Raw genomic sequence first — 57,406 nt, forward strand, 5'->3', positions numbered from 1 at the left:
CCGGTCTTGCTGTCATTCCTGCCGCCGGTCTTGCTGTCATTCCTGCCGCCGGTCTTGCTGTCATTCCAGCCGCCGGTCTTGCTGTCATTCCTGCCGCCGGTCTTGCTGTCATTCCTGCCGCCGGTCTTGCTGTCATTCCTTCTGCCGGTCCAGCTATCATTCCCGCTGCTAGTCTTGCTGTCATTCCTTCTGCCGGTCTTGTTTTCATTCCAGCCGCCGGTCTTTGTGTCATTTAGGCCGCCGGCCTTGCTGTCATTCCTGCCGCCGGCCTTGCTGTCATTCCTGCCGCTGGTCTTGCTGTCATTCCTGCTGCCGATCTTGCTATCATTCCATCTGCCGGCCTTGCTGTCATTCCTACCGCCGGTCTTGCTATCATTCCATCTGCCGGCCTTGCTGTCATTCCGGCCGCCAGCCTTGCTGTCATTCCTACCGCCAGTCTTGCTGTCATTCCGGCCGCCGGTCTTGCTGTCATTCCAGCCGCCGGTCTTGCTGTCATTCCTGCTGTCAGTCCTACTACCAATGTTACTGCCGTTTCTGCCGCCAGCCCTACTTCCAATGTCGCTGTCATTTCTGCTGCTATTCCAACTGCCAACGCTGCTGTCATTCCTGCCACCGTTCTTGCTGCCATTCCTATTATCGGTTTTACTGTTGTTCCTGCTGCCGCCAGCCTTTCCCTTTTTTCCTTCTATTTTCCCGTTATCACTGCCTTTTACCGTTCTATCATTTCTGAATCTCTCTTTTTTCAACCGGTTATCTATCATATATGCAATCTACCTTTCCTACCTTTAATCTCTTCCTATTATTAATCTCTTTCAAATTTTTAAACTCTTCCTGTTTTAATCCCTTCCTATAATAAAATCCCGGCCCTTTCATAAAGCCACTTCCATTCCTACCTTTCCGCCGGGCTTTTTACTTCTTCTTTACTTCACAGCTATTATAATACATCTCTACCTCCAAAACCACTAAAATCCTTCCACATCTTCAAAAATACTTGTAATTTTTCTCGTCTCAGATATAATAAATCATAAAAAGACAAAAGGAAGTGTAGCAAATGGTTCATACAAACGACACCTTTTTCCTGGATAAAACCCTTTATAACGGGCGACCCAATGATATAACAGGGCGTCTTCCCAAGGAAATCCGCACCTATGATTTACTGGATAAATTTAACATATCCTATCAGCGGGTCGATCACTCCCCGCTTCCCACCATAGATGCCTGCCAGGAAGTCGATGCGCTGTTAAATATAGAAATCTGCAAAAATCTGTTTCTCCGCAATGCCCAGAAAACCGATTTCTATCTTTTGCTGCTGCCAGGTGGAAAAAAATTCCGAACTGCCGCTCTTTCCAAGCAAATCGGCTCATCCAGACTCTCTTTTGCAGAACCGGATTTCATGGTCAAATTCCTGGACATCACCCCTGGATCTGTTTCGGTTCTTGGGCTTATGAACGATAAAAACCACCATGTCCGGCTGCTGATCGATAAGGATGTACTGACCCACGAATTCTTCGGCTGCCACCCTTGTATCAATACCTCCAGCTTAAAATTTAAAACCACGGACCTACTGGACAAGTTTCTCCCGGCCATCCAATGTGAATACACCCTGGTAGATTTACCCTCCGAACAGGAATGATCCTTGTTTATCCACCTGCATCTTCCAGAAAGTGAAAACAAAAGATCATAAAAACAAAAAGATATTAAAGATAAAAAGTCTTAAAAATAGAATATCAAAAGATCAAAATGGGACAGGATACACTCATCCTGTCCCATTATATATTTCCATTCTTTATAATCCACCGCCATAATTCATATCCCATCAACCATCACCAAAGAAAGCAATCCGGTTTTTTCCGGCCTGTTTTGCTTGATACATGGCCCGGTCTGCTTTGGAAAATAGTTTTTGATAATCCTCTCCCCGCTCTCCGGTGCTGGGAGCAATTCCAACGCTGACAGAAATACGCCACTTCTCTTCCGGTATCATCCTTTCTACCCTATCCAATAAATTATCCGCCCTTTCCCGGACATTCTCTTCCGTTGTAAATACAACAAACTCATCTCCGCCTGCCCTTCCCACCAGATCAGGTTCCGGGTAAATATCACAGAGCATTCCACCTACCTGCATCAAAATACGGTCTCCGGCCAGGTGGCCGTAGCAGTCATTAATTTCCTTAAAATTATCAATATCGATCATGCAGAGCCAACCCGATCCACCGACCTTTAATTTCTCCTCTACCCGGTATTTAAAAGCCATTTTGTTGTATAAACCGGTGAGCCCATCCTTTAGGGACTGGAGCAAAAGCTGCTCTTCCCTTGCCTTCAGTCCAGTAATATCCTGAAGTTTTCCAATAAGCTTAACAGGATCTTCTGTCCGATCATCCCATTGAGCGGTGAGCTTGCAGCTGCACCAGTGATATGGTTCTCCCATTTTACCCAGGCAAAATTCAAACGAACGGATTTCCCCGTCTTGGGGGGCATTGTTTCTATGCTTATTTAGAATCCGTCCAAAAGTCAGCAAATCTATCTGTCCTTTGGCATTTGGTGACAGATATAGTCTCCTATCCATATAAGAATACTCAAATAAAACCGTATCTTTAAAAAGATTCATGTTTTTGTACATTTGCTCCGTCTCACTAAACCGGAAGAACTCATGCTCGTTTACCGAATTCCACCTCTCGAACCGCCTTCCTGAATTTCCTGTCATGATCCTTCCCCCTGTACCTGCTGGAATCATTCATTCCGCTTCTTTTCCATTCGTATATGGTATATGATAACGCTTTTCAACCGTATATGCAACCAGTTTTTCAGCCATTATTACGCATATAATACGTAGCATTTGCATACAATATCCTTTATGATTAACCTAGAGGTGATAATGTTGGATGAACAGTTTGTCAGGAATAGAATCACGGAACTTCGACTGAAAAAAGATATCTCCGAATATCAAATGAGCCTGGATTTAGGAAAAAATAAGAGCTATATCCAGGGAATTTCTTCAGGACGTTCCATGCCATCTATGAAACAATTTTTTGAAATCTGCGATTATCTTGAAATTACTCCCATAGAATTTTTTAAAACAGAAAAAAAAGAACAGCCTCTTCTAAGGGAGGCCGCTGCGTTGATGAAAGACTTGAGTAAAGAAGATCTGGAAGCTGTTTTTCCCATATTATTACGGCTCAAAACAAATGCGGACAATCAAAAACAGGCAGAACCGTGAACTACGGTTCTGCCTTGTTTTATTGCTAAATGGCTCTTGTATTCTCTTTCAGCCATAATGCTTCCTCTCCTGCAAAATACGGGTAAAGGGCTTCATAAACGGCTTTGTGATAATCATTTAACAGCTTTACATCGTTTTCCGTCATGATGGATTTATCAATGGCTTCCAGATCAATGGGAACCATAGTCAGGAATTCAAATTCCATAAATTGCCCATATTCATTCTTTTCAGCCTTCCTGCAAACAATCAGGTTCTCCGTGCGGACGCCGTGGCTGCCCTCTATATATACTCCAGGCTCATCAGAAGTAATCATGCCTTCCTCCAGGATACCGTTGTCCTGGCGCTCTGGTACCATGCGCCACCGTATCCCATTTGGACGCTCGTGGACATTTAGCAGATAACCTACTCCATGACCGGTTCCATGGTCATAATTAATGCCGCGGCTCCAGAACGGCTCCCTTGCCACATAATCCAGCGTCAGCCCCCGGCAGCCGTAAAGGAATTTCACTGCTCCCAGGCGCAGCATGCTGATAACGGTAAGAGTAAAATGCTCCCTCTCTTTCTCTGTCAGCGGCCCTACCGCAACGGTTCTGGTCACATCAGTCGTTCCTTCATAATACTGTCCGCCTGAATCCACCAGATAAAGCCCCTTAGGTTCTATCTTCACATCACTTTCCGCTGTGGCCTTATAATGGCACATGGCCGCATTGGCACCATAGGCGGAAATCGTGTCAAAGCTCAGTCCCAGATTTCCTTCCTGCTGGGAACGAAGATTATCCAGATACTCCTGGGCGCTGACCTCTGTGATCGTTTCCTTTCCCACGTTCTGCTTCAACCAGTAGATGAATTTTACCATAGCCACTCCATCCTTGATATGGCCTTTTCTCATATTTTCCACTTCCACAGGGTTTTTCATGGCCTTTGAAAGGGCGGTGGGATTCATTTTATCAATGATGCTGTTGGAGCTGTCAAGATTTTTTACAATGGCATAATTGATCTTGCCCGTTTCTAAAAGAACCTTCTGGTTTCTTAACTGAAGGACTGCTGTATAAATGTCATTGTAAGGGCATACCGTTACGGAAAGATTCTTTAAGTATGCTTTCACTTCATCCTTTAGTACATTTTCATTGACAAAGAGGTAGAAGCGGTCCAGAGTTATCATTGCATAGGAAAGGACTACAGGATTGCACTCCACATCATTTCCCCGGATATTTAAAAGCCATGCAATGTCATCCAGAGAAGTAAGGACATGAATGGTTGCTTTTTCCTTCTTCATCTGGCTTCTCAATTCTTCTATTTTCTGAGCGGAAGACTTTCCGCTATATTTCTCCTCAAGGATCCAGACCGGTTCCGCAGACAGCTGCGGGCGTTCCTTCCACAGAACATCTACCAGGTCCTCCTGATAAGCCAGTGTCACATTTTTATCTGCCAGAAGCTTTTCCAGTTCCTGTCCCAGCTGGCAGTTTACCACCCGGCCGTCAAATCCCAGACAACCGCCTTCCGGAAGGATCTGATCTAAATATTCCGCTATTTCAGGAACATCAGGCTGTCCCATTCTCTGAAGAGTGATCCCGCTTCCCTCAAGCTGTTTGCCCGCCTGTACAAAATAACGGCCGTCGGTCCACAAACCGGCTCCATCTTTTGTAATCACAGACGTACCTGCTGATCCGCTGAAACCGGTCATAAATTCTCTGCATTTAAAATATTCTCCCACATACTCGGATTCATGAAAATCCGAGGTTGGAATCATATAAGCATCCATATGGTGCTCTGTCATCAGTTTTCTTAATTGTTCCAATTTTTCCTGAATCATCGCTTTATCTCTCCTTTGGTTTCAAAATAATTCTCTATGGCTGCCCCAATCCCTTCGCTGTAGGTAGGATGGGCGCGCATGGCAAGCATAAGCTGTTCTGCCGTTAAGCCGTTTGCAATAGCTGTTGCCATCTCGCTGATCATATCTGTTGCCCTGGGACATACGATCTGGGCTCCCACAAGAGTGCCTGAATATTCCTCAAACACCAAATGGATGAACCCATTCTGCTCTCTGGTTATAATGGATTTTCCGTTTCCGCTCATGGAGTAGCGGCCGCAGCTCACCTTCATGCTGCAGGCGCTGGCAACTTCCCTGGTTAGCCCTACGGAAGCGATTTCCGGTTCCGTGTAAATGCAGCTGGGCACTACTGGCAGCTTGACAAACATACCGTTGGGTACAACAGAAAGCCGGATGGTATGTCCCACTCCTGCAATCTTTTCTACTACATAGGTTCCCTGTGCGGCCGCCACATGGGCGAGTTTGATATCAGCCGCCACGTCGCCGATGGCATAAATCCCCGGTTCACTGGTTCTAAATTCTGAATCCACTTTTAGATGGCCATTCTCCATCTCAAGATTCACATCCTGTCCCATCAACCCTGCCAGACAAGGAGCCCGTCCTGCAGCCATGAGGACCTGTCCGGACCGGACGGCTTGTTCCTCTCCATTCACATCAAAGATACATGTAAGACCCTGATTGGGTTCCTCCCGGATTTCCTTAACTCTTGCCCTGCAATGGATCGCGATCCCTTTTCTTTTAAGCTCTTCTTCCAGGGCCTGGGAGACCTCAGAATCCATAGGCCCTAATAAGTGGGCCTTACTCTCCAGTATGGTCACATGGGAACAGAGGGCGCTGAAAATGGTAGCAAATTCCACCCCGATCACCCCTCCTCCAATAATCGTAAGGCGGTCGTAATTCCACGTGTCAGAAGCTAGCAGGCGGTCACTGGTCAGCACCCCAGGAAGATCCGCTCCCGGAATCTTTAGGTTCACCGGTTTTGCCCCGGTGGCAATGATGATGTGATCTGCCTCATAATAATCCTTGCCTTCCGGGCTGTTCACCTCTATGGTACGCCCCCGGCGTATGATGGCTGTCCCGCAAATGACAGTTATTCCGGCAGCTTCAATAAGCTCCTCCACCTCCTTGCGGTATGCCTTTACGGAACGTTTCTTATAATTTTGCATCTTTTTAAAATCAAAAGAAATAAAATCTGTGGATACCCCGAATTCATCGCTGTTTTGGAGAGCCTCAAAGATACTGGAAGCATGAAGCAAAGCCTTTGTGGGAATGCAGCCTTTATTAATACAGGTTCCTCCCAGCTTATTCTTCTCCACAATGGCGGTTTTAAGCCCAAGACCGGCTGCTTTTAAAGCCGCCGTATATCCGCCCGGCCCTCCACCGATCACAAGTATATCATAATGTTCTGCCATTTCTGCCCTCCTACCGGATCAATCCAAAATGCAGGCAGGCATTTTTAATTCCCTCTTGATCAATAGGATCCGTAACGTAATCAGCCGCCTTCTTCAGTTCTGCCATGGCGTTGCCCATGGCAATACCCTTGCCTGCAATCTTTATGATATCATAGTCATTCATGCTGTCGCCAAAGGCAATTGTTTCCGCTAGAGGTATTTTATAATATTCACAGAGTCTTATCAACCCCATGGCTTTAGAAGCCTTCCGCTCCACCACGTCTGCTCCCCGTTTATCAGCAAACATATGCACATGAATCTCTGGAAATTCCTCTTCCATGGCTTTTGCTCCACCTTCATCTCCAATATAAGCCATGGTCCTCACTTCCAGCTCCATAAGCTTTCTGGGATCTTGAAATCTTCTTCCGCATTCTCCCCAGAGAGTTGCATCATGACTTTCTACCACTTCCGGATGAACATAATAATCCCATTCACCTACAGTAGTTCCGACGCTGTAAGGGGTTTTCTCCGCGTAGGCCAGAATCTTCCTCAGCAGGTCCTTATCAAAAGTATGTTCATAAATGACCTTATCTCCCACGGTTACCTTGGTCCCATTGAGATGGATGATTGCCTCCGGCCTTATCTCATCCCGAATGGCAGTGCTGAAAATGGAATCCATGTCTCTGCCTGTTGCCAGAACAATGGTATAATTTTCTCTCAGCCTTTCTATGGTCTCCAAAGCACTGGCCGGAATTGTCCAGTCTTTATGGTCCAGCAGTGTCATATCTACATCAAAGCTTACAATTGGCTTCATCTATATTCACCTATTTATCTTCCTAAATAATCGTCTCCTTATCATAATATATTAAATTTGAAAATTTTTCAAGAAATATACTTTACCAATTGGAAATTTTCTGCTATAATGTCATAGTGTCTAGGGAACGGAGTATGGCGTAGCTTGGTAGCGCGCTCGGCTGGGGGCCGAGAGGTCGCAGGTTCAAATCCTGTTACTCCGATTGACAATATACTTAAGAATACCGGTTTTCCTTATTAATATAAGGTCTCCGGTATTTTTTTGTATCATCATTGCGCATATTACCTGTGCCTTTCCCTAAGGATTTATGCCGCAATAGGTTTATGAAATCAGGAGGTGTGTCTTATGAGTTATCATTATCTTGACATGGAACATTATCTGCGAAAGGATCAATTTGACCTTTTCCGTAATCTCGCTTATCCATATGTAGGTATGACCGCAAATTTGGACATAACAAATTTCATGAGTTACATAAAAGAAAAGGAGCTGCCCTTTTATTTGACTTTCCTTTACGCGACAGCTCAGACAGCCAACTCTATCCCGGAATTTCGCCGCCGTATCCAAGGAAAAGGGATCATCGAATATGACCACTGCATTCCTTCCTATACCCTGGCGTTAGAAAATGAAAATTATTGTTATTGCACCGCAGACGACAGGCTGCCCTTCGACGCCTTTCTAAAGGATGGTAAGCAGCGGCAGGAAAATGCCAGACAAATCCAGGTCCTATCAGACGGAGAAAACGAGAACCAGCTCTTTTTCTTTTCCAGCATTCCCTGGGTAAGCTATACTTCTATTATACAACCGGTTCCCATTCCTGCGGACAGCAATCCCCGTATTACCTGGGGGAAGTATTTTAAATCAGAAGGAAGCTTAAAAATACCGGTATCAGTTCTGGCGAATCATGCTCTTATGGATGGATTCCATATTTCTAAGTTCTTTTTGGAGCTTCAAAACAGGTGTGACAACTTGGATTGGCTGCTATAAACTCTACTAGTTTATGGAAGAATTTTGCTTGCCTTTTTTCGGTTTTTCAGTTACAATGCTTTTATGGAGACATAGCTCAGCTGGGAGAGCATCTGCTTGACGTGTAGAGGGTCGCAGGTTCGAGTCCTGTTGTCTCCATTAGCTGATATAGGGTCGAAATTTAGAACAGTTTGATTGGACTGCTTAGAATTTCGGCCCTATACTATATCAAAAATCTTAATATTATCAGGGTTTTCTACATTTCTAATCGCGAACTTCCGATCCAACTCTCATGAAATATCCAGTACTTAAAACAGTTACACTTCAAAAGAAGTTACGTTTTCGCTAAGTCTGCTTGAGAAGGACTTTTCTCAATAGACTGTTTATGGCACATGTGATATAATTTTAGCAAATGGTAAGATTTCTATTGATACGCAATAGCAACAGATAGGGGGGCGCTTAAAGTGAATGCATTTCTATTAATAATACCACTCTTTCTCATAAGGTTCGGTTTGCTGAAAATGATAAATAAGGATGCTTTAAGCCGTGCCGCTCTCTTTGCCCCATTAGAGGGAGGAGAAAAGGTTGCCTACCTTTTTTACCAGCTTTCAAACGCTTTTATTATCTTATATTTGGTTTTTCTGAAAATCCAGACCAAACCGCCATTGTTTTTTATCGCCTTATTAATCTACATCTTAGGCATCAGTGTTCTTATCATTTCCACTGTTAACTTTGCAAAACCTGAGCAAAGCGGAATAAATACAAACGGAATATTTAAGATTTCCAGAAACCCTATGTATATAGGGTATTTCATATATTTCTCAAGCTGTGTATTGTTAACACATTCTATATTGCTGCTTATATCTCTGCTTGTTTTTCAAATATCTGCACACTGGATTATTCTTTCCGAAGAAAGATGGTGTGTCAACAAATTTGGGACAGAGTATATAAACTACATGAATAAGGTTAAGCGGTATATTTAATATACCTTATTCCTAAGATGGGGAGTACATCCGCGTGAAAAAGTTGATGATAATAAAGCGAAATAAAAATATCCATTATCACAACTATTGCCATTAATAAACCCTGGCAGCTGCAAGAAATCCTTATAAAATGCAGGTATAATCTTCTTAAGATATATATATCAATAAATCTATTTTCTTTATGGCCTTTGTTTTATAATTCCTTTTATATATTCTGTTTCATTATGGGTTTTATAAACAATACCCTTTTCTTCTTCTGTACAGCCCATTAATAATTTTATTTCAGAATCACGCTTTAACAAGTCAACAATACATATGATGGCATCGACCTTCTGTTTCGGCGCTGTACCTTTCCAGATATCAATACCTCCTCCATCCATAGATGATGTATTTTTCAAATATCCATAATCAACTTTGTAAAGAAAGTTAGAATAACGTGGATGCACACTTCCTTTCGGTCTGTCGATAACAATTTCCGATTCTCTTACCAGCCTGTCTATTGCACTCCAAAATTCTTTATTCACTACTCTCCCCTTAAATCTTTAGTAAGTCTATTTTACTCTAAGAACCATGTTCTGCGATACGCTAAATCCTAAATCTCCAACTCATCTGTTCCGCCGACTCAAAATTCATACATAACATTTCCACTCTTCACAGATTATTCTGTGCCTTAGCAACCATTTCCGCCAGTGCTTACGGAAACTGATACAATATCTCTCTTTCAGCCAATAGACCTCATAATGTATACGGCCTTTAAGCCCCATTGCGAAAAAAAGATAAAGAAACTACTCGAATTAACTTCTCAGCCGCATTTTAATGGATTATTTGATAAATCTTCGGCAGCTCTTTTTTTCATGCCTTTAAGGGACCGGAATAAATTATGGAGGAAAGGTCCCTAAAATAGTAAAAATTTATAGGGCGGATGTGAAAATATCCTACAAAAAATCACATTTTCTTATAGAAAGCAACTTATTTTACAGAAAAAACAGCTATAAGAAAAGGCAAAAAAACAAAGTTTCTATCTAAAATACATAAAAAAATCGTGGCGGCGCCGGATTGGCTCCTGCTATGATATAGGTAAGAGGAGGCGACATATGGAAAAAATCAAAATAGCGCTCATAGGGGTCGGTTCTATAGGAAAAACCTATGCAAAGATGATTGACGGGGATAGGAACAGTTCTCTGACACTGGCAGCGGTATGCTGCCGAAGCTTGCAGTCAAAGCAGTGGGCAAAAGAAAATCTCAGCAATGAAGCCGTCATATTCGACAATGCAAAAGCCATGTATGAGGAAGCTTGGAGATTTGATGCGGTGCTCATCGCTACCCCCCACAGGACGCATCCCCAGCTTGCGGTTCAGGCATTTGAACACGGGAAGCATGTATTCTGTGATAAGCCGTCCGGGGTATCACTACTGCAGTGCCGCGCCATGAACGAGGCTGCGGCGGCGGCGGAAAAGAAATTCGCCATGATGTTTCATCAGCGCCTGTACCGGAAATACAACAGGATCAAAACCATGATAGGCAGCGGGGAGCTGGGGAAAATCAGCAGAGTCCTATTAGAGAACTCCAGATTTTTCAGAACTGTTCGGTATCATCAGTCGGCGGACTGGCGAAGTTGTTGGAGCGGGGAAGGCGGAGGCGGTCTGATCAACCAGGGGCAGCATATTCTGGATATCTGGCAGTGGCTGTTCGGTATGCCCGTGGCCGTTTACGCCGAGATCCCGTTTGGAAAGTACAATAATTTTCTGGTAGACGACGAGGCCACGGTCCTGATGGAATATCCGGACAAGATGACCGCCGCATTCATCCTGACCACGGGGGAAGGAACCTGGACGGAGAAGCTGGAGATCGTGGGTACCAGAGGAAAGCTGCTTCTGGAGGATGATACGCTCCACTTCTGGAAATACAATGAGGATACAAGGGAGTATGGGAAACGGGCTTCCTGTAACGCCAGGGAAGAACTGGGCGAGGAATACGGAATAGAGGAATTTGGCGGGCAGGAGGAACCTTATCCCCAGATGTTTGAAAACTTCGCGGCTGCAGTGTTTACCGATGAGCCCTTAACCGCCTGCGGCGAGGAGGGAATACGTGCTCTGGAGATCGCCAATGCCGCCTATCTTTCCGCATGGCTGGGTAAAAAGGTGACGCTGCCCGTCGACGCCGAAGCCTACGAACTGGAGTTGGAAAAACGGGTGCGTGAGGAGGAGAAGCTTCGTAAAGAGCCTCACGGGGAAGGCGGAGGAAATGAATAAGCTGCGGTATTTAATCGTCGGTTCCGGGTGGCGGTCCTTATTCTATGTAAGGATTGCAAAGGCCCTTCCGGAGCGTTTTGAAGTGTGCGCCATGCTTTGCCGGTCTAAGGAGAAGGCGGAGAATATCCGCCGGGAACACGGCGTTTTAACCAGTATATCCGCCGGGGACTGCATGGCGATGAAGCCTGATTTCGTTGTAGTGGCGGTAAGTAAACCGTCCATATTCTCCATAAGCCAGTTCTGGATGGAGGCCGGATTTCCGGTTCTCAGTGAGACTCCGCCCTCTCTGGAGCTTTCCGGACTCAACGAGCTGTGGCGGCTCCGAACAGAGAACGGATACAAAATACAGGTGGCGGAGCAATATTTAAATTATCCGGCCATCGCCTGCCGCTTAGGCGTGGCAGAAAGCGGCGTGTTGGGAGAACCAGCCTTTTTAAGACTGTCCCTGGCTCACGGCTATCATGGAGCCAGCCTGATCCGGAGATTTTTGAAGGTGTGGGATGAACCGGTACGCATATGTGGAAAATCCTACCAGGTTTCCATCGTGGAAACGGATTCCCGCTGGGGCGCGGTCACAGACGGGGAACTGGTGCAGAAGGTTCTGGAACGCTTTACCTTTGAGTTTGAAAGCGGGAAAACGGCGTTTTCTGATTTCTGCAGCGTCCAGTACCATTCCTTTCTGCGAAGCAGGCATATGAACCTCCAGGGACCTTTGGGGGAGCTTGACGACTTTACGGTTCGCTTTCTGGATGAAAACCGCAGGCCGGTGACACAGGAACTGAGGATAGAGACAGGGAAACAGGCGGGCTCCATTGAAGCGGTTTATTTAGGGGAAAAGGCTGTCTACCAGAATCCCTTTCCGGGAAGCGGCCTGGCGGAGGACGAGACGGCGCTGGCGGTGCTGTTAGACGGAATGGAGGAATATATCCGGAACGGAACGGAACGCTACCCCCTGGCGGATGCCCTTCAGGATGCCTACCTGGCGATTCTTATGGAAGAGGCACTGAAACTCCCCGGAACTGTGGTACAGTCGCAGCCGCAGCTTTGGAACAAAGGGCAGGTATAATACTGCCGGCTAAAATTAACAGCATAAAGCCACTGCCGCAGGGCCGGAACAAAGGGCAGGGCAAAAGGAGACACAGACATGAAGGAATATGAGGAACTGATAAAAGATCTGGAGCGGCAGGAACAGAATCTGGTCTTTGAGGAGTTTGATGCGGACTTAGCACTGAAAATCGGCCTGGAGCTGATTGAGGAGGCCAAAAGGCGAAAAAACAAAATTGCGGTGGATATCAGCGCATTCGGCAGAACGCTGTTTCATTTTTCCAGCAATGGAAACGCACCCAGCAATGATGAGATGCTCCGAAGAAAACGTAACACGGCGCTCTACACGGGACACAGCTCCTTATGGGCACATTATATGCTGGCGGATATAGGGATGACCATAGATGAAAAATGGCACTTGGACCCCGGCTCTTACGCGGATGTAGGCGGCGCGTTCCCGGTCCGGGTGAGAAGCTGCGGCGGAGTAGTTGGGAGTATAACGGCCTCCGGTTTTTCCCATCAGGAAGACCACGGGATCGTGATAGATGTATTAAAAAAACTGTCAACAGACAAGTAAAAAAGGAGAAGGGCTTATGAAACGATTGATTGCAGTGTTTACAGCGGTTAGTATGGCGGTATCTTTGATTGCCTGCACAGGTCCGGGGACGAAGCAGACGAAAGCTCCGGGGACAGAGGAGGCTTTGGCTTCCGGTAAGGAGATCGGCGCAGCACCGGATTCTGCAGGAGCGCAGGAGGAAAAGGCGGAGCCGGGAAGCACGCCGTGTACGATCCGTTTCAGTTGGTGGGGCGGGGACACCAGGCATGAAGCCACGAAAGCTGCCGTCGACGCATTTATGGCAAAATACCCTAACATCAAGGTGGAATGCGAGTACGGAACCTGGGACGGATGGACCGAAAAGGTAGCGACCCAGCTCAGCGCCGGTACAGCGCCGGATCTGCTTCAGGGCAACTGGAACTGGCTGTATCAGTATTCTGGAGACGGCTCCAAATTTGTAGATCTTAAGCAGTACGCCCATATCCTTTCCCTGGATAACTATCCCCAGGAGATCCTAGACAACTGCGTGGTGGGCGGAAAGCTGCAGGGACTGCCTCTTGGAACCAATACCAAATGCTTCTACTGGAATAAAACCACGTTTGAGAAAGCCGGTATTCCGATTCCCGGAACCTGGGACGAGCTTTATGCCGCAGGTGACGTATTCCAGACAAAGCTTGGCGGTGACTACTATCCCATGGCGATGTTCCAATATGAGAGAATGCTGCTGATGCTGTACTACATTCAGGAAAAATACCAGAAGCCCTGGGCGGAGAACAATGTGGTAGCCTATACGCCGGAGGAGGTTTTAGATGGCCTGGAATTTATAAACAGTCTGGAGAAAAAGCATGTGATGCCGTCCGTAAAGACTCTCCAGGGAGACGGGGCCACAACGATCGAAAGGAACCAGAACTGGATGAGCGGAAAGTATGCGGGCATCTATGAATGGGATGCTGCTCAGGCCAAATTCGACGATTCTCTGGACGAGGGCCAGGAGTTTGTCCTTGGACCCCATATCACCGGAGAGGGGATGAAGGATGCGGGCTTTACAAAGATCACACAGACCTTTTCCATTCCGGAAACATCGGAGCATCCGGCCGAGGCGGCCTTACTGCTGGAATTCATCACCTCGGTGGACGAGGGCGTTAAGCTGATGTCCACAGAGAGAGGCATGTTGTTAAACCGGCACGCAAATGAAGTACTGGAGAACGAAGGAATTTTGAAGGGACTGTCTTTTGAAGGAAATCAGCAGGCTATGAAGGTAGCCAGATTTGCGGTGGACCCGAACTTTGAAAATTCTGCGCTAAAGGATGATACCGGAATCTACTACGAGGTATTTGAAAACCTCAGCGCAGGGGGGGATCCCGCCGAGCTGGCACAGTATCTGATTGATTCCTGCAACGAAGTCTACGCGGCGAATCCATATTAATAATACACTCCCCGGCATATCCCAGGCCAAGGTCCTGACATGCCGGGGAGTATTTGAGAGGAGGATGCTAAGTTGAAGGGAGCAGGTTTTATAACTGGCTTCAGCGAAAGGAATGTGAGTTTTTATGAAAGTACCGGAAAGGGGAGTGGCGATACATATGAAGGGGAGTTCTCAAAAGAGGGCCAGAAGACAGAATATGGGCTATCTTTACATATCCATTTGGTTTATTGGATTCCTGATTTTTAAACTTTACCCGTTTATATCATCTCTGTTTTACAGCTTTACCAATTACAACATGTTTAACAGCAACACAAAATGGATCGGACTGGACAACTATGTCACGATCATGCACACGGCCAAATATGTGAAAGCGTTTGCAGTAACGTTTCAGTACGCATTTCTGACGGTTCCGCTTAAGCTGGTATTTGCCCTGTTTATCGCCTATATCTTAAACTTCAAAATTAAGGGAATCGGTCTGTACCGGACGGTCTACTATATTCCCTCCATATTGGGAGGCTCCGTGGCAATTGCTGTGTTATGGCAGTTTCTGTTTCAAACGAACGGCTTGGTAAATCAGGTCATCGGACTGTTTGGAGGGGAGGGGCTAAACTGGCTGGGGACGCCCAAATACGCCCTCTTTGTGGTCTGCCTGCTGCGTGTGTGGCAGTTTGGGTCCTCCATGGTAATCTTTCTGGCGGCCTTAAAGGGCGTACCGGTCGATTTATATGAGGCAGCTTCCATGGATGGGGCCACAAAGGTCAGGCAGTTTTTCAGTGTGACGCTTCCGATGATCACACCGGTAATCTTTTACAACTTAGTGACGCAGCTTTGCCAGGCATTTCAGGAGTTCAACGGACCGTTTATCATCACAAAGGGCGGCCCTATGGGTTCTACCACGCTGATCTCCCTGCTGGTCTATCAGAACGCGTTTAAGACAAATGCCATGGGCATGGCCAGCGCGATGGCATGGCTGCTTTTTACGATCATCGCAGCATTTACGGCAATGGCTTTTATCAGCCAGAAGTACTGGGTCTATTACGACGATGAGGAAAGGTAGGGACGGATGAAGATGAATATAATATGGAAAAAAAGAGTTTCCTTAGGTATCCGCTATCTGCTGCTGACCGCCGTGGGACTGATCATGATCTATCCCATGATCTGGATGGTAGGCGCATCCTTTAAAGCCAGCAACAACGAGATATTCAGCTCCATCGGTTTTATTCCCGCCCACCCTACGTTTGAGGCGTACCGGAAGGGGTGGAAATCAACGGAGACGGTGTTTGCAACCTATATGCTGAATACGTACAAATTCGTGATTCCCAAAGTAATCGGGACCGTGCTTTCCGCCACCATAACGGCATACGGCTTTTCCAGATTCCAATACCGGGGAAAGGGCCTCCTGTTCGGTATCCTTCTCTCCACCCTGCTTTTGCCGCAGGTGGTGTTAAATGTGCCGCAGTTTTTGATGTTCAACAAATTCGGCTGGCTGGACACCTACCTATCTCTTGTGGTCCCCAGCTTTTTTGCGGGAGATACGTATTTTGTGTATATGCTGATCCAGTTTATGAGATCGATTCCCAGGGAACTGGAGGAGGCGGCGGAGATCGACGGCTGCAACACATGGCAGCGCCTGTGGCTGATCATGACGCCCATGGTGAAGCCCTCCATGGTATCCTGCGCCCTGTTACAGTTTATGTGGGCCTCCAATGACTTCATGGGGCCCTTAATCTATATCAATACAGTCAGAAAATATCCGGCCGCTCTGGGCCTTCGTCTCATCATGGACTCGGAATCCGGTTTTGAGTGGAACAAGGTGCTGGCGCTTTCTGTCATTGTGATTCTGCCGTCTGTCGCCGTATTTCTGTCCGCGCAGAATCAGTTTATTGACGGGGTTGCAGCCGGGGGGCTGAAGGGGTAAAATAAATAAAGCGGCTGCGCTTATGAAATTTTTAACAATGCGGCTGCAGGGGTCTGAACGGGCAGAATAGATAGGAAAGGGGGGATTCTGTGTTTGAGATGCGTGCGATGGAGGATACGCAGGATTTCCGGATCGAGAGGAAAAAAATTACGGCGAATTACCGGATGAAGGAGGCACATTTTCATCCCTATTACGAGCTGTATTACCTCTATGCGGGAAGCTGCAGCACCTTTATCGGTCATACCCTTTATCATGTTAAGGCGGGGGATTTAATCCTGATTAAGAACATGGATATCCACCGGACGCTGGACTATTCCAGCCGGTTTAACGAGCGGATCGTTATGAATTTTACTCCGTATTTTTTAAACTTGATGGAATCAGAATTAGGGAACGAAGCGGTGGACCAGATCGTCTCCGTCTCCCATATCCGCGTTCCCCCGGCCAAGCGGCAGTACATCGGGAATCTGCTGAATCTGCTGGCCTATGAGGATAAGATCAAGGACAGCTTCCATCAGCTTCTTAAAAAAAACCACCTTTATGAGATTCTGCTGTTCATGTATCACAGCCAGTCCGGACAGAAGAAGAGCGTTGATGAGCTGGACTGTAAGGAAGAGCGTTTTTACGAGGCCGCCAAGTATATCTGTGACCACTATGCACAGGATGTAACTCTTGAGGAGGTGGCGTCCAGCATCAATATGGCGCCCACCTATTTTTCCCGGCAGTTTAAAAAAGTAACCAGCTTCGGTTTTAAGGAGTATTTAATCCAGATCCGTGTCCGTGAAGCCACGGTCCTGCTTCTGGAAACGGATACCCCGGTGATGAAGATTGCAAATAAGTGCGGCTTCAATGACAGCAATTACTTTTGCGAGGTTTTTAAAAAGGTCAAGGGGGTCAGCCCCAGTCAGTACCGGAAGACGCCGGAAGCGATTTAATCCGGATATCCTGGGGATTTTTAAACCGGTTTTCATTCCGATGAAAGTTTCCTTTGTCTTGCCATAAAAATATCCTCCTGGATTAATATATATTTTAACATTTATCCAAGAGGATTTCTTTCAGTTCACACAATTTTTTTTACAGTCTCCAACCTTATTCTTTAGGATTCGGCTCAGGCATCCATGAAGCAGATAAATCAGTTCCTTTAAAAATTCTTCTTATTCCATTAGATTTCTGCATGTACATATCTTCATCTGGATAATAGCAGGTATCTTCACTTTCATTAGTTCCAACGTCTAAAATTGCCAGAATCTCGTCACCGGAATTATAAAATGTGTGAGCGATATTCTTCCCTGCCGGCTTTGCTATGAAGTCCCCCTGACTAACGACTTTCTCCTCGTCATTTATGCGTAATGTTCCGGTTCCGGAAAGGATCATAAAAAATTCTTCCTGCTGTGAATGACTGTGATATTTTGTGCTGTAAGCTTTTGGCGGTACATAATCAATATTAACATAAATTTTTTGACTTCCCGCGGCTTCTCCCAATGACTTTGTAGTCAAACCAACATCATCACGCCAAAGAAATTGTTCAGGTAAATTACCTGTATTGTTGATATCCATATAATCTCTCCTCTCACACCTATAATCATATGTGATCAGAATACTATATATTTTACCAACGATCAATAGTACTATGGTTAATTTTAAATTACCATTGCATAATATCCCCGTTTTTTCAAACAATAGCACAAAGGAGGCGATATCATGGCCATAGCACATAAAAGTGCAATAAGCGTAGGTTTACTTCATATACCGGTGGGATTATATAAGACAACAAAAGATATATCAGTAAGTTTCAATCAGCTCTGTAAGGATACCCACGAACGTGTAAGACAAAAGAAAATATGTCCTTCATGCAATAAAGAAGTAACCAGTGATGAAATTATAAAAGGGTATGAATATGAAAAGGGTAAGTATGTGACTTTCACGGAAGATGAACTTGAAAAAATAAAAACCAAGAAAGATAAGACAATGCACATAGAACATTTTGCAATGTTGTCTGATGTAGATCAAATATATTATGAAAAGAATTATTATGTTGTCCCGGAACCAGGAGCAGAAAAGGCATTCGAGCTATTAAGAGAGGCAATGCTGGCCCAGGAAAAAGTAGGAATTGCAAAAACTGTCCTGGGCACAACAGAAAATCTTATCGTACTATATCCAACGAAAGAAGGAATTATTGCAAAGACTCTTTATTATCAGGCAGAAATACAAGCGGTGCCCGTGGCATCTGCAAAAGCAGAGGTCAGCAACGCAGAAATAGATATGGCAAAGACAATGATTGACTCTATGACGTCTACTTTTGACCCTGGTTTATATCATGATGAATATCAGGAAAAACTTCGACAGGCAATTGAATCTAAAATTGCCGGAAAAGAGATCGTAAATGTTGACAAAGAGAGTCCAAACAACATCATCGATCTAATGGAAGCAATGAAGAAAACAGTTGAAATGACAAAGGGTAACAAAGGGTTAGCATAATGGATATTTTTGAAAGCAAGAATATAAGCCCGATGCTGATTTCGGAAATGGTTGATCCTTTTGATTCTCCAAATTTTATCTACGAGATAAAATGGGACGGTATCAGGACTTTGTCTTTTTTGGACACGAAAACAGATATGAGAAACAAAAGAAATAAACTCATGGTTCCCATATTCCCAGAGCTGGAAAGTTTATATAAACAGGTTAAAACGAAATGTATTATTGACCACGAATTGCTTGTACTCAAAAATGGTATACCTGATTTCTATGAGGTGCAAAAACGGGCGTTGATGAGTAATTCATTTAAAATAAAGTTAGCCGCTGATAAATATCCAGCCAGTGTCATAGCTTATGACATCTTATACTATAAAGATAAGGATATTACTATGCTTCCCTTAATGGAGAGAAAAAAATATCTTACTGATGTTGTAATTGAGAATAATTTAATTTCTGTTTCAAGGTTTATAGAAAATGACGGAATAAAATTATTTGAGCTTGTTAAAGAAAAAGGTCTCGAAGGTACCGTTGCAAAAAGAAAAGATAGTCTATATTGGCAAGGAAAACGTACCAAAGACTGGGTAAAATGTAAGATAATGTCTACAGACGATTGTGTGATATGTGGATATATTTTAAAAGAAAATAATTTTACCAGTTTAGTTCTTGGCCAATACGATAATGAAGTGCTTGTATATAAGGGTCATGTCACACTCGGCGTAAGCTTAAGGGTATTAAACGAGTATAAATATAAAGTAATTGATTACTCCCCTTTCGGATATGTGCCGCCTGGAAACGAGGATTGTGTTTGGCTGGCTCCGGAACTCGTTTGTATAGTGGAATCAATGCCTACTGAAAAAGAAAGCTTTAGGCAGCCTGTATTTAAAGGTATACGAGATGATAAATTAGCCGTAGAATGTAAGGTATAAAAGGTGGGCCCCGGAACTCCGGACGCCCACCTATATATTTTACTCTGCCCTATCAGCGCACTGGCAGCAGTGCTCCCTTTAAGCTTCATTTCTGCCGCGTTCTTCAGTTCCCCGTTCTTCGATTAAGTGATATTTAAATATCCTTGATTTCACATTTGTAAGTGATATAATGACTTTATAAGAAAAGAGGAGGTAACACGAATGGACTTCACATATGATTCAAACAAAATCGCTCTCTATCATTCCGATAATAACTTACTCGCCGAGGTTACTTTTCCAGCAGTTGACCAGTATACCGTAAATATCAATCACACCTATGTAGATGATTCTCTTAGAGGTCAGGGTGTGGCAGGACAACTTATGGAAGCTGTAGCAAAACAATTACGTTCTGAAAATAAAAAAGCTATCCTGACATGTTCCTATGCTGTCAAATGGTTCGAAAAACATCCTGAATATAATGATTTGGTGAAATAGCGCTCCTGCGGCTATTTCACCTCTCCAAATCCTTACTTTCATACTCTCTCACTGTCCTTCTCCAGGTGTTCTATCCTTTCATTCTCAAAAAATACCAGTGTACTTGACCCAATAACTGAGGTAAGATATTTAAAAATGCAAAAGAGGTACATATGATGCTGAATTCAAATAACAAGAACAGTACATACCAGGACTGTCTGGCTCTGGGACTTAGTCTGGGCCTAATATTCGGGGCTGTAATAAACAATTTGGGAATGGGATTAATAATGGGGATGTCTTTAAGCTTTTTGTTTAGCAAAGGTTACTTTCAGAGCCATTAAATACATATAGGACACCCTGAAAATCCAATACAAATAAAGTGTAAATAAGCATAATTTCAAATAAGATTTAAAAAATTCTTTAATCCGCGTCACAAAACGGATTTATTCCCGTTATTATATATGTAACATCATACGGGCGGAAGTTCTCCTTTGCTCTGCTTCCGCCCTTCCCTTAATACGCGTTCTTTCAGCTTGTTCACAAAATTTGTATTAATACATATATTATTATTACAGAACGGCTTATCGAAGCAGCGGCAGAAAGAAGCAATAACAACACTCAGCCGCCGCCATACCAAAGACAGATAACTCATTTTGGTTTTGACTTCTTTTCTTCTGCTTCAGATAAGTAGTACTGTAAAACTGCCCGATCATAAATATGAAACCTCAAGGGGGTGGAAACCAAGGCATCTGGTTTCCATCCCTTTAAAGAATTAATCCGACTTTCTTTTTGTATTGGGCCCCATGCCTTCCCGGCGGGAATTATGAGTCTGATTCTGGTTCTCAGGCTTGCCTTTTTCTGACATGCCGTGATTCATATCATTTTTATTTTTCTGGGAAAGCTTTTCCTGGCTATTCTTCTCCATTTCCATCACCTCAACAATAGTATGGTCCGGCTACATAAGATTTATGTAAAAACAGCGTTTACACGCATAATACATTCCATGGCTGCGCATTATAAAAATGAGGTGATGAACATGTCATATATAGCTCCCGCAGTCCAGGCCAAATTCGAGACTCTTTCCATCGATTTAAAAAATGAAATCCTGGAGCGAAACGTACAAATTAACACCATTTACGATTTAATCAGTGTTTTGGAGGAAATTGTGAACGAAGGAAACAAATGATTTTCCTAAAAACAGTCACAAGCCAGGATTGGCCTTATGGCTGTTTTTTTAATGCGGAATCCAAAGATCTTTCAATAGAAAAGAGGCCGGACACAAACGGTCCGACCTATAAAAAACGTAAAAAATAATTATCTCCAAGATCCGTAAGAGGACTTGCACTGACGTCCGTTGTTAGTGGTTGCGCCCTTGGTTTTGGAGCAGGAGCTATTGTTCTTACCGCTGGAACAGGTGCTGTTCTTGCTGTTGGAGCAGTCACTGCCGGAACAGGTAGCACCCTTTGTGCAGGTTGATCCGTCGGTGCAGTTGGAACCATTGGTACAGGTCGTACCGTTGCTGCAGCTATTACCGTTGCCGCTGTTGCAGCCAAGCTTACTTAAAATGCTGTTGATATCCCCAGACTGTCCAAAGCAATTTGAAATGGTATAGCAATTGCTTGATGACACCGGGCAGGTTGCTGCCTGAGCAGTCATAGGAACACCTGCTACAGTAAGTACGGTTGCTGCTGCTAAAACGAATACTGGTAATTTTCTCATGGTAATATCCTCCTTATTTGTTACATAATTATTACATTTCTGTTACAAAATGTATCATAACATACAGGAAATGGAATTTCACTAGGAGAAAGATGGCAATTATACTCTATTTTTCCAGCTGATATTCATTAACAGCTAATTTTAAGGCTCCCATGATGCCCTGATTATCATTTAGGCTGGGAAGAACGATATAATTCTCTATGTCTTCAAGCTCTTTTGTCTTGATATATCCGGCCAGCTGGCGCTTCACTTCTTCTCTTACCAAAGGCATCATATGTTCCTGATGCATAACTCCTCCTCCCAGAATAATACGCTGGGGAGAAAGAACCATAATATAATCTACAAGGGCCTGAGCGATGTAATATGCCTCTAATTCCCACACTTCCTTTTGGTCCTCCAGCTCTGCGCCTTTCTTCCCCCACCGGGCTTCTATGGCAGGTCCTGAGGCAAGGCCTTCCAGGCATGTCTTGTGATAAGGGCATTTTCCTTCATAGCCGTCGTCCGGATGTTTGGAAAGCAGCAAGTGCCCTCCTTCCGGGTGGAGCATGCCGTGAAGAAGCGTTCCATTGGTAATGATCCCGGCTCCAACGCCGGTACCGATGGTAATATACATGCTGTTTTCAAGGCCCTTTGTAATCCCCCAGGTGGCTTCTCCCAGAGCAGACCCATTCACATCTGTGTCAAATCCAACCGGAACCTTAAGGGCATCTTTTAAGACTCCCACAATGTTATAGTTGGCCCAGGCAAGCTTTGGCGTGGTGGTGATATAACCATAGGTCTCCGAGCTCCTGTTTAAGTCAATAGGGCCGAAGCAGCCGATTCCCAGGGCTTCTATTTCCTTATCCTTAAAATACTCGATCAGCTTCGGCATGGTGATTTCCGGTGTCTCTGTAGGTATGGAAACACGTTCAAAAATCTCACCGTTTTCATTGCCTATAGCACAAACCATCTTTGTTCCGCCTGCCTCTAACGCTCCAAGTCTCATATTCATTTGCCTCCTTTTACACTGGGTTGGAACAGATGATAGACATCTTTCCTTCAAATCTGCACTCTCCGCTTTTTGCCGGTACGATGAAATGCTGCCCTGCTTCCAGAGGAATTCCGTTCACCGAGCCTTTTCCGCTTATAACGCTTACATTGGTAAAATATTTTCCAAGCTCCTTTGTAAAGACGCCGTCAATATCATATTTATCTACTGAGTAAAACTGGCAGGTCACTAAATGGGTGTGCACTGCGCCTGGTACTTTCTCTGTTTCGGGATTCGCCTGTTCTTCCATAAAAGGCGCCCTTATATTAGCAACGCTCTGCTCTACATGAAGCTGCCTTGGTTCTCCATTGGACAAACGGTCATAGTCATATATGCGGTACGTGATATCGCTGCTTTGCTGAGTCTCCAATACCAGAGTTCCTCCCTTGATGGCATGAACGCAGCCAGGATCAATCTGGAAAAAGTCTCCTTTTTTAATTGGAACGGTCCGGATAAATTCTTTCCACCGGTGATCCCGTATCATGGCTTCCATTTCTTCCCGGTCCTTGGCATGATGGCCGATTGCAATTTCAGTTCCTGGTTCACAGTCCAGTATATACCAGCACTCTGTTTTTCCAAGGGAACCGTTTTCGTGAATTTTCGCATAGCTGTCGTCGGGATGAACCTGAATGCTTAAATCTTTTTTTGCATCAATGATCTTGACCAAAAGCGGGAACTTGTCCCCGGGATAATTCCCGAACAAATCCGGCTCCTCTTTCCACAGGCTGCCAAGCCGCCTGCCGTCATATATTCCTCCCGCAACTTTACATTCCCCGTTCTCATGGGCGCTGATAGCCCAGCATTCTCCGGTGGTATCGCTTGGTATCTCATAACCAAATACGTCCCGAAGTCTGGTGCCTCCCCAGATGGCTTCCATAAACACAGGCTCCAGAAACAAAAGTTCCATCTGTTTTCCTCCTTATGTAGTGATTTATGACCACTCCCTATATTTTACCTGAATAAACGAAAAAGGAAAAGAGGAATTTCTAATTTTTCTCAAAAATGCCAGAATCAGAAATAAAGAATCATAAATAAAGAATCAGGAAGATCATAAATAAAAAAGTGCCGGAATGTCCGTCATCCAGGATCATTCTGACACTTTTCTTTCTATTCTTACTGAGAATCTTTTCCGTATACCTCAATCTGGGTAAGGGCCGGAAATGGGGAAGGATCATCTGCTTTTATCAGATCGCTCAATTTCACCCATGTGATATTCTTTCTTTCCAAAGAAAACAGGTGAGGCTTCATGCTCTTTTCCATTTCCACTACCTCTTCAGTTCCGTCGGAAAACGTAAGCTTGGCCTTTACCCACCAGTTATCATGCGGGAAATCCGCACGTGTATACAAAGCAATCTTATCAAAATCGACAGGGCGGCCAAAGTCCAGGGTCATTTCCGCATCATCCTGTCGGTTGATTCCCCAGGATTCATAAGGCCATGCACCGTGGGATTCGTTGGCGAGAACGCCGTCAATGGCATTGCGCGCCGCAAACACCGCTTCTCCTCTGGTTTCCACATTGGCAAAGGCATGAGGGAAACAGCCCGTATCTCCGTGCTGGTCCATGACATTCTTTGCTAAGTTCCTGTAAATGCCTGCTTCATGGTCAAAAGCTTCCCGAATGGTCAGATAATGACGCTCACCTGTAAAGGCTTTCGGGTTATAGGAAATCTTTTTCTCTTCAAAGGGTATGGTATAAACCACTTCCTCCTTTGTAAGATAGACAAAGGATTCATCCATGCAGTCATCAATGCGTACTACATAATGAGCGCCTGGTTTGTCTGTTGAAAATACAATAGCATCTCCTTCTTCGTATTCCCCTTCAAATACGAGGATTGCCTGATCCTCTCCCAATACGGATGCCTTTACACCGCCATTCTGGTTTCTTACAGCTATTGATACATTCGCCATGATCAGTCCTCCTGCTCTTCCTGCTCAAAATAGTCTTTATATTCTACTTCTATCTGATACTTCATTCTCTGCATGCTGTAACACAGATGTTCTCTGAGGGACCGCTCCAGGCCTTCGATGTCTTTTTTCTCCAGCAGTTCAAAAACTTCAGTGTGCTCCCTGATGATTCTGGTAAAATCTGTTTCAGTTACAAAGTCAAGCATACGGAACCTTGTATAATGTAACTGCTGGGCCTGTATCATATCCCAAAGCTTCTGTTTGCCGGTAGCCTGATACCAAATGGCATGCATCTGCGCGTCCATACGGTAAAACTGCTCCGGTTCAAATCCTTTTTCCTGAATCAGAGCCTGCTGCTTGCGGATCAAATACCGGACTTCCTCCATCCAGAGAGGCGTTGCCATATTCATAAAATCCCGCATGACCATGGTTTCCACCGCAACACGCATGTATATCATCTGTTTAATGGTATCTAAATTCAAAAGCGTTACCTGTGTGCCGGAATATGGCACCGAATTGACAAAGCCCTGTTCCTGAAGCCTTCTCACCGCTTCCCTGACAGGCGTCCGGGATACGCCAAACCGTTCACAGATTTCATTCTCGCTGATGATCTGTCCGGGCTTTAATTCCAGGTCCAGAATCTCCTGCTTTAACGTTTCAAACACCAATTCGCCGCGGTTTTTATAGGTTTTGGTCTTTCCTTCCATTGAACCCTCTCCGTCCTCTATATTAGACCTGTTAAAAAATATGCCATGACCTCCGCCCTGAAAGCAGACATCATGGTCATATTTTTTAACACCAGGGCCGGCTCATGAAAAAGAGCCGGACCTGAATCTTGAAATCTAACTGTTACTGCGGCTGTTTGCCAATGTAAGCTAAGATACCGCCGTCCACGTACAGAATATGCCCGTTGACAAAGTTGGAAGCGTCAGAAGAAAGGAATACAGCCGGACCTGAGAGATCCTCTGCTTCTCCCCAGCGTCCTGCCGGAGTCTTAGCAATAATAAACTGGTCAAATGGATGTCTGGAACCATCTGCCTGAGTCTCACGCAGCGGTGCTGTCTGTGGGGTAGCGATGTAGCCAGGTCCAATACCGTTACACTGAATGTTGAATTCACCGTACTCAGATGCAATGTTCTTGGTCAGCATCTTAAGGCCGCCCTTTGCTGCCGCATATGCGGAAACGGTCTCACGGCCAAGCTCGGACATCATGGAGCAGATGTTGATGATCTTTCCGTGGCCTTTTTTGATCATGGACGGAATAACTGCCTTAGCAACGATAAATGGAGCGTTCAAATCAACGTCAATAACCTGTCTGAACTGCTCAGCAGTCATATCGCACATGGGAATGCGCTTGATAATACCTGCGTTGTTTACCAGGATGTCGATTACGCCGACCTCCTTCTCGATCTGGGCTACCATAGCGTTTACGCCGTTTTCATCGGTAACGTCACATACGTAACCATGAGCTTTGATTCCCTCTTCCTTGTATGCGGCAATTCCCTTATCAACTAATTCCTGCTTAATATCATTAAAAACAATGGTTGCGCCTGCTTCTGCAAGACCTTTTGCAATGGCAAATCCAATGCCGTAGGAAGCGCCTGTGACTAATGCAACTTTTCCGTCAAGGGAAAACTGGTTTGCTAAATTCATGATTAATCTCTCCTTTGCTTATTATATGGGGGTCAGTTATCTCATCTTTTCCGTGTTTTGAAATGTATCCAAACTATAAAATTTGTATACAAATCTAACACCTTGTATATATGCTAGCATATCCCATCTCTTTTTTCAATGTACATTTTTAACAAACAATAATATTTTTATTTATCTATAATTTTCCAGGGAACCGCTTCCTGTTCTAATATTCGTCCGGCTCATTGCTCACGCAAACCAAAAATCCCGGCTTTCTTAAAGAAAACCGGGATTTTTGTCATGGAATCCTGCTCACTATGTATGTCCGGCTTCTGATTTTAATCTTCCAAAATCATCATTTTCCGGTTTTTAAATTCCTGGATTTTTCCTTCATTCCAGTCATGTACGGGACGGTAATAACCGGCGATCCTGCTGTATACGTCTGTCTGCTTTCCGCATTTGGGGCAGGTTTCCTCTCTTCCGGAAAGATACCCGCAGGTCTGGCAGATGGAATACACCGGTGTAAAGGTAAAGTATGGAATATCATAATTTTCCGCCATCTTCCTTAAAGAATCCCGGATTCTTCTCCAGTCCTTTGCCTCCTCTTCCATATACATGGAAAATACGGTGCCAGCCGTATAAAGAGGCTGGACTGCATTCTGGTTTTCAAGGGTTTCCTTAAGGGTTCCTTCAAAATCGGAGGGAAGCTTGGTGCTGTTGGTATAATAAGGGGTATCTCCCGCCTTTCCCCCTGTCTTAATCTCCGGAAATTCCTGCCTGTCGATCATTGCCAGGCGGTAGGCCGCCGATTCCGCCGGGGTCGCTTCCAGGCAGTACAAATTTCCGTACTCCTGCTGATAACCAATCAGCTTCTTCTTTAAATGCTTCAGCACATCTGCCGCAAAATCCCTTGTCTTTTGGGATTCCATTCCAGATTTTAGCCAGGAAGCATTAAGCCCTGCCTCATTCATTCCAATAACGCCTATGGAAGAAAAATGGTTCTCCAGGTTTTCCAGATAACAGGCCGTATAAGGATAGAGCCCATTCTTTAAAAGCCTGCCGATGACATCCCGTTTAATCTTCAAGGATCTGGCTGCAATATCCGTCACCTGGTCCAGACGTTTGTAAAAATCCGGTTCATCGGAAGATAAAAAGCTGATCCGGGAAAGATTTATGGTGACCACGCCAATGGACCCGGTATTCTCCCCATATCCGAAGAATCCTCCTGCTTTATTGCGCAGTTTTGTAAGATCCGGTGCCACGCCATGATAGGAGATCCTCACATCCCCCGGAGCGTGGCCGCCCCTGATATAGTTGGAATAATAAGGCGTTCCATAATGGGAAGCAAGGGAAAATAAAAGGCGGTTATTCTCTGTGTCCGACCAGTCAAAATCCTCAGACAGCCCGTAAACCGGAATCGGATACTGAAATCCCATGCCGCCTGCATCTCCAGCCAGCATAGTTTCTAAAAACGCGCGGTTTATCATATTCATCTCGGTCTGGCAGTCCCCATAGGTAAAGTCCATTCGCTTACCTCCGACAATGGCCTTTTCCTCTCTCATATCCTCAGGAACCGTTAAATCCAGGGAAATATGGGAAAACGGCGCCTGGGTTCCCCAGCGGCTTGGCGTGTTCACTCCAAACACAAAAGCCTCCATGCATTTTTTAACCTTGTCATAGGCAAGGCCATCAGCCCTGACAAAAGGCGCCAGGTATGTATCAAAGGAAGAGAAGGACTGAGACGCAGCCCATTCATTCTGCATGATTCCAAGAAAATTAACCAGCTGGTTGCACAGGGTAGCCAGATGCTTTGCAGGGGAGGCCGTAATCTTTCCCGTAATTCCTCCCAGTCCGTCCAGCAAAAGCTTTTTTAAAGACCAGCCGCAGCTATATCCTGTCAGCATAGAAAGGTCATGGATATGAATATCGCCCCTGTTATAGGCATCAGCAATCTCCTTGTCATAAATTTCAGAAAGCCAGTAATTTGCCGTCACCGCTCCGGAATTGTTAAGGATCAGGCCGCCCACAGAATAGGTCACCGTGGAATTTTCCTTTACATGCCAGTCCTCTACCTTAACGTAATTATCCACCACATCCTTATAGTCAAGAGTGGTGGCTCCCAGGCTCCTGATTTTCTCTCTCTGTTTCCGGTACAGAATATATGCCTTTGCCACATCCGTATATCCGGTCTCCTCCAATACCTTTTCCACACTGTCCTGGATATCCTCCACAGGGATTAAGTCTTCCTTTACCTTATCCTTAAAATCGGAAGCCACCCGTAAGGCAAGCAATTCCACAATGCTATCCGTATAATACTTTTCGGTTGCAGTAAATGCCTTTTTCATGGCTTCTTTGACCTTTGACAAATCAAAGTACGCTTCTGCGCCATCCCTTTTCGTTACCTTCAACATGTTAATCCTTCTCCTTCAAATCCTATTTGACCTGGTAGATCATAATACGGTCCCTGCTATGTAATTCCTGCTGGAAATATCCGTTTTCCCCATTCACTTCCAATACTACCTGTCCGGTTACATTTTTAAAATCCAGTCCGGAATATTCCAGCATGTCCATCAGATAATAGGGGTGGTGATCCGGCTTTAAGGGAAGAGTCAGAGGGTTGTTATTCAGAAAGAACGTGATTTTCCCCTTGCTCCCACGGCTCTTTTCCCCTTCTCCATTCCCTGCCTGGGGAACTGGGGCTGCTGAAGCCGTATTAAGAGAGCCGGATCCGGCTTCTTCCGTCCTTTCAACTCCGGCATTCTGTACCGGCTCTTCCTTTGTTCCGGCTGCTGCGCTTTCTATTTCAATGCTGTCACCGGATTTTAGAGGTACATCCTCCTTTACCTCCTCATCATTTACCAGCACCTTGTTTCCTTTTCCAAGCTCTGCCACATCGGAGAGCATAGCGGAAGCGTTTTTTCCACGGCTGGCAGGTACGAATACAATCCAGTCCTCTGTATTTACCGGATCGGAAAGCTGTGTTTCTTCTCCATTGAGTTTTAATACAGACGGCTCCGCTTTTTCTCCATAAAAAACCGTTCTCTTTCCGTTAACACTCACCACCAGGTTCTGGCCGGAACGTCCGATCATATCCTGGTAATTGTAGCCGTTCATCATCAGCACATCCATTATGGTAAAGCTGCCGCTCCGGAAGAGCTTCGCCGGCCTGTCATTTAAAATGACACGGAAGCTGTCATTGACAATGCTGAAGCCTGCGGATATGACGATTCCAAGAGGAGTGGCAAATTCCGGATTCTCAAGGTCATACTCATCGGAATAGGCGTTGATCTTAAAATTGTTGCCGGCAATAGCGACACGTTTTGGGTCAATTTTCAGATGCTCTACGATCCCTTCCTTTAAGCCGGAGAGCCTGCTCCCTCCCCCTGCCAGAAAGACTGCCGACGGCACCCCGCCGTTTACCTCCAGGATTTTTGCCGATATCTCCTCGCAAAGCCTGGAAGACGCTTCCTTAATGCACTCAAAGATGGATTCCCTTGTTATGATCTGTTCAAATCCAAGAATATCCGTAAAATGAATCTCCGCCCCTTCATCAATCTCTGATTTGATTTTTTCTGCGGTATCAAAATCGACCAGATACTCCTTCATAATGGTCTCTGTGATCTCATCTCCGGCAAGAATGGCCATGGTATAGCCGGTCACGCAGCCATCCCTGCAGACTGCAATGTCGGAGGTTCCTGCTCCTATATCCACCATGGCTAAGTTTAACAGGCGGATATTCTGGGGAATGGCCGCATTGATGGCGGCAATCGGCTCCAGGGTAAGGCTTGCCACCTCCAGACCGATCTTGTGCATAGCCGCATAAAGGCTTTCCACTACCTCTGTGGGAAGGAAGGTTGCAATGATGTCAGCTTTTAAAACCCTTCCATGATGGTCGATCAGATTGGATATCATGTAGTTGTCCAGATAATAACGGCTTACCGTATATCCGACCAGATAAAACTGCCGGTCTGATTCCCTGTCTTCTCTATTCATAAATAATTTTTCTGCTTCGCTGATTGCACCTGCTTCCAGGCGGCTGATTGATTCCGCATCGATCTTCTGGGGCCTGGGAAGCTCCATCTCATAGGTCACGCTTTCGGTCCGCAGCGCTCTTCCGGCAGCTGCTACACTGACCTTATCAAGCCTGCACCCCAGCTTTTTCTCCAGCCTGTCCTTAACCTGGCCAGCGATCTTTGCCACCTGGTCGATATCCTCGATCTGGCCGTCAATCATCGCCCGTTTTGTGTGCTCGGCTCTCTCTATGGCAACGATATGAATTCTGTCCCCATCAGGCATGCCCACCATGCCGATGATGCTCCGGGTTCCAATATCCAGAGCGAAAACAGCCTGATCCGGAAGAGTGTCTGTCAAAATACTATGTCTGTTATCCATAAATAATGCCCCATTCTCTTGTATATTTGTCTATTATTCTACTAGTATAAACAGCCTCCGTCAATCGAATAAAGGAAATTTTTGCGGAAAAACCACGTAAATTGACGCAGAAAAACAAGCCGCAGCTTAAGGATATACGCTGCGGCCTGGTTTATCAGCACTGGTTTCTAATATCAAAGCTCGGATTGAATGCGTAGAAATTCCTGCTGTCCAGATTATCCTGGGTGATTCTTAAAGCTTCCCCAAATCTCTGGAAATGAACGATTTCCCGTTCCCTCAAGTAACGAATCGGATCACAAACTTCAGGATCAGTCACAACACGAAGAATGTTGTCGTAAGTACTCCTTGCCTTCTGCTCTGCCGCCATATCCTCCACAAGGTCAGTAATTGGGTCTCCCTTTGACTGGAATTCGGTGGCACTAAACGGGACTCCCCCTGCAGACTGAGGCCAAATCCCTGTGGTATGGTCAATGTAGTAAGGACCAAAGCCCGAATCTACCACCTGCTCCGGCGTTAAGTTTCTTGTCAGCTGGTGAACAATGGTCGCTACGATCTCTAAGTGAGCTAACTCCTCCGTTCCAATATCTGTCAAAAGTCCTTTACATTCCTTATAAGGCATGGCATAGCGCTGGGAAAGATAACGCATGGAGGCTCCCATTTCTCCATCAGGCCCACCTTAATTCAGAAACAGATAGCCAGATCCCTGGCCTTTCCTTAAGCTCATAATTAAACCAATTTACCCATATATTATAGAAACATTCCTTTTATGAGGCTCCTATGCAGACAATCTCTAAAAAAACGCTGACAGATATTATGCGCCACAACGGGATCACTGTTTTTACCTATACAATCCATTATCCATATTTTACCACCACATGCAGCTCCACCTCTGCCCAGAGCATCAATAAGTTTTATGAGTTTCGGTCCAAACAGGCCGAAAACTACTGCCGCACCGTGCTCTACCCCCAGGCCGTTGATCAGGCAATGTTCGTGCAAAAAAATCAATTTCCCTTTAACAGCTATGAGTTTTTATCAGTCTATCAGGTCACATACAATAAGGACTGCACCTCAAGCCTTTACACCGATCAATATACTTATCTGGGAGGAGCCCATGGAAATACAACCCGGGACTCCCAAACATGGGACTTTTCTACCGGCAAACAGCTGAACCTCATTGATTTCTTCCCAAACACCCCCCAGTTTACGGATTATATTTTTAAAGGGATCCAGCAGCAGATAGAAGAACAGACGAAAACATCTCCTTCCCAATATTTTGTTGACTATGCGGCTCTCCTGCGCGGTAACTTTAACATCAATGGATTTTTTCTTAAACCCTCTGGAGTTGTCATCTATTATCAGCAGTACGATATCGCTCCTTATGTAAGAGGAATCCCGGAATTTTTATTTCCTTTTCAGGACTGCGGGCCCAATGTCTGACCTTGATCTGCATCCGATGGTATACATAGCGTTAATCTTCATAAAGTGTTCACAATTTCATCAAAGTTTTATCATATTTCCCCGTTATATTAATAAATGCAAAAGGCTATAACCTTTTAAACTAAACTTTTTTTCATACATAGCCGGCAGGATCCCCCCATCTTGCCGGCTCCCTCCATTTTGGGCCTGTCCTCTCCCACCGGCATCATCCTGAAGCGGTTATTCTTCTGAATCCGATGGACTCCATCATCTTATCCTGAATCATCAATGCAATTTCCTTACGCTTTTCCTCCGGCAGAGAATCCATAAGAACATTTTTCCCGTCAATTTCCACGTAATTTTCAATTATTGGTTTTTTGTTCATATTTCCATCCCCTCCCTGGTAAAATGTATGTGACACGGATTGTACTTGTTTCCTGATGTTTTCCAGGTACCGCCGGAAAGAGGGGATGGATTTTGAAAAAAGATGAAACAACGGAAATCGGAGCTGCTTACGTACGCGTCAGCACGAATGACCAGACGGAGCTTTCTCCCGATGCACAGCTGAGAGAAATAAAAAAGGCGGCGAAAGCCGATGGAATTTTAATTCCGGAAGAATTTATATTTATTGAAGAAAAGGGGATCAGCGGCCGCCGTGCCGACAACCGGAAGGAATTCCAGAAAATGATTTCCATTGCCAAGTCCCAGCCCTCTCCCTTTCAGTATCTCTATCTCTGGAAATTTTCCCGCTTTGCAAGAAACCAGGAAGAGAGCATGTTTTATAAAGGCGTTCTCCGGAAAAAATGCGGCGTGACCATTAAAAGCGTATCCGAACCCATTATGGAAGGCATGTTCGGCCGTCTCATTGAAAGCATCATCGAATGGTTTGATGAATACTATTCCATCAACTTATCCGGGGAAGTCACCAGAGGTATGACTGAAAAAGCTTTAAGAGAAGGCTATCAGGCCTCTCCTTGCCTGGGATACCGTGCGGTGGGAGAAGGAAAGCCTTTTCTCATTTATGATGAAGAATATAAGATCGTGGAATATATCCACCAGTCCTATCATGATGGCATGGATCTGTCTGCCATTGCAAGGAATGCAAACGAAATGGGTTTTTTGACCAAAAGGGGAAACCGGTTCGACCGCCGGGCGGTTGATCGCATTTTAAGAAACCGGTTCTATGACGGTATCGTCACCTGGAAAGACATCTCCTTTCATGGAAGGCATGAGACCAGGGAAACGGTGACATCGGTTTTTAAAGATAATCAGGTGCGGCTGCAAAGGGAATACAGGCCCGTGAAACGCCGGGAGGTGTCAGACTGCAAGCATTGGGCCTCCGGCCTCCTGAAATGCGGGTACTGCGGTGCAAGCCTTGTGTTTAACAAGGCCCCGGATACGAACCGCCATCCCAGCTACTTCCAGTGCTGGCGTTATGCCAAGGGATCTCATGGAGAATCCTGCAGCATTACCGCAAAAAAAATGGAGGCTCTTATAATAGAATCTCTCCGCACTGCTCTTGCCTCTGAAGATATGAAATACGGATATGTAAGAAAGCCTGTTTCCGAAACACCCGGAGAAGAAGAGAACATACGGACAGCTCTGTCAAGGATCATACAAAAAAAACAGCGGATAAAAGATGCTTATGAAAATGGAATTGATACGCTGGAAGAATATAAAGCCGGAAAAAAACGCCTGGAAAAGGAACAGGAAGAACTTGAGAACCGTTTAAAGAATATAAAAAGCCGCTCAAGCCATGAAAAGGCCACCGATAAGGTTGAGCTGGCTTCCCGAATCCAGAAGGCTTGTGACATCATCTCTGATCCAGCAATGAGTTATGAGTTAAAAGGAAACGCACTAAGAAGTGTTGTAAAAAAAATTGTATATGATAAACGGGAAGGTACGCTGAAATTCTTCTATTATATCTCCTTATGACCAGACGGGAGGAACCATGCTGCCCGTTTGCCTGTTTATACGGCACGGCAGTATGGTCCACCATACTGGCTCATAATAAAGGTAGCAAGTTTGGGATTGGGAGTCGTAATATTTACCGGATATTGTAATCTCTTTTCATACCTCCACATTAGCCGCACACTCCTTCCCATGGCCATGGATCATTGATCCAGGTCCAGTAATTCTCATCCATGACTCCATCAACCATCAGAGGGCCGCACTGCTCCTCATAAGCCTGCATTGCCTGCTGCCGCATATCAGCTACATAAAAGTAATAGTTTAATGCATCCTGATCGTCTGGATGGGTGTCAAGATACAAATTCACATCATCCATAGCAAAGCTGGCTTCATATACCTGCTTTAACAGCATATCGCAATCAACATTATAGCCTGTCATCACTGGCACCCCCCCATAATAAATGGTTTATTCAAATCCGGGAAGATAGTTCCCATGTTCATGGCTGTATCAATCGGATATACTTGCTGCCAACACTGCCATGGTACATATGCCATTCCAACTGGAAACATATCGATATTTTCGGCTGGACAAGGTGCTGGAGCTGGCATGCTGGGACGTGTGGCCGGAGCAGTGCATGTCGGCATTTCAGGACACTTCACAAAAGCGGGGCTTGTTGACATATTCGGACATTTCATGGGCATTGCTTCCATTTCTTTTTCCGGGCATTTTACCGGCATGAGGCATACTGGTATACATTTTTCTGGCATTGGACGGGCTGGCATCTCTTTGCATTTTTCAGGCATCGGGCAGGCTGGCATCTCCCTGCATTTCTCCGGCATGCATCTTTCCGGCATCGTGCGGGCTGGCATCTCCCTGCATTTCTCCGGCATGCATTTTTCAGACTTCGTGCGGGCTGGCATCTCCCAACATTTTTCAGGCATGCATTTTTCAGGCATCGGGCAGGCTGGCATCTCCCAACATTTTTCAGGCATGCATTTTTCAGGCATCCGGCAGGTTGGCATCTCCCTGCATTTTTCAGGCATGCATTTTTCAGGCATCGGACAAGCTGGCATCTCCCTGCATTTTTCAGGCATGCATTTTTCAGGCATCGGACAAGCCGGCATCACTCTGCATTTTTCAGGCATGCATTTTTCAGGCATCGGGCATGCTGGCATCACTCTGCATTTTTCAGGCATACATTTTTCAGGCATCGGGCATGCTGGCATCACCCTGCTTTTTTCCGGCATGCATTTTTCCGGCATCCGGCAGGCTGGCATCTCCGCGCTTTTTTCCGGCATTGGGCATAATAGCATTGGCTGGCAATTCATGGGCATGGGTGCTGCCTTGGTTTCATATTCACCTCTTGTTTCCGAACACCTTGGTCTTTTAGGCGGCATCCACGGGCAGGGGCCTGTGGGCATATCCTGTTGTTTCATAAGTATAGGATCTGCCCCAGTTTCTGCGGACCTTGCAGGACCTGAGCCAAGCGGCATGTCTGGACGGATTACCGTACCAGGGCTTACAGACATATCAAGCCCCATGGCATATTCCCAGCCGGCCGAGCCGGTGCCGGTCATATAGTCGGGACGCCATTGCTTCGTATAACAATCCATAGGATGTATGACTCCTTTCGATATTGAAAGTTTCTAATATCAATCTATGAAAGGAATACTCTGTTGTGCAGGGCCTGCTGAAATTTTTCCATTAATTTCAAAGGAAGATCCATGGCATGGGCATTCCCAGCGCTTATCATACCGGTTCCATACCAGGCGGCATCCCAAATGGGGGCAGTTCACGGCCCCCGGCATGGTTCCGGCCGAAAGTCCCTTCACCGATTGCATTCCATGGGAAACCAGTGTGCCGGCAGCGGCCTTCAAATGATGCCTTCTGGGGGAGAATACTTCATCATAAGGCGTTCTTCTTCCGGTTATCTGGGTGCTCAATATCTTAGCTGCCACCATGGATGAACTCATACCCCATTTACCAAAGCCTGTAGCAACATACCAGTCCGGTCTTAGGGAAGAATATGGTCCGATATAGGGAATTCCGTCCAAAGTCTTGCAATCCTGAGCCGTCCATCTTCCGATTTCCGCTGCCTCCGGAAACAGATGTTCTCCTGCCCGTTTCATAACGGAAAAGGGATTTTCCTTTGGCGCTTTTCCTGTCCTGTGGCTCCCATATCCCAAAAGAAGCTTATCACCGGCATTCCGGAAGGAATATGCCCTTTCGTCAATTCCAATATACATGCCTTTTAGGGATTTGACCGGTTCAAGCTCCAGGACATAACTTTTTTCCTGATACATTTTTGCAAAATAAAATCCCGGTACATTGACAAACGGATAATGGGAAGCAAACACCACTTTTTCCGCTTTTATCACCCCTTTGTCCGTCACGACTTCATGACCCTGAACCTTGATAACCTTTGTCCGCTCAAAGATAGTAAGCCCTGCAGAAATATCTCTTAAAAATTCCAGGGGATGAAACTGGGCCTGTCCGGTAAAGCGAACCGCTCCATGCACAGGAAAAGGAAGGCCGGTCTCCCTGACAAAGGAAGCCGGCAGCCCTAGCCTGGCAGCCCATTCCGCCTCTTTTGAAAGCACTTCTGACTCCTGGACAGAATACAGATATGCATCCGTTTGTTCATAATGGCATTGTATGGAATAACGTCTGATGAGCTTTCCATACTCCTCCACTGCCAGCTGGTTTGCCTTTCCATACAGCCTTGCTGTCTCCTCCCCAACCGTTCGTGCCAGCTTTTCGTAAATCAGATTGTGCTGGGATGTGATCTTTGCCGTTGTATATCCCGTCTGTCCGCTTCCTATCCGGTCAGCTTCCAGCACCACTACATGAAGCCCATGCCTTTGTAAGTAAAAGGCAGTGAGGATCCCTGCCATCCCTGCTCCTATCACTACAACCTCTGTCCGTTTGTTCCCTGTCAAAGGGTTTCTTCCTGGAATTCTGGCTGATTCTGTCCAAATTGATTTCATTCTCTTCACCTCATGTTTTCATGCTTAAATACAAAAAAATGTTCACCTTACCCTTATTATTCTCTCTATTTCCAGTTTCATGCCTTTTACTCCTCTTCCAATTATTTCTTGCTTTCCCCCTGCTTTTATAATAAAATAAAGTCAAACAGCCAATAAACAGGAGGTAATCCATATGAATTGGTTTCATAAAAAAACAACTCCGGTCCTACAAACAGAAACGGTAGCGCAGGCTGCAGAAATAACAGCCTCAGAGAGTAAGCCTGAACGGGATGCCTGTTTAAAACATTTAAGCCAGGTGATAAGCTCCGGCGAGCGCGGTGCTGTCCTAAAGCTTCATATAGATAATTTTAAACGGTTAAACCAGGTATTTGGATATGAATACTGTGAAAGCCTTTTGGAACAGATTCTTACATATTTAAAAGAGGTGACAGGAAAAAACGTTTATCATTATATTGGCGTGGAATATATGATCATACTGGACCGATACACCCAGGGGCAGGCTTTAGAGCTTGCGGAGGAAATCGCCGGAAGGTTTGACCATGTCTGGAAGGTCACCGGAACAGACTGCTTATGTTCCGCACAAATGGGCATCTGTTCCTATCCGGGACATGCCTCTTCACCGGACCAGATGTTAAAATGTCTGGACTTAGCCGTTATTAAAGCGGAGGAAGACGGTCCCAACCAGGCGGTTGTCTTTGACAGTGCCTTGCAAAAACAGCTGCAGCGGCGCCAGACCATTGCCCTTTATTTAAGTACAGCCTTAGAAAAGGAAGAGGTGGAAGTCCGTTACCGCCCTACCCTTCATATGGATACGGGGATTTTTACCCGGGCCGAGCTTTATATGCGCGTCTTTATTAAGGGCCTTGGCTTAATCGGAGCCAGCGAGTTTCTTCCTGTTGCAGAAGATTCCGGGCAGATCCGGGCCATTGAATACTATGCCCTGGAAAAGGCCGCCCAGTGTATCTTAAGTCTCCTAAAAGCGGACTGCAAATTTGAATCCATCGCCCTTCCCATTTCTCCTGTCCTTTTTTTACAGGAAGATTTTCTTGATGAAGTGAAGCGGGTCATGGATACCCATCACATACCAAAGGGAAAACTGGCCCTGGAAATTCAGGAAAGCGCCTTAACCATGGCCTATTTAAACATCAATGTAATGCTTCAGCAATTACAGGAAATGGGTGTGGAGATCATCCTCAATGAATTTGGCTCCGGCTACTCCGGAATCTCCTCGATCCTGGAACTGCCGGTGGATACCTTAAAGCTTGAGCGCCTGTTCGTCTGGCAGCTTGAGACCAATCCAAAGTCCCGACACATCATAGAAGGACTTGTCCGGATGGCAAGAGATCTTGATATAACCATTATTGCCGAAGGCGTGGAGACAGAAAACCAGGTAAGGATCTTAACAGAAGCCGGCTGCAATTACCAGCAGGGGTTTTATTATTCTCCTACCTTGGGAAAAGACACTCTGTTAAATATCCTCGGCACTTCCTTAACAGATTCTCATCAGCTCTTAGCAGAGGAAAAGGATAAAATGAGCCGCTAATTTAGGAGGACACCGATATGACCAAATCCGTATACTATCAACGCCCAGACGACCGTTCCTTCCAGGGCAGAAAAGTAGAGGGCCTGTTAGAAAATGTAGAATATTCCCTTAATTCCAATATCCGTATCTGGCATAACATTCAGACGGAAGGTTACGAACCCCACCAGCACAGTGCATTGGAAATTCTCATACCTGTGGAAAATGAATATACCGTCATCATCAACAAAAAGTCCTTCACCTTACAACCGGGAGACATTCTTTTTATTCCCCGCTTTTCCATCCATGAGATACTTCCAGCTGCCAGCGGTTCCCGCTTCATTTACATGTTCAATATGGAGCCGCTGTCCAGTTTCTACGATTCCGCCTTTCTGGATGTGGTCCTATTAGAACCTTGTCTTATGAACAAACAAAACCATGGCCGGATTTATGAACGTATTTATTCCGGTTTCATGGAGATTAACGACATCTATTTTCCAAGCGCTATCTTTTGGGAATATTCTATTTATGCGATCCTGATCAACATCTTAACGACAATCGGCGGAGAGTACTATCATGCCCTCTCCGCCAATTCACAAACCTCTCAGGAAAAACATTATGAGTATTACCAGAAGTTCACAGGCCTTTTGTCCTACATTGATTCCCATTACGGGGAGAACTTAACGTTAGAGAAAATGGCCGCCCACATCGGCTTTTCCAAATACCATTTTTCCCGCCTGTTTAAAGAACACACCAACTCTACTTTTTATGACTATTTAAGCCGCAAACGCATTCAGGCGGCTCAGGAAATGCTGCTGGCCGGTGAAACTATTACCTCAATCGCCTTCCAAACCGGTTTCAACAATCCGGCTTCCTTTAGCCGTTGCTTTAAAAAATATACAAAATACAATCCCACCGAGTTTCGCAGCCAATTTTCCCTTTCGTCTATCCCTTAACGCCGCCCAAGGCAACACCGGCAATAATGTAGCGGGAAAGAAGCAAATAAACCACAATCAATGGCAGCACCGTTAAAGCCAGCCCCATATAAACAGAGCCATATTCTGTCTTATAAATATCTCCCCGAAGGAGGCTTACCATAATAGGCATGGTATACTTCTTCTGATCCGTCAAAAGTACCAGAGGGGTGAACAAGTTGTTCCAGCTGGACACAAAGCAAAAGATAGCCTGTGTTGCAATGGCTGGTTTCATAATCGGCATAGCAATATGATTAAAAATAAAGAACTCTCCGCCCCCGTCAATGCGGGCAGCCTGAATGATTTCCATTGACAAAGCCGGCAGCATATATTGCCTCATAAAGAATACCATAGCAGGTGAGGCAATGGCCGGTAATATAAGCATGAGGAAGTTGTTAGTCATATGTATCCGGTAAACCATTTGGTAAAAACCGATCATCGTTATCTGCGCCGGAATCATCATAATCGCCATGATGAAACTGAAAAATGGTCTGCGGAATTTCCAGTTGTACACCACAAGCCCGTATGCGGTCATATTGGAGAAATACACTGCACAAAGAGTTGCCCCTACGGAAATGATAAGGGAATTCAAAAAGCCATTGGCAGGATTAAAGCTTTTCCCCAGCAAAATGGTTAAATTCTTCATCATATAAGTAGAGGGTAAAAGCGAAATTGCATGTTGCTGTATCTGTGTCGTAGAGCGGGTGGCATTGATCACCATAATGTAAAATGGGGCAATGCTTAAAATAGCAAGAAAAACGGATACCACGTAAATGATGTATTTCAATATGAATGAGCTTCGCTTTTTATTCATGTGATTTCCTCCGTTCTTTCTGTATTTTCCTATATTCTCTTTCCTGTTTTCTGGCAAGCTTCTCCTGCTCTGCTTCGTCCTTATCCCTCATTGTAAAAAACAGAATTGCGGATGCAGCACAAATAATCACAAACATGATCATACTGGCGGCGGAAGCCCGATTGTATAAATAACTGCCGCTAAACGCCTGATTGTAGATAAATACGCTGGTGGTCAAGGTGGAGTTGTCCGGTCCGCCAAGTAAAAACAGCTTCGGAATATCGAACATCTGTAAACCGCCGATCAGACTGGTTACCAGCGTAAACAGCAAAATGGTCTTTAAGTTGGGAATTGTGATATAGAAAAAGGTCTGAATCCGGCTTGCCCCGTCTACTTCTGCGGATTCAAAGATTTCAGGGCTTATTCCGAGTACGCCGGAAATTAAAATAATCATGGTGTAGCCATACCACATCCAGAACTGGATAAATGAAACGCTTCCTCTTGCCACGGTTTTGTTGACCTGAAAATTGATTGGCTGGTCTGTAAGCCCTAAAGTCATCAAAAGATCATTGACCGGTCCCATGGGATAGCCGATCAGGGCGTTGAACAGAATGGCGATCGTGGCTGCGGTAATAATATTTGGCATATAAAATAATATCTTAAACACCCCTTTTCCTTTGATGTGGTTCCGGTTATCCGTAAACCAAGCCGTTAAAAGCAGGGCCAGACCAATCTGAGGGATAAAGTTGCATATCCACATCCCCAAAGTGTTCCGAAATGACTTCTGGAACGAGGGATTCGTCAATATGTTCTTAAAGTTTAAAAAAGGGTCGTCCGCCAGAAAATGAAACTTTACCATACCCAATCCCTTGCAATCCGTAAAACCTATAACAGCTGTAAAAATAATTGGATATAAGGAAAAAATCAGAAAAGCAAGGGTAAAGGGCAGACAGAAAATGTATCCCCATTTCGCATATCCAGAATGCTTTCGTTTCATATCAGTTCCTCCATTCAACGCAATCGGGCGGACAAGAAGAAAAGTCCTCCCCTCCTGCCCGCTCAAATTATTTATTCTACAGTGATATCCAGATTATCTGCTACCTGCTGTTTGAAATCCTTAATCGCCTGTTCTCTGCTCTTGTTTCCTGCGGTGTATTCCCGCACCTGATCTCTCCAATACATATTAATGGTTTCATCGTACTGTGTCAGGTTCGTACCCTTTGCATACTTGTTTGCCGGAACAAATACATCAAACATATTCTGTCCGTTTAAGAAGTCGATAGAGCCGTCGGATTTGGCCATAACCGTACCGGAAGCCACGGCGTCTTTTGTCCCCGCCTCATTCATGGTACCGTTTGCCCACATGTACTGCAGGCCGTTTTCGGAAGATTCCAGGGTGATCCACTGGACAATGTCACCAACAGCCTCTTTTACCTCAGAGTCCTTATTTGCCAATACCCATGTGCCGCCCCAGAAGAAGCCGATAGGAGATTCGCATACCGCCCAGTCCCCAAAGGTTCCTTCTCCAATCTTTTCGCCACCGGAATTAGGAGCCATAACATAGTTGATCAGCCATGCCGGACCAAAGAAGCCTAAAATCGGCTTTGTGCCCTGACCCTTCATATCTGCAAACCAGGCATCCTGCCAATCCCTGGTATCGTTGTGAAATCCTTCATCCATCAGCCGCTTGGACAGATCCAAAAATTCTTCCCGCTTCGGGTCAATGGTCAGCTTACCGTCCACGATCCAGCCGGTATCAGAGCTGTTTTCCACTGCGTGCCATAAATCGCCGTCTCCAGATATAATACCGTAGCCTTTGGCTTTCAAATCCTTAGCAGCATTGAAAAATGAATCCCAGCTATTGGATCCGCCTCCCAGCTTAGCGCCGATTTCCTTCGGGTCATCGGTTCCCCAGGTATCCTTTGCAATGGAACGGCGGTAGATAAAAGCGCCGCCTGTGGCTTGGTATCCCAAGGCAACCAGTTTGTTATCAGGATTGGTTCCAATGTCCATGGTATACTTGGCAATATCCGCTTCCTTCACTTTTGCTGCCACGTCAATTCCTAAGTCCTCGTAGGGAGCCGCATATTGTCTGGCATCTCCCTGCGTGTATTTAAGGACAAATGCAGCTTCCGCGCAATATAAGTCCGGTGCATCTTTCCCGCCTGCCGCCAGTGCCTGATCCAGTGCCGGCTGGTAAGCACCATCCGTCGTAGCAATGATCGTAGGATTGATTTCGTAATCAAAGTCCGGATGCAATTCTTTGTATTTTTCGATCATTTTGGGGACTTCATCCGTAAACGCCCAAACATTGATTACTTTTTTGCCAGTAGGTTCCGACGCCTGTGCCTTTTCCGTAGATTCGCTCTTTGCTGCCGTATCCGTAGATTCGTTTTTTGCTCCCGTTTCCGCGGATCCGCTCTTTGTACCGCTGCTGCACCCCGATAACATCCCCGCCAGCACAAATGCACCTGCCAGCAAAATAAACCGTTTTTTCATGTTTATTCCTCCTCCTTTTTCATAATCGGCATAAAACCTTCTGTGTTGATTTGTAAATTCAGTGTATCATACAAGATGTCTTTCCGCTTTACAAATCTTGCTTTTTAATGTACAGAAATTGCTTTATGATACAAAATTATTGTTTTAGTTTATGGAGGTATTTTTTTATACAATATATTTTTTTGTGTATTTATATTTATCAAGCTCTATTTTTATAGATTTTTATATTTATTTTGTCTTTAAAATTCTTATTTTTAATCTTTTTATATAGCAATAAATGCGCTGAGTTTCCATAGATTTCGACAAAAACCCGGAATATGTAAGCCGTTTTTATAAACAAAAAAGCATTTTCTGCCAATTATCTGGCGGAAAACGCTTTTTTAAAATTTTATTGAATGATTGCTGCCCGGCAATCCATCGCCGGCTGCTGCACCTCCAGGGATTTGTTGTAAAAATAACGGATGACATCTTTACGGGTAATGATTCCGATAAAATTCTTCTGGTCATCCACAACCGGTACAAAATTTTGGTTTAATGCCTTATCAATCAGATCTTCCATATTAGAATCCGCATATACCGGGCGGTTGTCTGACCTTCTGTCAAGGGCTGCTACCGTCACTTGTTCGGCTTCCTTTAAGCTGAGATTGAATTTGTTCTTGATTCCCCAAAGCATGTCCCCTTCAGTGATTGTTCCTACATATTTCCCCCGTCTGTTTATAACGGGTACTGCAGAGTATTTGTGATACTCCATCTTCTCAAGCGCCTGGCGCAGAGATTCATCTTCAAAAATATAAGCCACCTCATTCTTAGGTGTTAAAAAAAACAGTATGTTCATAGCCACACTCCCCGTTGATTCTCGTGAAGACAATGAGTCAAAGTCAAGCGAACTTGACTTTGCGGCTGCCCACGGCGTCAAATACTCCACATTTTGTTGTGGGGTATTTGACTGATCGGTTATAGTATAGCAGATGACTCTTAATCACGTATGAACAATTTATTATTTTTTTATAACATTTTCCTAAGATTTCCTCTTTTTGGCTTATTGCATGTGATCCAGCGGATCAATGGCCTTATCATCTTGAGTTAATTCAAAGTATACGTTGGCGCCTTCCACAGAATAATATTTGGTAGGCTCGGCTATATAACCCAAGACCTGCCCTTCTTTGACATATTCATTTTCCACAACCTGCAGCTCTTTTAGCTGACCGCAGATAGCGGTATAATTGTTGCCCATATTTAAGACAACGTAGCTTCCAATTTCTTCATTGGTGCCTATTTCCTGAACTTTTGCGTTGGCAGGAGCTACAACCGGAGTGCTTACATCTCCCTGGATCACAAGCCCTGGATTGCATTTATACTGATCCAGAGTTGGAAAATAAATTGTGGTATCCATACTGTAGTCTAAAATGACATTTCCGCGTATTGGCCAGGTCATTCTGGTAGCATCACCGAAATTAAGTACCAGGGACTTTGCCGCGTTCTTGTCCGTTCCGGCTTTTACTGCCGGAGCTTGTGATTCCTGTGCTGCAGTGGCTTTATTGGAATCAGCCTCCTGCATCTCCTCTTCCATCGTTGCATTGGAGTCTCCAGCAACTGCCACTTGTGTTTCCTGGGGGATCGATTCTTCAACAATCATATTGCTCTGATCCGGTACTTGCAGATAAGGGCTTTCTCCTCCACCATTTCCTCTTTGAACGGTAATGACTCCTGCTGCAGCTACTATAGTCAGCAGGCCTAGAACCAACAGGACAAGGAATACTTTATCCTTGAACAATTGACTTATTTTTTCCTTCACGTTTATCACCTCGATAATATTCTTACCAAGAGTGAAAGAGTTATTCAGATTTTAAAACAATATTTTTATAAAAATAGGGAAGAATTTGTTCTGCCGTCCACCCTTCCTCTGCTTTGCACTTGGCACCATACTGGCTCATGCCGTAACCGTGCCCGATTCCCTGGCAAACCACCCGGATTCCTCCTTCATATTCCTCAAAACCATAGGCTGAGGATGGAAGCCCCAGGACCCGCTGGATTTCTTCTCCCGTATAAACCCTGGTGCCGATCTGGATCTGCCCCACATATCCTCCTTCATCCCGGAGAACGATCTGTATACTTCCCGGAACCTGGTCTGCTTTCACCGGCACGTCGCCGGATATCTGATTGATTTTTTCCGCGAAATCTTCTTTCTTATATGCGACCATGGTGAGAAAGCCTTCCGCTTCCACATCCCTGGGACTAGCAACCTCCTGCAGATAAGAATGGTTTTCATCCCCTGCCCTGGTTTTTCCGGTGCTGGCCCGGTGAAATAAGGGATCAATCAGCTTTTCGTCATACATCATGACCATTTTCGCAGTAGACCGGACCGCGTTTTCTACCGCTTGGTAGCTGGCTACAAAGGATTCGCTCCCCCACAGCTTTTCCATCTGCTGTTCTTCCAAATACTCCATATGAAGTTCTGATTCCTTCACTTCATTCTGACCATTCATTTTTCCGTAGATGTATGTCCGGGCAATGATTGCCTGAGCTCTGAGAGCCTCCCTGCCGTAATCGGCCGGCATCTGCTTTGCCACCACACCGGGGAGATATTCTTCCACATCCATATAGGATTCTCCGTTTTTCCGGTCCAAAATGATCTTCTTTCCGCTGGTGATGATAGGAATCTCTTTCTTCTCCTCAATCTTTCCCGTCCAGGCAAGAGTAATTATATATGGAAACAACAGCGCAAGGATACACGCCATAACCGCCTTTTTCATCATTCCGAATCACCGTCCTTTCTATTTAGCCCATGCGTTTGGGCCCCGAAGGATGTTTCCATGGCTGAACCCTTGTTCAATATATGCAAAAAAACGCCCCGGAATCACTTCCGGAACGTTTTTGCAATCTTATACTTCTTCTAACTCCACCTTTACCTTCTCTAGGTGCCAGATATCCTTTACATATTCTTCAATGGTTCGGTCTGAGGTAAACTTGCCGCTGCAGGCCACATTTAAGATGGCAGCCTTTGCCCACCACGCTTCATCCCTGTACGCTTTATCGGCCCGGCGCTGTGCCTCTGCATAGGCTGGGAAATCCTTTAAAATAAAGTAAGTGTCCGCACGGTCACTGCTCTGGGTATTTAATAAGGAATTATATATATCGCGGAACAGTTCCGGGTTTTGGGGAGAATAATAGCCGTTGATCAGCTGCATCAGCACTCTGCGGATCTCATAGTTGTTGTTGAAAATATCCATGGGATTGTATCCGCCCTCGTTCTCGTAACGGATCACCTCATCGGAGGACATACCAAAGATAAAGGCATTCCCTGCTCCCACTTCCTCTGCGATTTCCACATTGGCTCCATCCATGGTTCCAAGGGTCAGGGCGCCGTTTAACATGAATTTCATATTTCCGGTACCCGAGGCCTCCTTGCTGGCCGTGGATATCTGCTCGCTCACATCTGCCGCAGCAAATATGATTTCCGCATTGGATACCTTATAATCCTCAATGAAAACCACCTTAAGCTTGCCTCCGATGCTTCTGTCGTTGTTAATGACATCAGCCACCGCGTTGATCAGCTTAATGGTCAGCTTTGCACGCTTATAGCCTGCCGCCGCCTTTGCGCCGAACAAGTAGGTCCTGGGAACCATATCTAAGTTCGGGTTATCCTTTAGCTGATTGTATAAATACATTACGTGCAGGATGTTCATAAGCTGCCTCTTATATTCGTGGAGACGCTTTACCTGCACATCAAACATGGATCTGGGATCCACATCAATGCCGTTATGCTCTTTAATATATTTTGCCAGGCGCACCTTGTTCTGGTATTTGATGTCCATAAATTCCTGCCGGCACCTGGGGTCATCGGCATAGATTGCCAGACGGTATATATGAGGCAGATTGGTGATCCAGTCGTTTCCGATCTTTTTCGTAACCCAATCAGCCAAAAGGGGATTTCCGTGAAGAAGGAAACGCCTCTGGGTGATGCCGTTGGTCTTGTTATTGAATTTTTCCGGCATCATCTGGTAGAAGTCCTTTAGTTCCTGGTTTTTTAAAATCTCTGTATGGAGTCTGGCAACACCGTTTACCGAGAAGCCTCCCACGATGGCCAGATTGGCCATGCGGACCTGACCGTCATAAATGATGGACATTTTCCGAAGCTTTTCCTGGTTGCCGGGATACATCTCCATGATCTTCTGCTGGAATCTCCGGTTTATTTCTTCTACGATCTGATAGATTCTTGGAAGCAGTCTGGAAAACAGCTCAATGGGCCATTTTTCCAGAGCTTCCGACATAATGGTATGGTTGGTATAGGCGCAGGTCTTTGTCGTGATCTCCCATGCTTCATCCCAGCTTAAGCTGTAATCATCAAGAAGGATCCTCATAAGCTCCGGGACTGCCACAGTGGGATGGGTATCATTCAGCTGGAAAACCGTCTTTTCGAAGAACTTATGTATGTCTTCATGCTTTTCCATGTACTTCATAACCGCTCTCTGTACACTGGCGGAAATGAAGAAGTACTGCTGTTTTAGGCGGAGCTCCTTTCCTGCATAATGGTTGTCGTTTGGATAAAGGACCTCTACGATGGTTTTAGCCAGGTTTTCCTGTTCCACGGCCTTCTGGTAGTCGCCCCTGTCAAAGGAGTCCAGGCTGAAGGTGTTAATGGCCTGGGCATCCCAGATCCTTAAGGTGTTCACAACATTGTTTCCATATCCCACAATGGGCATATCATAGGGAACAGCCAGGACAGACTGGTATCCCTCCTGGACAAAGCGTTCCCTGCCGTTTTCCCGTATGGTATTTACATAACCGCCGAATTTTACCTCAGTGGCATATTCTGCACGGCGAAGCTCAAATGGATAACCGTTCTTCAGCCAGTCGTCAGGTACTTCTACCTGATATCCGCCTTCTATTTTCTGTTTGAACATGCCGTAACGGTATCTGATGCCGCAGCCATAGGCCGGATAACCGAGAGTTGCCAGGGAGTCTAGGAAGCAGGCCGCAAGACGGCCCAGCCCCCCGTTTCCAAGAGCAGGGTCCGGCTCCTGGTCCTCAATGGCATTTAAATCAAAGCCCAGTTCTTCAAGAACTTCCTTTACTTCCGGCTGAGCCATAATGTTTATGATGTTATTGCCCAGAGCGCGGCCCATCAGGAATTCCATTGACAGATAATACAGGGTTTTTACATCCTGCTTTTCGTACTCCTTATGGGTTGCGATCCATTCGTCTATGATAACATCTTTTACCGCATAGGCCACTGCCTGGTACATCTGCTCCGGAGTAGCTTCATCAACCGTCTTACGGAACACATTCTTCATGTTAAACAGAACACTTTTCTTAAAGATCTCCTTATCAAATCCCATACTCATTCTACAAGGCCTCCTAACCGTTTACTGAAACTTCTCCACACCCAGAGTTACATTTTCACCGTTAATGTTCCATTCTTTTACATAACCGGCCAGCGTTTCAAGGATGAGGTCTTCCGCAAGTACCTCGCTCTTTACTTCTTCCTCATGGTTCTTTAAGATACCGGCAATCTTTTCATTGCCTTTGCTGTATACCAGGATGTGATCCATCACTTCAAACCCTGCTTCTTTACGCATGGTCTGGATCTTGCTGATCAGCTCACGTACAAATCCCTCCGCCAAAAGTTCGGGTGTTAAATTGGTGTCCAGAACAACGGTAATGGTGTTATCACCTTCGGATACGTAACCCTCTGTCTGAGCGGTGTCAATGAGAAGGTCTTCCTTGGTGAGCACAACCTCTGTTCCGTCAAATGTAAAGGTGAGGGCGCCTGTTTCATTCAAGGTGTCCATAGCCTCATTGCCATTGACCTCTCCAAGGGCCTTTTTAATGGCTCCAAGCTGCTTGCCGTATTTCGGCCCAACGGTCTTTAACTGGGGTTTAAAGCTGTAGGATGTGAAATCCCTTACATCATCAGTAAATACCACATTTTTTACGTTCAGCTCCTCCTCAATGATTTCCTGGTAAAATACAGGAAGATCATGAGGTGCTTTCACGAACATCTGGCCAATGGGCTGGCGGTTCTTTAAATTGGCTGTATTTCTGGCAGCACGGCCCATGACTACGATTTTTAAAACTTCATCCATGTCAGTTTCCAGCTGCTTATCGATATAGGCTTTATTTCCCACAGGATAATCGCACATATGGATGCTCTCCGGCGCAGACTTATCCACGCTGCAGACCATGTTCTGATAAATTTCTTCAGTCATGAATGGAATGAGCGGAGCCGACACCTTGCTTACGGTTACAAGGGCTGTATAAAGAGTCATATAAGCGTTGATCTTATCCTGCTCCATTCCCTTTGCCCAGAAGCGCTCTCTGCTTCGGCGGACATACCAGTTGCTCATATCATCTACAAAAGCCTGAAGCGCTCTTGCAGCTTCCGGGATCTGATAGCCGGAAAGGAACGTATCTACATCCTCCACCAAAGTGTTCAGCTTGGAAAGGAGCCATTTATCCATGACAGGAAGCTTATCGTATTCCAGACTGTATTTTGTGGGGTCAAATTCATCAATATTCGCATAAAGCACAAAGAATGCATAGGTATTCCACAGGGTACCCATAAATTTGCGCTGTCCTTCCATAACCGCTTTTCCGTGGAAACGGTTGGGCAGCCATGGAGCGCTGTTCACATAGAAATACCAGCGGATGGCATCAGCCCCGTAGGTATCCAGAGCATCAAAGGGATCTACCGCATTTCCTTTTGATTTGCTCATCTTCTGCCCGTTCTCATCCTGGACATGGCCCAGAACGATTACATTTTTATATGGCGCCTTGTTGAAAATCAGAGTGGAAATGGCAAGGAGGGAATAGAACCAGCCTCTGGTCTGATCCACGGCCTCAGAAATAAAGTCAGCCGGGAACTGCTGCTCAAACAGCTCTTTGTTTTCAAAAGGGTAATGATGCTGTGCAAAGGGCATGGATCCGGAGTCAAACCAACAGTCGATCACTTCCGGTACCCTCTTCATCTGCTTTCCGCACTTTGGACAGGTAATGGTCACTCCGTCGATATAAGGACGGTGAAGTTCTATTGTCTCCGGGCAGTTAGGAGACATAGCCTTTAATTCTTCAATGCTTCCGATGGAATGCTGATGTCCGCACTCACATTCCCAAACGTTAAGCGGAGTACCCCAGTAACGGTTTCTGCTGATTCCCCAGTCCTGAACATTTTCCAGCCAGTCGCCGAAACGTCCTTTTCCAATGTTTTCCGGAATCCAGTTGATCGTATTGTTGTTGCGGATTAAGTCTTCTTTTACATCCGTCATCTTGATGAACCAGGATTCTCTTGCATAATAGATTAACGGGGTGTCGCATCTCCAACAGTGCGGATAGCTGTGCTCGAATACAGGCGCAGAGAATAAAAGCCCTCTCTCTTCTAAATCCTTTAATATCATTGGATCCGCTTTCTTACAGAAGGTGCCTGCCCATTTGGTCTCCTCTGTCATCTCACCTGCCGCATTGACCAGCTGCACAAAGGGAAGGTCGTATTTTCTGCCCACCTTGGAGTCATCCTCGCCAAAGGCCGGAGCGATATGAACGACACCGGTACCGTCTGTCAGTGTGACATAAGTGTCACAGGTTACATAATATGCTTTTTTATTTGGTTCTACGAAGTCAAATAAAGGCTCGTATTCCTTATATTCTAAGTCCTTTCCTGTGTACCTCTCTAAAACCGTGTACTCCTCTTCCAGAACCTTTTCACACAGAGCCTCTGCCATATAATAGGTATAGTCTCCTGTCTGAACCTTTACATAGGTCTCATTAGGATTCACGCATAAGCCTACGTTGGAGGGAAGGGTCCACGGAGTTGTGGTCCACGCCAGAATATAGGAATCTTCTCCCTTTACTTTAAACCGGACGATGGCGGAGCGTTCTTTCACATCCTTGTATCCCTGGGCCACCTCATGGCTGGATAAGGGAGTTCCGCACCGCGGACAGTAAGGAACGATCTTAAAGCCCTTGTACAAAAGGCCCTTTTCCCAAATCTGCTTTAACGCCCACCACTCAGATTCAATAAAATTATTCTCATACGTTACATAAGGGTCATCCATATCGGCCCAAAAGCCTACGGTCTTTGAGAAATCCTCCCACATGCCCTTATATTTCCAAACGCTTTCCTTGCAATACTTGATAAATGGCTCCAGGCCATACTCCTCGATCTGTTCCTTGCCGTCAAGACCCAGCTTCTTTTCCACTTCCAGCTCAACCGGAAGTCCGTGAGTGTCCCAGCCGGCCTTACGGGGAACGTCATACCCTTTCATGGTCCGGTATCTTGGAATCATATCCTTGATGACTCTGGTCAATACGTGACCGATGTGGGGTTTCCCATTGGCAGTAGGGGGACCGTCATAGAAGGTATATGTCTCCCCTTCCTTACGGTTTTCCATGCTCTTCTTAAAAATCTCATGGTCTTCCCAGAATTTTTCTACCTCTTTTTCTCGTGCTACAAAATTTAAGTCTGTCGGGACTTTCTTATACATCTTTAGCGACCTCCATTTCTCCATATATAAAAAAAGCTCCCATCCCGTAATCAGGACGAAAGCCTCACTATATCTCCGTTGTACCACCTATTACCGCATACCAGCATATGCTTTCCCTTAACGCAGAAAATACGTCCTGACCTACCGCCGATGCTTTCAGCCGGAAACTCCGGAGTGATATTCGAACCCATGCTACTATCGCCAGGCTTCCACCCTCCCCGGCTCTCTTTGGATTTCCCATGGTCCTACTGTCTCCATCAAAGTTTTTCTTCCTATTATGATGTGGTTATACTAATGTAACTGTATTTTTTAATTATAGGGATTAAGAAAAGAAATGTCAAGGCTATTTTGTTTTTCAGGCGGCAGCCGGAAGAAACAAAGGAGAACGGGTACCGATTCATTTTCATGAAATTCGATACCCGTTCTACATGCTTTCATCCATTTGTTCCTAAATACCTCTCACGTTTTGTTTTTTGCATTGCGTTCTCTGAATGCTCTATATGAATTTTTTCCCGTTCCTTTCGCTTAAAACCATCTACAATCAAAATTCTCTGCATTGCTATTCTCATTCTTCTATATTGTTATCCAGCTACCGAATAAAAATTCAATCGGGATGAATCAAAATTACCCTTTGGATGAATATTTCTCTGCAGTAATAACGAACTATAGGCATATAAAGAGATTGGTAGATTTTCATTTCGGCTTCAGCCACGGTTCTCTGCTAAGGTTTAACGGTTTGGCCTTTTGCCTGAACTAGCCTTTTTACTTATTCAGGCGAAACTTATGTTTTCGGCGGGATCAACCTCCTTTTCATTCTCATTCTCCGAAACAAAATGGGAAATCGGATTGAAATTATTTTCTTTTGTTTATGGCTTTATTATATACCATCCCGCTGTATTTTGCAAGACTTTTTTATCAAAAACTATAAATTAATTATTAATTTTCAAATTGTAATATTTTATTTAGATTATTTAATCATTTTAGAAAATTTGTTTGATATTTTACCGCAAATTACATTGTTAACTTTTTGTCAATTCCATTGTTTTTTTGTAAACTTATGGTATAATGTGCGAAAAGGTTTAGTAAATGGAAAAAAGAAGGAGAACAGCTATGAGCCAGCGTAATTTAACTTTATTAACAGACCTTTATGAATTAACCATGATGCAAGGATATTTTAAAGAGAAGGACGCCAACGAGACCGTCATATTCGATGTCTTCTACCGCAGCAATCCGGGAGGTAACGGGTACGCGATCTGCGCAGGCTTGGAACAAGTCATTGAATACGTAAATGAGCTTCATTTCGACCAGGAGGATGTGGATTATTTAAGGTCCACCGGCCTGTTTGAAGAAGATTTTCTGGATTATCTCCACCATTTTAAATTTTCCGGTGACATTTACGCCATTCCTGAGGGTACGGTCATATTCCCTCGCGAACCCTTGGTAAAAGTCATAGCCCCCATTATGGAAGCCCAGCTGATTGAAACCGCTTTGCTTAACATCATCAACCACCAGAGCCTGATCGCCACAAAGGCGGCCCGTGTCGTATTCGCTGCCGCAGGAGATGGGGTTATGGAATTCGGCCTGCGCCGCGCCCAGGGACCTGATGCCGGAGTTTACGGCGCCAGAGCTGCCATGATCGCAGGCTGTATCGGCACCTCCAATGTACTGGCAGGTAAAATGTTTCATGTTCCGGTAAGAGGAACCCATGCCCATAGCTGGATCATGAGCTTCCCTGATGAACTGACTGCATTCCGCAACTATGCAAAGCTTTATCCCACTGCATGCATTCTTCTGGTGGACACCTATGATACGTTAAAATCCGGTGTGCCCAATGCCATCAAGGTATTTAAGGAAATGCGGGAAGCCGGAATTTCACTTACAACCTATGGGATCCGTTTGGACAGCGGAGACTTGGCATACCTTTCCAAAAAAGCCAAGAAAATGCTTGATGAAGCCGGATTTACAGACGCAGTGATCTCCGCTTCCAATGACCTTGACGAAACTCTGATCAACAGCTTAAAGATCCAGGGAGCTACGATTAACTCCTGGGGTGTCGGAACCAATTTGATCACCTCCAAGGATTGCCCCTCCTTTGGCGGCGTCTACAAGCTGGCAGCGATTATGGATAAAAAGACCGGTCAGTTTATCCCCAAGATCAAGCTTTCCGAAAATGCGGAAAAGATCACCAACCCTGGAAACAAGATCATCAAGCGCATTTACAGCCGGGAGACCGGGAAGATCATTGCCGACTTAATCTGTCTGGAAGGGGAAGTCTTTAAAGAAAACCATTCCCTGCTCCTCTTCGACCCTATTGAAACATGGAAGAAAACCCACCTGGCTCCCAACAGCTATACCATGAGGGATCTTCTGGTCCAGATATTTAAAGATGGGAAATGCATTTATGAAACACCTGCCGTGATGGACATCCAGTCCTACTGCAAAAAGGAACTTGATACCTTATGGGATGAATCCCGCCGTCTGGTAAATCCTCACGAGGTTCACGTTGATTTATCCAACGAACTTTGGCATATGAAGAACCAGCTGCTGGAAAGCTATCATTTCAGGGATTGATTTGATCCGGCCTGTCCATTGTTCACACTCTGGTCATAATCTTTTTACAGCCTGGTCAAATTTTCTTCATATTTAGCCGATATACTGAAAACATCAGAAAAAGATGTTGCCAACATACTTTGAGATAAAATTTTTTTTCATAATTGCCGGTATTCCTCTATGGGATACCGGCTCCTCCCTTTTTTAGGGCTTCTTTTGATCCTGTCTCTTCACATCTGTTTTCTCACGACCGAGTAGTCATCCCCGAATTTAAAATGAGGACAGCTTTGATAAGAATTGCTTAAAAACCGTATCATCTCATCCTCATCTAAATTGATCTCACACTCATAGCATTCGAATTCCTCATTATAATCATAGTGTATACAATATTCACAGCTCATCTTCCGGTCCATGTTAATCTCTCCTTTTGCCTTTATTCCTTCTATAATTAACCGCACCCATTGCATTTTTTAACAGCCTTCCCACGGTCCCGTCAATGATCCAGGCAGCTGCCAGGGAAATCAGAAACGTAAGGATCGTCTCACAAAAGATTTTGGGCACAAAATAATGTCTTATAAACGTCTTTTCCACAAGCCCTCTGGCTGCCTGCCCCAGGACCAGATAATGAATCAGATATATGGAATAACTGTACCGGCTTATGTAGGCCACAACCTTTGCAAGACCAGGCGCCTTTATATCCCCGAAGTGTTCAAAAAAAAGAAAAACAGACGCTGACATTGCCATCATCGTGGGAGCTAAATCATGGATTCCCGGCGTAAAGGATGGGGTAACACATTTTTGAACCATGGTGATGCAAAAGCCGGCAATGCCAAGAACCGCAAAGGGAAGATAACTGCTGCTGACATACAGGCGCTTTAATGCATATCCCAGGACAAAATAGATGAGCCAGCCCTTAAATACCATATATTGAAGACCCTCTCCAAAGTCCAGGCCCAAAGCCGGAAGATACGTGGAGATTCCCTGGACAATCACCATAAGCGCCAGAAAAAGCTTTAGATCCCTGTCACTCATGGCCTTCATCATACGGGCTAAAAAGGGCGCGCAAAGGTACAGGGCCATGATTACATACATAAACCAAAGATGAGGCGTCATGGGAATGGTTCCTGTCAAAAGCCCCTTTCCAAAAGCAGCCAGATGCTCCTGCCACCCAATGGGTTCCACCGCCAGATAAATGTTATAATACCAGTAATAGATCCCGCTGTAACATACAAAAGGAAGGACAATTGTCTGAAACCGGCTCCAGTAAAATCCCGGAATATCCTCTGTCCCGGATTTTAAAAGGAAGAGACCGCTTAACATAAAATAAATCCCCACAAATGCCAAAAGCACTGGCAAAAGGGCTGCCGAAAACAGCCACTGCCTGAAATTAAACGTCTCTGCAGGAACCGCATGAACCATGATGATGGCAAAGACCGCAAGGGTCCTTAAGTAATCATACTTTACTTCCCGCTTTTTTAGTTCCATATCTCTTCCTCCCTGCTTTCTCTGGATTTAGAAAAGTATAGCATATAAAATCCGATTTTGACAATTTTTTTATTTTATTAAAAAAAGTGTAGACAAACTGAAAATCCTATGGTATTATAATGAAGCTGTCAGAGATGACACACATAAAAAGGCCTATTGGTCAAGCGGTTAAGACACCGCCCTCTCACGGCGGAAACCCGGGTTCGATTCCCGGATAGGTCATAATTAAAGCACTGCATTTTCCTTTTATTTACTAGGATTATGCAGTGTTTTTTTAATTTAATTGTTGATGAAAGTCAACAAGATAAAGAAAATGACGATAGCGAATAATCTATCGTCATTTCTTTTGTTTAATAAAAAGAAACCGTTCGTTTAAAATTCCGCAGAAGCACAATTGTCCCCTGAAGCGAATGTCATTTTCTTTATGTTCAATTTGTCCTTTAGCAGACTGTAGAATACCTCAATGAGATTTTCACAGGTCGCAACTTTTTCAACCACCACAAGACGGCACTCCGGATAAGCTTTTGCCAAGGCGGTATCAAATGGCTCTCCAATCATGGTATTCGTTTCTGCACCATTACGAATGCCCTGTGCTTCATAAACTTTTAAGATTTCGGGTAAGATAGGATCTTCCTTCTGCAAGATCAAAGCATGGTCAAAGTTTTTTAAGTAATCCCATGCAATACGTTTAATACTGTTGCAGGGGTACACAAAGCCTGTTCTGCCGTCAACGTCACCGTCAACCTCAATGGTAAGTAATCCGGTATGTCCATGAAGATACTGGGCCTCTCCCTCATAGTTGAGAAAACGATGGGAGTACTGAATGTTTAATTTAGTTATAGATCGCATGTATAATACCTCCTTTTATATTTTAAGCACATACTCCTTAAAGTCATGCTTATTTGCTCACTTTTACCTGTCTGCATGAAGGACAAATATAGCTAACCTTTAAATCATAAGAAAGAATATCCTCTCCAATTTCTTCTTTTAATTTCATCGTCAAATCTTTGAGCATAATATCGGTTAATCGTCCACATTGTTTGCAAACTAGATGGTCATGCCTTACGATTTTGTCATATCTATCGGGATACCCTTCTACTACAACCTTTCGAATCAGATTATTCTCATATAGTGCATTTAAATTATTGTATACAGTAGCTAATGCTATCTTTGTAGAAGTCTCTTTCAATTTTAAGAAAATCTGTTCAGCAGTAAGGTGATCTTCCGATATATTAATTACATTTAGAATTAGTTCTGAATTTGTTGTCATAAAATACCTTTCATTTAGAATTATTCTAATTCTAACATATGCCTACCATTTAGTCAAGATTAATAATTACTCAAAATAAAACCATTGAAGCGTAATGATCTGATCCAAAAAGTAAAAAGTGCACTTCAAACACAAGACATATGTCTAACGTTTGGAGTGCACTTCATAATTTTAGTGAAATGGTCCTTATTATTATTTGGTTCTAAGAAACAAATATTTTTGCAACTTGCTTATCGTGAATAGTTTGAAATTTTTCATCAAGAGTACTCATAGGTACCACCCAATAAAAGGTCTGTTCATTGGATATAATTAGAAGCGTAGGGTTTCTCTATATAATATAGAGTATTAATAATAAACCACATTTGAGTATCAAATCTCATAATAGTCCAGAGAGAAAGACCTTGAAGATCATATTCTGCTACCAGCCTGACTCGTGCATCAAAACTTCTTGCATCATTAAACCACACTAAGTGAAGAATCCCATCAATATCTATATAATAGAAATAAGGTGACTGTGCTGCTTCATTAAATTGTATTGGTATATTGTTATCCGCTGCAATTTGTATCGCATTATTATTTGCTATAGCAGTAGCCCCTGTAGCT

General features: G+C 44.8%; 54 protein-coding genes, 3 tRNA genes and 3 pseudogenes (1 of these 60 cut by a window edge). 24 read left to right on the forward strand and 36 right to left on the reverse strand.

Annotation, left to right across the window (positions count from 1 at the left end; all coding sequences use genetic code 11):
- Positions 1-232, reverse strand: a pseudogene (locus AC27IJ_RS12920) (hypothetical protein); the annotation flags it as partial.
- Entirely contained in the window at positions 233-628 is a 396-nt protein-coding gene (locus tag AC27IJ_RS12925) for a hypothetical protein (RefSeq protein WP_487149223.1), read from the reverse strand.
- 423 nt (positions 629-1,051) lie between these two features.
- On the opposite strand from AC27IJ_RS12925, the gene AC27IJ_RS12930 reads away from it, so the two are divergent.
- Positions 1,052-1,633, forward strand: a complete 582-nt coding sequence (locus AC27IJ_RS12930; RefSeq protein ID WP_312448585.1) for a prolyl-tRNA synthetase associated domain-containing protein — start codon at positions 1,052-1,054, stop codon at positions 1,631-1,633.
- 183 nt (positions 1,634-1,816) lie between these two features.
- On the opposite strand, the gene AC27IJ_RS12935 is transcribed toward AC27IJ_RS12930, so the two are convergent.
- A complete protein-coding gene (locus AC27IJ_RS12935; RefSeq protein WP_312448586.1) occupies positions 1,817-2,701 on the reverse strand; it encodes a GGDEF domain-containing protein in 885 nt (294 codons plus the stop codon).
- A 171-nt stretch (positions 2,702-2,872) separates the two neighbouring features.
- On the opposite strand from AC27IJ_RS12935, the gene AC27IJ_RS12940 reads away from it, so the two are divergent.
- A complete protein-coding gene (locus tag AC27IJ_RS12940) occupies positions 2,873-3,214 on the forward strand; it encodes a helix-turn-helix domain-containing protein (protein WP_330694998.1) in 342 nt (113 codons plus the stop codon).
- A 25-nt stretch (positions 3,215-3,239) separates the two neighbouring features.
- Here AC27IJ_RS12940 and AC27IJ_RS12945 read toward each other — a convergent pair whose 3' ends face one another.
- From AC27IJ_RS12945 to AC27IJ_RS12955, 3 genes are read right to left on the reverse strand one after another with little or no spacing between them, the layout of a single operon-like run.
- On the reverse strand, positions 3,240-5,027 hold the full coding sequence (locus AC27IJ_RS12945; RefSeq protein ID WP_312448588.1) for an aminopeptidase P family protein: 1,788 nt from the start codon (positions 5,025-5,027) through the stop codon (positions 3,240-3,242).
- Positions 5,024-6,457, reverse strand: a complete 1,434-nt coding sequence (gene lpdA, locus AC27IJ_RS12950) for a dihydrolipoyl dehydrogenase (protein WP_312448590.1) — start codon at positions 6,455-6,457, stop codon at positions 5,024-5,026. The genes AC27IJ_RS12945 and lpdA overlap by 4 nt, the downstream gene beginning before the upstream one ends.
- A gap of 10 nt (positions 6,458-6,467) precedes the next feature.
- On the reverse strand, positions 6,468-7,250 hold the full coding sequence (locus tag AC27IJ_RS12955) for a Cof-type HAD-IIB family hydrolase (RefSeq protein ID WP_312448592.1): 783 nt from the start codon (positions 7,248-7,250) through the stop codon (positions 6,468-6,470).
- 128 nt (positions 7,251-7,378) lie between these two features.
- On the opposite strand from AC27IJ_RS12955, the gene AC27IJ_RS12960 reads away from it, so the two are divergent.
- From AC27IJ_RS12960 to AC27IJ_RS12975, 4 genes are all read left to right on the forward strand, one after another.
- Positions 7,379-7,452: transfer RNA gene (locus AC27IJ_RS12960), tRNA-Pro, on the forward strand.
- Between the two features lie 143 nt (positions 7,453-7,595).
- Complete coding sequence (locus tag AC27IJ_RS12965; protein WP_487149227.1) at positions 7,596-8,234, forward strand: CatA-like O-acetyltransferase; 639 nt, start codon at positions 7,596-7,598, stop codon at positions 8,232-8,234.
- A gap of 65 nt (positions 8,235-8,299) precedes the next feature.
- Positions 8,300-8,372, forward strand: a tRNA-Val gene (locus tag AC27IJ_RS12970).
- A gap of 305 nt (positions 8,373-8,677) precedes the next feature.
- Positions 8,678-9,196, forward strand: coding sequence for a methyltransferase family protein (locus tag AC27IJ_RS12975; protein WP_312448202.1), 519 nt, complete (start codon positions 8,678-8,680; stop codon positions 9,194-9,196).
- A 179-nt stretch (positions 9,197-9,375) separates the two neighbouring features.
- Here the strand turns inward: AC27IJ_RS12975 and AC27IJ_RS12980 are convergent, their stop codons facing one another.
- A complete protein-coding gene (locus AC27IJ_RS12980) occupies positions 9,376-9,720 on the reverse strand; it encodes an inorganic pyrophosphatase (protein ID WP_487149229.1) in 345 nt (114 codons plus the stop codon).
- Between the two features lie 570 nt (positions 9,721-10,290).
- On the opposite strand from AC27IJ_RS12980, the gene AC27IJ_RS12985 reads away from it, so the two are divergent.
- The 7 genes from AC27IJ_RS12985 (at position 10,291) to AC27IJ_RS13015 (ending at position 17,324) form a co-directional block, all read left to right on the forward strand.
- Complete coding sequence (locus tag AC27IJ_RS12985; protein WP_487149231.1) at positions 10,291-11,448, forward strand: Gfo/Idh/MocA family protein; 1,158 nt, start codon at positions 10,291-10,293, stop codon at positions 11,446-11,448.
- Positions 11,441-12,514: a Gfo/Idh/MocA family oxidoreductase gene (locus tag AC27IJ_RS12990; protein ID WP_487149233.1), complete on the forward strand. Its 1,074-nt coding sequence runs from the start codon at positions 11,441-11,443 to the stop codon at positions 12,512-12,514. Before AC27IJ_RS12985 ends, AC27IJ_RS12990 begins: the two co-directional genes overlap by 8 nt.
- A gap of 78 nt (positions 12,515-12,592) precedes the next feature.
- Entirely contained in the window at positions 12,593-13,069 is a 477-nt protein-coding gene (locus AC27IJ_RS12995) for a heme-degrading domain-containing protein (protein WP_487149235.1), read from the forward strand.
- Positions 13,070-13,085: 16 nt separating this feature from the next.
- Positions 13,086-14,474 (forward strand): ABC transporter substrate-binding protein, encoded by a 1,389-nt coding sequence (locus AC27IJ_RS13000; protein WP_313257234.1) that lies wholly within the window; start codon positions 13,086-13,088, stop codon positions 14,472-14,474.
- Between the two features lie 157 nt (positions 14,475-14,631).
- Positions 14,632-15,531, forward strand: a complete 900-nt coding sequence (locus tag AC27IJ_RS13005; RefSeq protein ID WP_487149337.1) for a carbohydrate ABC transporter permease — start codon at positions 14,632-14,634, stop codon at positions 15,529-15,531.
- A 12-nt stretch (positions 15,532-15,543) separates the two neighbouring features.
- Complete coding sequence (locus AC27IJ_RS13010) at positions 15,544-16,392, forward strand: carbohydrate ABC transporter permease (RefSeq protein ID WP_487149238.1); 849 nt, start codon at positions 15,544-15,546, stop codon at positions 16,390-16,392.
- Positions 16,393-16,490: 98 nt separating this feature from the next.
- Positions 16,491-17,324 (forward strand): AraC family transcriptional regulator, encoded by an 834-nt coding sequence (locus AC27IJ_RS13015; protein ID WP_312448241.1) that lies wholly within the window; start codon positions 16,491-16,493, stop codon positions 17,322-17,324.
- Positions 17,325-17,478: 154 nt separating this feature from the next.
- Here the strand turns inward: AC27IJ_RS13015 and AC27IJ_RS13020 are convergent, their stop codons facing one another.
- A complete protein-coding gene (locus AC27IJ_RS13020; protein ID WP_312448185.1) occupies positions 17,479-17,946 on the reverse strand; it encodes a cupin domain-containing protein in 468 nt (155 codons plus the stop codon).
- Between the two features lie 144 nt (positions 17,947-18,090).
- Between AC27IJ_RS13020 and ku the strand changes: the two genes are divergently transcribed.
- The 3 genes from ku (at position 18,091) to AC27IJ_RS13035 (ending at position 20,264) form a co-directional block, all read left to right on the forward strand.
- Positions 18,091-18,867 (forward strand): non-homologous end joining protein Ku, encoded by a 777-nt coding sequence (ku, locus tag AC27IJ_RS13025; protein WP_312504363.1) that lies wholly within the window; start codon positions 18,091-18,093, stop codon positions 18,865-18,867.
- A complete protein-coding gene (locus AC27IJ_RS13030) occupies positions 18,867-19,790 on the forward strand; it encodes an ATP-dependent DNA ligase (protein WP_312448180.1) in 924 nt (307 codons plus the stop codon). The genes ku and AC27IJ_RS13030 overlap by 1 nt, the downstream gene beginning before the upstream one ends.
- 201 nt (positions 19,791-19,991) lie before the next feature.
- Positions 19,992-20,264, forward strand: a complete 273-nt coding sequence (locus AC27IJ_RS13035; RefSeq protein WP_487149241.1) for a GNAT family N-acetyltransferase — start codon at positions 19,992-19,994, stop codon at positions 20,262-20,264.
- 751 nt (positions 20,265-21,015) lie between these two features.
- Here the strand turns inward: AC27IJ_RS13035 and AC27IJ_RS13040 are convergent.
- On the reverse strand, positions 21,016-21,168 hold the full coding sequence (locus AC27IJ_RS13040) for a hypothetical protein (RefSeq protein ID WP_312504366.1): 153 nt from the start codon (positions 21,166-21,168) through the stop codon (positions 21,016-21,018).
- Positions 21,169-21,279: 111 nt separating this feature from the next.
- Here AC27IJ_RS13040 and AC27IJ_RS13045 point away from each other — a divergent pair, with 111 nt between their 5' ends.
- Complete coding sequence (locus AC27IJ_RS13045; protein ID WP_312448175.1) at positions 21,280-21,429, forward strand: hypothetical protein; 150 nt, start codon at positions 21,280-21,282, stop codon at positions 21,427-21,429.
- Between the two features lie 128 nt (positions 21,430-21,557).
- Here AC27IJ_RS13045 and AC27IJ_RS13050 read toward each other — a convergent pair whose 3' ends face one another.
- The 9 genes and pseudogenes from AC27IJ_RS13050 to AC27IJ_RS13090 form a co-directional block, all read right to left on the reverse strand.
- Complete coding sequence (locus tag AC27IJ_RS13050) at positions 21,558-21,962, reverse strand: hypothetical protein (RefSeq protein WP_312504367.1); 405 nt, start codon at positions 21,960-21,962, stop codon at positions 21,558-21,560.
- Between the two features lie 106 nt (positions 21,963-22,068).
- Positions 22,069-22,947, reverse strand: a complete 879-nt coding sequence (locus tag AC27IJ_RS13055) for an ROK family protein (protein WP_312504368.1) — start codon at positions 22,945-22,947, stop codon at positions 22,069-22,071.
- 16 nt (positions 22,948-22,963) lie between these two features.
- Positions 22,964-23,896, reverse strand: a complete 933-nt coding sequence (locus tag AC27IJ_RS13060; RefSeq protein ID WP_487149244.1) for a type I phosphomannose isomerase catalytic subunit — start codon at positions 23,894-23,896, stop codon at positions 22,964-22,966.
- Positions 23,897-24,102: 206 nt separating this feature from the next.
- The gene (locus AC27IJ_RS13065; protein ID WP_313257239.1) at positions 24,103-24,897 is read right to left on the reverse strand and encodes a carbohydrate-binding protein; all 795 of its coding nucleotides are present in this window, start codon (positions 24,895-24,897) and stop codon (positions 24,103-24,105) included.
- 2 nt (positions 24,898-24,899) lie between these two features.
- Positions 24,900-25,601: a GntR family transcriptional regulator gene (locus AC27IJ_RS13070; protein ID WP_312448166.1), complete on the reverse strand. Its 702-nt coding sequence runs from the start codon at positions 25,599-25,601 to the stop codon at positions 24,900-24,902.
- Positions 25,602-25,743: 142 nt separating this feature from the next.
- Positions 25,744-26,547: a gluconate 5-dehydrogenase gene (locus tag AC27IJ_RS13075; RefSeq protein WP_312448165.1), complete on the reverse strand. Its 804-nt coding sequence runs from the start codon at positions 26,545-26,547 to the stop codon at positions 25,744-25,746.
- Between the two features lie 317 nt (positions 26,548-26,864).
- A complete protein-coding gene (locus tag AC27IJ_RS13080) occupies positions 26,865-28,937 on the reverse strand; it encodes a ribonucleoside triphosphate reductase (RefSeq protein ID WP_487149247.1) in 2,073 nt (690 codons plus the stop codon).
- Positions 28,938-28,959: 22 nt separating this feature from the next.
- Complete coding sequence (locus AC27IJ_RS13085) at positions 28,960-30,918, reverse strand: pilus assembly protein PilM (protein WP_312504375.1); 1,959 nt, start codon at positions 30,916-30,918, stop codon at positions 28,960-28,962.
- 154 nt (positions 30,919-31,072) lie between these two features.
- Positions 31,073-31,594: pseudogene (locus AC27IJ_RS13090) on the reverse strand (manganese catalase family protein); the annotation flags it as partial.
- A gap of 101 nt (positions 31,595-31,695) precedes the next feature.
- Here AC27IJ_RS13090 and AC27IJ_RS13095 point away from each other — a divergent pair.
- Positions 31,696-32,355, forward strand: coding sequence for a DUF3298 and DUF4163 domain-containing protein (locus AC27IJ_RS13095; RefSeq protein WP_487149249.1), 660 nt, complete (start codon positions 31,696-31,698; stop codon positions 32,353-32,355).
- Between the two features lie 205 nt (positions 32,356-32,560).
- On the opposite strand, the gene AC27IJ_RS13100 is transcribed toward AC27IJ_RS13095, so the two are convergent.
- On the reverse strand, positions 32,561-32,719 hold the full coding sequence (locus AC27IJ_RS13100; protein WP_312447082.1) for a hypothetical protein: 159 nt from the start codon (positions 32,717-32,719) through the stop codon (positions 32,561-32,563).
- Between the two features lie 92 nt (positions 32,720-32,811).
- Between AC27IJ_RS13100 and AC27IJ_RS13105 the strand changes: the two genes are divergently transcribed.
- On the forward strand, positions 32,812-34,269 hold the full coding sequence (locus AC27IJ_RS13105; protein WP_312504430.1) for a recombinase family protein: 1,458 nt from the start codon (positions 32,812-32,814) through the stop codon (positions 34,267-34,269).
- Between the two features lie 53 nt (positions 34,270-34,322).
- Here AC27IJ_RS13105 and AC27IJ_RS13110 read toward each other — a convergent pair.
- From AC27IJ_RS13110 to AC27IJ_RS13120, 3 genes and pseudogenes are all read right to left on the reverse strand, one after another.
- Positions 34,323-34,418, reverse strand: a pseudogene (locus AC27IJ_RS13110) (manganese catalase family protein); the annotation flags it as partial.
- Positions 34,418-34,684 carry a spore coat protein CotJB gene (locus AC27IJ_RS13115; RefSeq protein ID WP_312447078.1) on the reverse strand — a complete coding sequence of 89 codons (267 nt, stop codon included), beginning with the start codon at positions 34,682-34,684 and terminating at the stop codon, positions 34,418-34,420. The gene AC27IJ_RS13115 and the pseudogene AC27IJ_RS13110, both read right to left, overlap by 1 nt.
- Positions 34,684-34,800: a spore coat associated protein CotJA gene (locus AC27IJ_RS13120; protein ID WP_312447091.1), complete on the reverse strand. Its 117-nt coding sequence runs from the start codon at positions 34,798-34,800 to the stop codon at positions 34,684-34,686. The genes AC27IJ_RS13115 and AC27IJ_RS13120 overlap by 1 nt, the downstream gene beginning before the upstream one ends.
- Positions 34,801-34,852: 52 nt before the next feature.
- Here AC27IJ_RS13120 and AC27IJ_RS13125 point away from each other — a divergent pair, with 52 nt between their 5' ends.
- Positions 34,853-35,827 (forward strand): hypothetical protein, encoded by a 975-nt coding sequence (locus tag AC27IJ_RS13125; protein ID WP_312504413.1) that lies wholly within the window; start codon positions 34,853-34,855, stop codon positions 35,825-35,827.
- A gap of 71 nt (positions 35,828-35,898) precedes the next feature.
- On the opposite strand, the gene AC27IJ_RS13130 is transcribed toward AC27IJ_RS13125, so the two are convergent.
- Positions 35,899-37,233 (reverse strand): FAD-dependent oxidoreductase, encoded by a 1,335-nt coding sequence (locus AC27IJ_RS13130; RefSeq protein ID WP_312447075.1) that lies wholly within the window; start codon positions 37,231-37,233, stop codon positions 35,899-35,901.
- A gap of 172 nt (positions 37,234-37,405) precedes the next feature.
- On the opposite strand from AC27IJ_RS13130, the gene AC27IJ_RS13135 reads away from it, so the two are divergent.
- Positions 37,406-38,776: an EAL domain-containing protein gene (locus AC27IJ_RS13135; RefSeq protein ID WP_312504411.1), complete on the forward strand. Its 1,371-nt coding sequence runs from the start codon at positions 37,406-37,408 to the stop codon at positions 38,774-38,776.
- A 17-nt stretch (positions 38,777-38,793) separates the two neighbouring features.
- On the forward strand, positions 38,794-39,708 hold the full coding sequence (locus tag AC27IJ_RS13140) for a helix-turn-helix domain-containing protein (RefSeq protein ID WP_312447072.1): 915 nt from the start codon (positions 38,794-38,796) through the stop codon (positions 39,706-39,708).
- Here AC27IJ_RS13140 and AC27IJ_RS13145 read toward each other — a convergent pair.
- The 8 genes from AC27IJ_RS13145 to ileS all read right to left on the reverse strand — a co-directional run bounded on the left by AC27IJ_RS13145 (position 39,698) and on the right by ileS (position 51,498).
- On the reverse strand, positions 39,698-40,540 hold the full coding sequence (locus AC27IJ_RS13145; protein ID WP_312447071.1) for a carbohydrate ABC transporter permease: 843 nt from the start codon (positions 40,538-40,540) through the stop codon (positions 39,698-39,700). The genes AC27IJ_RS13140 and AC27IJ_RS13145 overlap by 11 nt on opposite strands.
- Entirely contained in the window at positions 40,533-41,516 is a 984-nt protein-coding gene (locus tag AC27IJ_RS13150; protein ID WP_312447070.1) for a carbohydrate ABC transporter permease, read from the reverse strand. The genes AC27IJ_RS13145 and AC27IJ_RS13150 overlap by 8 nt, the downstream gene beginning before the upstream one ends.
- A 71-nt stretch (positions 41,517-41,587) precedes the next feature.
- Positions 41,588-43,018, reverse strand: coding sequence for an ABC transporter substrate-binding protein (locus tag AC27IJ_RS13155; RefSeq protein ID WP_312447069.1), 1,431 nt, complete (start codon positions 43,016-43,018; stop codon positions 41,588-41,590).
- A gap of 388 nt (positions 43,019-43,406) precedes the next feature.
- Positions 43,407-43,853, reverse strand: coding sequence for a CBS domain-containing protein (locus AC27IJ_RS13160; RefSeq protein WP_312447068.1), 447 nt, complete (start codon positions 43,851-43,853; stop codon positions 43,407-43,409).
- Between the two features lie 204 nt (positions 43,854-44,057).
- Entirely contained in the window at positions 44,058-44,813 is a 756-nt protein-coding gene (locus AC27IJ_RS13165) for a M23 family metallopeptidase (protein ID WP_312503888.1), read from the reverse strand.
- A gap of 40 nt (positions 44,814-44,853) precedes the next feature.
- Positions 44,854-45,774, reverse strand: a complete 921-nt coding sequence (locus tag AC27IJ_RS13170) for a SpoIID/LytB domain-containing protein (protein ID WP_312447064.1) — start codon at positions 45,772-45,774, stop codon at positions 44,854-44,856.
- A gap of 126 nt (positions 45,775-45,900) precedes the next feature.
- Positions 45,901-48,363 (reverse strand): glycogen/starch/alpha-glucan phosphorylase, encoded by a 2,463-nt coding sequence (locus tag AC27IJ_RS13175; RefSeq protein WP_312503887.1) that lies wholly within the window; start codon positions 48,361-48,363, stop codon positions 45,901-45,903.
- A gap of 21 nt (positions 48,364-48,384) precedes the next feature.
- Complete coding sequence (gene ileS / locus AC27IJ_RS13180; RefSeq protein ID WP_312447062.1) at positions 48,385-51,498, reverse strand: isoleucine--tRNA ligase; 3,114 nt, start codon at positions 51,496-51,498, stop codon at positions 48,385-48,387.
- Between the two features lie 1,110 nt (positions 51,499-52,608).
- On the opposite strand from ileS, the gene AC27IJ_RS13185 reads away from it, so the two are divergent.
- Positions 52,609-54,069 carry a nicotinate phosphoribosyltransferase gene (locus tag AC27IJ_RS13185; protein ID WP_312447060.1) on the forward strand — a complete coding sequence of 487 codons (1,461 nt, stop codon included), beginning with the start codon at positions 52,609-52,611 and terminating at the stop codon, positions 54,067-54,069.
- 209 nt (positions 54,070-54,278) lie between these two features.
- On the opposite strand, the gene AC27IJ_RS13190 is transcribed toward AC27IJ_RS13185, so the two are convergent.
- Both AC27IJ_RS13190 and AC27IJ_RS13195 read right to left on the reverse strand, forming a co-directional pair.
- Positions 54,279-54,461, reverse strand: a complete 183-nt coding sequence (locus AC27IJ_RS13190; protein WP_312447058.1) for a DUF6472 family protein — start codon at positions 54,459-54,461, stop codon at positions 54,279-54,281.
- A 1-nt stretch (position 54,462) separates the two neighbouring features.
- Positions 54,463-55,533 carry an acyltransferase gene (locus tag AC27IJ_RS13195; RefSeq protein WP_487149258.1) on the reverse strand — a complete coding sequence of 357 codons (1,071 nt, stop codon included), beginning with the start codon at positions 55,531-55,533 and terminating at the stop codon, positions 54,463-54,465.
- Positions 55,534-55,683: 150 nt separating this feature from the next.
- On the opposite strand from AC27IJ_RS13195, the gene AC27IJ_RS13200 reads away from it, so the two are divergent.
- A tRNA-Glu gene (locus AC27IJ_RS13200) sits at positions 55,684-55,755 on the forward strand.
- A 150-nt stretch (positions 55,756-55,905) separates the two neighbouring features.
- Here the strand turns inward: AC27IJ_RS13200 and AC27IJ_RS13205 are convergent.
- The 3 genes from AC27IJ_RS13205 to AC27IJ_RS13215 form a co-directional block, all read right to left on the reverse strand.
- On the reverse strand, positions 55,906-56,382 hold the full coding sequence (locus AC27IJ_RS13205) for a 6-pyruvoyl trahydropterin synthase family protein (protein WP_312447056.1): 477 nt from the start codon (positions 56,380-56,382) through the stop codon (positions 55,906-55,908).
- 49 nt (positions 56,383-56,431) lie between these two features.
- Positions 56,432-56,803 carry a Fur family transcriptional regulator gene (locus AC27IJ_RS13210; protein ID WP_487149260.1) on the reverse strand — a complete coding sequence of 124 codons (372 nt, stop codon included), beginning with the start codon at positions 56,801-56,803 and terminating at the stop codon, positions 56,432-56,434.
- Between the two features lie 296 nt (positions 56,804-57,099).
- Positions 57,100-57,406: the final stretch of a LysM peptidoglycan-binding domain-containing protein gene (locus AC27IJ_RS13215; RefSeq protein WP_312503880.1), read on the reverse strand. 998 nt of this gene lie beyond the right edge of the window; 307 of the gene's 1,305 nt are visible here — the last part of the coding sequence; the start codon falls outside the window, past its right edge; its stop codon occupies positions 57,100-57,102.

This window comes from Lacrimispora sp. YZC11, assembly GCF_057543815.1.

What these genes read in the sequence shown, in the direction of transcription:
- AC27IJ_RS12925 (WP_487149223.1), bottom strand. Translation starts at nt 628, where the DNA reads ATGGCAGCAAGAACGGTGGCAGGAATGACAGCAGCGTTGGCAGTTGGA.
- AC27IJ_RS12930 (WP_312448585.1), top strand. Translation starts at nt 1,052, where the DNA reads ATGGTTCATACAAACGACACCTTTTTCCTGGATAAAACCCTTTATAAC.
- AC27IJ_RS12935 (WP_312448586.1), bottom strand. Translation starts at nt 2,701, where the DNA reads ATGACAGGAAATTCAGGAAGGCGGTTCGAGAGGTGGAATTCGGTAAAC.
- AC27IJ_RS12940 (WP_330694998.1), top strand. Translation starts at nt 2,873, where the DNA reads ATGTTGGATGAACAGTTTGTCAGGAATAGAATCACGGAACTTCGACTG.
- AC27IJ_RS12945 (WP_312448588.1), bottom strand. Translation starts at nt 5,027, where the DNA reads ATGATTCAGGAAAAATTGGAACAATTAAGAAAACTGATGACAGAGCAC.
- lpdA (WP_312448590.1), bottom strand. Translation starts at nt 6,457, where the DNA reads ATGGCAGAACATTATGATATACTTGTGATCGGTGGAGGGCCGGGCGGA.
- AC27IJ_RS12955 (WP_312448592.1), bottom strand. Translation starts at nt 7,250, where the DNA reads ATGAAGCCAATTGTAAGCTTTGATGTAGATATGACACTGCTGGACCAT.
- AC27IJ_RS12965 (WP_487149227.1), top strand. Translation starts at nt 7,596, where the DNA reads ATGAGTTATCATTATCTTGACATGGAACATTATCTGCGAAAGGATCAA.
- AC27IJ_RS12985 (WP_487149231.1), top strand. Translation starts at nt 10,291, where the DNA reads ATGGAAAAAATCAAAATAGCGCTCATAGGGGTCGGTTCTATAGGAAAA.
- AC27IJ_RS12990 (WP_487149233.1), top strand. Translation starts at nt 11,441, where the DNA reads ATGAATAAGCTGCGGTATTTAATCGTCGGTTCCGGGTGGCGGTCCTTA.
- AC27IJ_RS12995 (WP_487149235.1), top strand. Translation starts at nt 12,593, where the DNA reads ATGAAGGAATATGAGGAACTGATAAAAGATCTGGAGCGGCAGGAACAG.
- AC27IJ_RS13000 (WP_313257234.1), top strand. Translation starts at nt 13,086, where the DNA reads ATGAAACGATTGATTGCAGTGTTTACAGCGGTTAGTATGGCGGTATCT.
- AC27IJ_RS13005 (WP_487149337.1), top strand. Translation starts at nt 14,632, where the DNA reads ATGAAGGGGAGTTCTCAAAAGAGGGCCAGAAGACAGAATATGGGCTAT.
- AC27IJ_RS13010 (WP_487149238.1), top strand. Translation starts at nt 15,544, where the DNA reads ATGAATATAATATGGAAAAAAAGAGTTTCCTTAGGTATCCGCTATCTG.
- AC27IJ_RS13015 (WP_312448241.1), top strand. Translation starts at nt 16,491, where the DNA reads ATGCGTGCGATGGAGGATACGCAGGATTTCCGGATCGAGAGGAAAAAA.
- AC27IJ_RS13020 (WP_312448185.1), bottom strand. Translation starts at nt 17,946, where the DNA reads ATGGATATCAACAATACAGGTAATTTACCTGAACAATTTCTTTGGCGT.
- ku (WP_312504363.1), top strand. Translation starts at nt 18,091, where the DNA reads ATGGCCATAGCACATAAAAGTGCAATAAGCGTAGGTTTACTTCATATA.
- AC27IJ_RS13030 (WP_312448180.1), top strand. Translation starts at nt 18,867, where the DNA reads ATGGATATTTTTGAAAGCAAGAATATAAGCCCGATGCTGATTTCGGAA.
- AC27IJ_RS13035 (WP_487149241.1), top strand. Translation starts at nt 19,992, where the DNA reads ATGGACTTCACATATGATTCAAACAAAATCGCTCTCTATCATTCCGAT.
- AC27IJ_RS13040 (WP_312504366.1), bottom strand. Translation starts at nt 21,168, where the DNA reads ATGGAGAAGAATAGCCAGGAAAAGCTTTCCCAGAAAAATAAAAATGAT.
- AC27IJ_RS13045 (WP_312448175.1), top strand. Translation starts at nt 21,280, where the DNA reads ATGTCATATATAGCTCCCGCAGTCCAGGCCAAATTCGAGACTCTTTCC.
- AC27IJ_RS13050 (WP_312504367.1), bottom strand. Translation starts at nt 21,962, where the DNA reads ATGAGAAAATTACCAGTATTCGTTTTAGCAGCAGCAACCGTACTTACT.
- AC27IJ_RS13055 (WP_312504368.1), bottom strand. Translation starts at nt 22,947, where the DNA reads ATGAGACTTGGAGCGTTAGAGGCAGGCGGAACAAAGATGGTTTGTGCT.
- AC27IJ_RS13060 (WP_487149244.1), bottom strand. Translation starts at nt 23,896, where the DNA reads ATGGAACTTTTGTTTCTGGAGCCTGTGTTTATGGAAGCCATCTGGGGA.
- AC27IJ_RS13065 (WP_313257239.1), bottom strand. Translation starts at nt 24,897, where the DNA reads ATGGCGAATGTATCAATAGCTGTAAGAAACCAGAATGGCGGTGTAAAG.
- AC27IJ_RS13070 (WP_312448166.1), bottom strand. Translation starts at nt 25,601, where the DNA reads ATGGAAGGAAAGACCAAAACCTATAAAAACCGCGGCGAATTGGTGTTT.
- AC27IJ_RS13075 (WP_312448165.1), bottom strand. Translation starts at nt 26,547, where the DNA reads ATGAATTTAGCAAACCAGTTTTCCCTTGACGGAAAAGTTGCATTAGTC.
- AC27IJ_RS13080 (WP_487149247.1), bottom strand. Translation starts at nt 28,937, where the DNA reads ATGTTGAAGGTAACGAAAAGGGATGGCGCAGAAGCGTACTTTGATTTG.
- AC27IJ_RS13085 (WP_312504375.1), bottom strand. Translation starts at nt 30,918, where the DNA reads ATGGATAACAGACATAGTATTTTGACAGACACTCTTCCGGATCAGGCT.
- AC27IJ_RS13095 (WP_487149249.1), top strand. Translation starts at nt 31,696, where the DNA reads ATGCAGACAATCTCTAAAAAAACGCTGACAGATATTATGCGCCACAAC.
- AC27IJ_RS13100 (WP_312447082.1), bottom strand. Translation starts at nt 32,719, where the DNA reads ATGAACAAAAAACCAATAATTGAAAATTACGTGGAAATTGACGGGAAA.
- AC27IJ_RS13115 (WP_312447078.1), bottom strand. Translation starts at nt 34,684, where the DNA reads ATGACAGGCTATAATGTTGATTGCGATATGCTGTTAAAGCAGGTATAT.
- AC27IJ_RS13120 (WP_312447091.1), bottom strand. Translation starts at nt 34,800, where the DNA reads ATGGCATATGTACCATGGCAGTGTTGGCAGCAAGTATATCCGATTGAT.
- AC27IJ_RS13125 (WP_312504413.1), top strand. Translation starts at nt 34,853, where the DNA reads ATGCTGGGACGTGTGGCCGGAGCAGTGCATGTCGGCATTTCAGGACAC.
- AC27IJ_RS13130 (WP_312447075.1), bottom strand. Translation starts at nt 37,233, where the DNA reads ATGAAATCAATTTGGACAGAATCAGCCAGAATTCCAGGAAGAAACCCT.
- AC27IJ_RS13135 (WP_312504411.1), top strand. Translation starts at nt 37,406, where the DNA reads ATGAATTGGTTTCATAAAAAAACAACTCCGGTCCTACAAACAGAAACG.
- AC27IJ_RS13140 (WP_312447072.1), top strand. Translation starts at nt 38,794, where the DNA reads ATGACCAAATCCGTATACTATCAACGCCCAGACGACCGTTCCTTCCAG.
- AC27IJ_RS13145 (WP_312447071.1), bottom strand. Translation starts at nt 40,540, where the DNA reads ATGAATAAAAAGCGAAGCTCATTCATATTGAAATACATCATTTACGTG.
- AC27IJ_RS13150 (WP_312447070.1), bottom strand. Translation starts at nt 41,516, where the DNA reads ATGAAACGAAAGCATTCTGGATATGCGAAATGGGGATACATTTTCTGT.
- AC27IJ_RS13155 (WP_312447069.1), bottom strand. Translation starts at nt 43,018, where the DNA reads ATGAAAAAACGGTTTATTTTGCTGGCAGGTGCATTTGTGCTGGCGGGG.
- AC27IJ_RS13160 (WP_312447068.1), bottom strand. Translation starts at nt 43,853, where the DNA reads ATGAACATACTGTTTTTTTTAACACCTAAGAATGAGGTGGCTTATATT.
- AC27IJ_RS13170 (WP_312447064.1), bottom strand. Translation starts at nt 45,774, where the DNA reads ATGATGAAAAAGGCGGTTATGGCGTGTATCCTTGCGCTGTTGTTTCCA.
- AC27IJ_RS13175 (WP_312503887.1), bottom strand. Translation starts at nt 48,363, where the DNA reads ATGAGTATGGGATTTGATAAGGAGATCTTTAAGAAAAGTGTTCTGTTT.
- ileS (WP_312447062.1), bottom strand. Translation starts at nt 51,498, where the DNA reads ATGTATAAGAAAGTCCCGACAGACTTAAATTTTGTAGCACGAGAAAAA.
- AC27IJ_RS13185 (WP_312447060.1), top strand. Translation starts at nt 52,609, where the DNA reads ATGAGCCAGCGTAATTTAACTTTATTAACAGACCTTTATGAATTAACC.
- AC27IJ_RS13190 (WP_312447058.1), bottom strand. Translation starts at nt 54,461, where the DNA reads ATGGACCGGAAGATGAGCTGTGAATATTGTATACACTATGATTATAAT.
- AC27IJ_RS13195 (WP_487149258.1), bottom strand. Translation starts at nt 55,533, where the DNA reads ATGGAACTAAAAAAGCGGGAAGTAAAGTATGATTACTTAAGGACCCTT.
- AC27IJ_RS13205 (WP_312447056.1), bottom strand. Translation starts at nt 56,382, where the DNA reads ATGCGATCTATAACTAAATTAAACATTCAGTACTCCCATCGTTTTCTC.
- AC27IJ_RS13210 (WP_487149260.1), bottom strand. Translation starts at nt 56,803, where the DNA reads ATGACAACAAATTCAGAACTAATTCTAAATGTAATTAATATATCGGAA.